The organism is Rhodococcus sp. ACS1 (assembly GCF_002300155.1).
GTDB classification, from domain to species: Bacteria; Actinomycetota; Actinomycetes; order Mycobacteriales; family Mycobacteriaceae; genus Rhodococcus_F; species Rhodococcus_F koreensis.
In genome coordinates this window covers 632744-690414 of record NZ_NSDZ01000001.1, presented here as the reverse complement: position 1 = coordinate 690414, position 57671 = coordinate 632744, and the positions used below count along the sequence as shown (strand labels likewise).

The following is a 57671-nucleotide window of genomic DNA, read 5'->3' as shown; positions in this document are numbered from 1 at the left end:
CCCACTCCTCGGCGTCGATGCCGTCGTCCAGCCCCTCCAACTCGGCCCACCGCCGCCGCGAGGCGAGGTCGATGCGCCGGAACATGGCATTGCGCACCATCACCCGGAATGCCCGCGTGTTCGCGGAGATCGGGCGCGGCACGTCGGCGCCGAACGCGACCTGCTGGTCGTCGCCCTCGGCGCCGGGGTCGGTGAGTGATTCCCACTCGTCGAGCAGGCTCGAATCGACCTGACGGATCAGCTCACCCAGCCACTCGATGAGGTCGTCGAGTTCCTCCGTCCGGGCCTCGGTCGGAACGGTCTGGCGCAGTGCGCGATACGCGTCCGCGAGATACCGCAGCACGAGGCCTTCCGAACGGGCCAGACCGTAGTGGCTGACCATTTCGGCGAACGTCATGGCCCGCTCCACCATGTCCCGCACGACCGACTTGGGCGACAGCGCGAACTCCGTGATCCACGGATGCCCACCCCGGTACATCTCGAACGCCGGGAACAACAGGTCCGCGAGAGGCTTGGGCCAGGTGACCTCCTCGAGCAACTCCATGCGTTCCTCGTATTCGATCCCGTCGGCCTTCATCTGCGAGACCGCCTCGCCGCGGGCGAAGTGCTGCTGCGCCATGAGCACCTGCCGGGGGTCGTCGAGGGTCGACTCGATCACCGACACCACATCCAGTGCATAGGAATCGGATTCGACGTCGAGGAGTTCGAGGGCCGCCAGCGCGAACGGCGACAGCGGTTGGTTGAGTGCGAAATCCCGCTGGAGTTCCATCGTGAGCCGGGCCATCCGGCCGTCGGCGTCGGGCTCGTCGAGTCGCTGCACCACACCGGCGTCGATCAGCCCCCGGTACAGCGACAGCGCCTTGAGGATGTGCTTGCGCTGCGCCGGCCGCGGCTCGTGGTTGTCTTCGAGGAGGTGCCGCATGGACTCGAAGCAGTTACCCGGCCGTGCGATGACGTTGAGCAGCATGGAGTTCGACACGGAGAACCTCGACACGAGCGGTTCCGGCGATGCGGCGACGAGGCGATCGAACGTGGCCTCGCCCCACGACACGAATCCGTCCGGCGCCTTCTTGCGCTGCACCTTGCGGCGTTTCTTCGGGTCGTCGCCCGCCTTGGCCAGCGCCCGCAGATTCTCGACCTCGTGTTCGGGGGCCTGCACCACCACGGTGCCCAGGGTGTCGTAGCCGGCGCGTCCCGCACGTCCCGCGATCTGGTGGAACTCGCGGGCCCGCAGATGCCGCGTGCGGGTGCCGTCGAACTTGGTCAGCCCGGTCAGCAGCACGGTGCGGATGGGGACGTTGATCCCCACGCCGAGCGTGTCGGTGCCGCAGATCACCTTCAGCAGACCGTCCTGCGCCAGTTTCTCGATGAGGCGCCGGTATTTCGGCAGCATGCCCGCGTGGTGGACGCCGATGCCGTGCCGGACCAGACGGGAGAGCGTCTTGCCGAATCCGGTGGTGAACCGGAACCCGCCGAGGGCGTCGGCGATGGCGTCCTTCTCCTCGCGCGAACAGAAGTTGACGCTCGTCAGGGCCTGCGCGCGTTCCAGGGCGGCGGCCTGGGTGAAGTGGACGACGTACACCGGGGCCTGATTGGTGGTCACCAGTTCCTCGATCGTCTCGCTCACGGGTGTCGTCGCGTACGAGAACATCAGCGGAACGGGACGCTCGGTGCCCGCCACGACGGTGGTGGGCCGCCCGGTCCGGCGGGTGAGGTCGGACGAGAAGAAGTCGACCTCCCCGAGGGTGGCCGACATGAGGAGGAACTGGGCGTGGGGGAGTTCGACGAGGGGGACCTGCCACGCCCAGCCGCGGTCGGGTTCGGAGTAGAAGTGGAACTCGTCCATCACGACCTGGCCGATGTCGGAGTCGGGGCCCTCGCGCAGCGCGAGGTTCGCGACGATCTCGGCGGTCGCGCAGATGATCGGTGCCCGCGAGTTGACGGCGGCGTCGCCGGTCATCATGCCGACGTTCTCGGCGCCGAACACCTCGCACAGGGCGAAGAACTTCTCGCTGACAAGGGCTTTGATCGGGGCCGTGTAGAACGTGCGCTTGCCGGTGGCCATGGCGTAGAAGTGGGCGCCGACCGCCACCATCGACTTACCGGATCCGGTGGGCGTCGCCAGGATCACATTGGCCCCGGACACCAGCTCCATGACGGATTCTTCCTGGGCGGGATAGAGCGTCAGTCCTCGTTCTTCGGTCCAGGAGGTGAAGGCGTCGAAAACGGAATCGGAATCCGCGTTCTCGGGGAGCAGGTCGGAGAGAAGCACTGCTACAGGCTAGCCGGACGGCCGTGCGCCGCTGCCGGGCCTATGTCGCGCTGCGTTCGTCCGATCCCATCGCGTCGAGAACCGCCATGCGGGTGGACGCGCTGCCGGTGATGGTGCTCTCACCGACGCCGGTGACGAGCATCTGCCGCCACTTCGCCTCGTCGAACTGCAGGGGATGGGTTCCGGACAGGAACTTCTCGATGGTGCGCAGGAACCGCATCGGGTCGTCGCGGAACGGGAAATGTCCTGCGCCGCGGAAGATCTCGAGGTGGGAGCCGGGCATCGCCGCGTGCGCGAGGTGGGCGTGGCTCACCGGAATGACGGCGTCCTGATCACCCCAGATGAGCTGCACCGGGAGGTTCTCGGTCAGATAACATCGGTCGAGCATCGTGACGACCTGCCCGCGCCAGTCGACGACCGCGCGGAGGGTGCGCAGGTACGCCTCGTACGCGGTGGGGTCGTACAGCTCCGCGAGTACCCGCACCAGGTCGGGTGTGTCGTGGAGCATGGCACCGGGGCGCAGGCGCGTGCCGTTCAGCTGACTCAGCACGTTCCCCACCAGCCGCACGGTGGGCATCGCGCCGGGAATGCGCAGCAGCTTGAGCGCCTCGTTGACCACCGGGACGGACGCGAGCCGCAGCAGCGGATGGACGTCCTTGGTGACGCCGCCTGCCGACACCAGGACGAGGCGGTCGACCATCTGCGGGAACTGGTAGGAGAACTGCATGGCGACACCGCCGCCCAGCGAGTGACCGACGACGGTGACCTTGTCGATGCCCAGGGTGGACAGCAGGTCGCGCATGCCGTTGGCGTACGCCGCCACCGAGTAGTCGGCCCGCGGCTTGTCGGAGCGTCCGTGACCCAGCAGGTCGGGGGCGATGACGGTGTAGTTCTTGGCGAGATGCGGAATGATCTCGGTCCACGTGGACGAGTTGTCGCCGATGCCGTGGATCAGCAGCAGCGCGGGACCCTCGCCCGCCATGCGGAACGCGCGACGGTAGCCGTGGATGGTGCGGAACATCATGCGGGTTTCGGCGTTCGGAACAGGCCTGAGCTTACGAATGCGGTTGTCGCTCATGTCGCCTCCTGAACTAGGTGCACTTCCCGAATGTTGACAGCTCAATCATCGGCTTGGTCTCGACGCTATTGCACCGGTCCCGGCCGAACAACTGCACCGTGCGGTCGCACAGTGCCGGGAGGGCGACCGCACAAACCGCTACCCGGTCAGGCCCCGCCCTGTGATCCCCCCTCCTCCTCGGAGTTGCCGCTCTCGCCGTCCTGCATCGCCTGTTCGGCGAGGAAACGCTCGAATTCCGCACCGAGTTCGTCGCCACTCGGCAGGTCTTCCTCGCTGGCCAGGAGCGTGGATTGCTGTTCTTGAGCCGTTACGTAGGCATCGTACTGACGTTCCAGGGCGTGGACGACGGTTTGTACCTCGTCGTTACCTGCGATGTGCTCGTCGACCTGTTCGCGGACGCGGGCGGCGGCCTCGCCGAGCGCGGCCAGTGGCAGATCCAGGTCGGTGACGTCACTCACATTCTCGAGGAGGGTTTCCGCCGCCCCCGGGTAGTCCGTCTGAGCCAGGTAGTGGGGAACGTGAACCGAGAATCCCACCGACTCGTGCCCGTGCTGCGCCATCCGCAACTCGATCAGCGAGGACGCGCTGCCCGGCACCTGCAATTCACCCGACCAGCGCTGGTGGTCCTTGATCAGGTCCTTGTTGGTGGAATGTGCGGTCACACCGAGCGGGCGGGTGTGCGGGATGGCCATCGGGATGGCGTTGATGCCCACGGTCCGGCGCACACCGAGCTGCTCGGCCAGCAGGCGCACCGCCGTCGTGAACCGCTCCCAGCGCAGATCGGGCTCCATGCCGGCCAGCAGCAGGAACGGGGTACCCGCCGTGTCCTTCAGCGCATACAGGTTCAGCTCGGGCTGGTCGTAGTCCGAGAAGTGATCGGCCTTGAACGTCATCGTGGGCCGACGGGAGCGGTAGTCCACGAGCTCGTCGACCGCGAAGGAGGCGACGAGTTCGCTCTCGAGACTCTCGCGGAGATGCGTCGTGGCGAGTTTGACGGCGTGGCCTGCGTCGGAGAAGCCCTCGAGTCCATGGATCAGCACGGGTCCCTGCCCGTCCGCGGAGGACAGCTGCGGTGCCGGGAACTCCAGCTCGTACATCTTCGACTGTTCGTCCATTACAGACCTCTTCTCCTTCGTGCCTGGCCTCCAGTGTCCCCTATCGTCTCCGGCATCGATACGTCGGACTTTGCTCTCGGAGGCCCTGCTCTGGGGGAACACGCCACGCGCGACCGATAATTCCCGCCGCACGGCCTCCGGTGTTCGCCCACAGCGAGATCCCGCGCACGGTCTGTGGCAATGTGAGGAACGGCACGATCCGAGACGGACGACCCTGGAGGTGCGCGATGTCGACACGGGTACGAGCGATACGGGTACGAGCGATACGGCGATCGAAGGTCGAGTCGTGAGCGTGCGCATCGACCGAGTGGTCACCTCCGGCACCTTCAGCCTCGACGGTGGCACCTGGGACGTCGACAACAACGTGTGGATCGTCGGTGACGACGCCGAAGTCGTGGTGATCGACGCAGCTCATACCGCCGCCCCGATCGTCGCGGCCGTCGGCGGCAGGCGCGTCCGGGCGATCGTCTGCACCCACGGTCACAACGACCACGTCACCGTGGCCCCCGAACTGTCCGCGGCACTGGACGCCCCGCTCTTCCTCCATGCGGCCGACGACGTGTTGTGGCAGCAGACGCACCCCGCCGTCGCCTACACGCCGATCGAGGACGGGCAGGAGATCGCGGTGGCCGGGACCGACCTCCGCGTGCTCCACACGCCCGGGCATTCTCCCGGTTCCTGCTGCCTGTATCTGCCGGAGGTGGGGGAGTTGTTCAGCGGCGACACCCTGTTCTCGGGCGGTCCGGGAGCCACCGGGCGCTCCTACTCGGACTTCCCGACGATCATCGGATCCATTCGCGATCGCCTGTTCGCGCTGCCGGCGTCGACGACGGTCCGCACCGGGCACGGCGACGGCACCACCATCGGCACCGAGGCCCCGCATCTGGAGGAATGGATCGCCCGCGGCAGCTGAGCCGCAGCCTCCCCTGAGCCGCAGCCTCCCCGCTGTCGGTGTGCCGGCGTGGCAGAGTGGCGGAAAGGGTACATCCGACACGGGAGGACGACGGTGACATCTCGGCGCACAGCGGTACGGACGGCCGTCGCCCCGGTGGTCGCGCTGGCCGCGGCAGCGATTCTCGCCGGGTGTGCCTCGACCGTCTCCGGTGAACCGCAGCCGAGCACCACCATCGTGGCGGGTTCGCCGTCCGGAAAGGGACTGTCGAAGCTGCTGGTCGATCCGGCCGACTTCCCCGCCCGTTACGAGGCGATCGTCCTGCCCGCTCAGGCCGTGTCGATGGCGGCGCCCGACCTGACGGGGGTTCCGCAGGGCGCGGTGGTCGACCCCGCGGACTGTGCGCCGCCTGCACAGGACTACGGACCGACCGGCACGGTCATGGCGGTCGGTACCGACAATGCGAGCCGCTCGACGATCTCGGTCGAGCTCGCCAGGACCGATACACCCCTCGACGACCTGGCGGAACAGACGAAGAGGTGCGGTGAGGTCACCGTGACGGACAACGGGGCCGAGTCCACCGTCACCACCGAGATCACTCCGGCCCCTCCCGTCCGGGCGGACGACACCCTCGCGCTGCGGCGGACCGTCAAATCCGGCACCGGGAGCGAACAGGTCACCCAGTCGATGGTGACGCTGATCGCGCAGGTGGGCGACGTGCGGGTGTCCGCGACCTTCATGTCGTTCGGCGATGCGAAGGCCGACACCGTCGCGCTCGACGAAGTGTTCACCGCCGCCATGCAGAAGGTGCAGAACAGCTGAGCGGGCCCTAGCACAGGGCTCCGACGACTTCTCGGACGAACGGCGCGTCCGCCCGGCGCGGCGGCCGGGTTGTCCACAACCCGTCGCCCATCCACAGCCCTCTGTGTTTGCCCAGCTCGCCCGCCGGCCCCCGCGGCGTCGACCCGACAGAGTCTGGGGCATGACGACACCCGCATTCCCCCACGGTTCCGGCTTCTCCGACGATCCCGGCGGGGAACCGCCCCCGCAGCAGCACACGGTCACGCTGTCCGCTCCGGACGACCTCCTCGCCTCGATTCCCGCACTGCTCGGATTCCGGCCGGCCCGGTCGATCGTGGCGGTGTGCCTGACCGGGAAGCGCAACTCGTCGGTCGGCGCCGTCATGAGACATGACCTGGTCCTCGGAGGTGCCGGAGGGCCGAGCCCGACGATGTGCGCGGCGCTGGGCCAGTTCGCCACCGTCTGTGAGCGCGACCGCGCCGGCGGGGTGATCCTGGTTCTCGTCGACGACCGTGTCACCGGCCCGTCCGCGCTCTGCCTCGACGAATTGTCCGCGATCGTCGAAGAATTCGAGGAGCTCCTCGAATTCACGCCGACCGACCTTCTCGACGTCTTCCTCACGGCGGAGATCGCTTCGGGCGGTGCATGGTTCAGCTTCTTCGGCGGCAATTACGGTGTCCAGTCCGATCCGGCGTCGTCCCGCGTCGCGCTCGCGCGGGTCCTCGAGGGCAAGCCCATCCGCGCCTCGCGCGAGGAGATGGAGGCCACGATCGAGGTGGGGCCGGTGCTCGAACGGATGCAGATTGCCGCCCTCATCGAACGTGGCCGCCCATCGTCGCTTCTGCGAAGGCAACTGGCCGAGCGGTCGCCCATGCCGGATCGCTGCCACCGACTCGAGCTCGAACTGGTGCTGACACACGTGGCGCGGGTGTCGTCCGGTGAGAGGCTCCTCGCACCGGAGTACGCGGAACTCGCGCTCGCACTGGACAACGTCACCGTCCGGGACAGCGTGCTCGCACTCGCCGTGGGCCCGTACGCCGACGATGCCGAGCAACTGTGGATTCTCCTGGCCCGCAACCTTCCCGACCCGGAACGCGCGAACCCGGCGGCGCTGCTCGGCTACAGCGCCTACCTGCGGGGGGACGGGCCGTTCGCCGGCATCGCATTGGCCGCCGCGCTGGACTCGGAGCCGGGGCACAGGCTGGCCACCCTGCTGGACGGTGCACTGCACAGCGGAATGCGGCCGGCCGAGGTGCGGGGACTGGCCGACGTCGGTTACGAACGCGCGAGCGCGGTCGGTGTCGTGCTGCCCCCGCCGCTCGCCGGCTGAGCCCGCGTCAACGACGTGCCGCGTGGGACCGGTCGCCCAGCTCCTGCAGGTAGGTCCAGGCGTCGGCGACGATCTCGTCGAGGTCCGTGTGCTCCGGCCGCCACCCGAGTTCCGCGATCGCACGATCACTCGACGCGACGAGCACGGCGGGATCGCCTGCCCGGCGCGGCGCGTCCTCGACCGCGATGGGGAGCCCGGTGACCCGCGCGCACGCCGAGATGACTTCGCGCACACTGAAACCCGCGCCGCTACCGAGATTGTAGATGCGGTGCCTGCCCTCGATCGACGACTCCAAGGCCAGCACGTGCGCCTCGGCGAGGTCGAGCACATGGATGTAGTCGCGGATCGCCGTTCCGTCCGGGGTGGGCCAGTCGGTTCCGAAGATCGAGATCTTCTCCCGCTGGCCGAGCGCCACCTGGAGCACGAGAGGAATCAAATGCGTTTCGACGACCCGGTTCTCGCCGGCCGACTTGTACGCTCCCGCGACGTTGAAATACCGCAGGCTGGTCGCCGCGAGCGAATGCGCCACCGAGTACGAGGTGATGGCATGGTCGATCGCGAGCTTCGTCGCCCCGTACGGGTTGGTGGGACGCGTCGGATCGGCCTCCGTGATCGGCGAGTGCTCCGGTTCGCCGTACGTCGCGGCCGTCGACGAGAACACGAGTTTCTGCGTCCCCGAGTGCCGCATGGCCTCGAGGAGTTCGAGCGTGGTGACGACGTTGCCGCGCCAGTACTTTTCCGGGTACTGGACCGACTCGCCGACGAGCGACTGCGCGGCGAAGTGCAGCACCCCGTCGAACCGGGGAGTGCCGCTCGTGCCCAGCACCTCCGCCGCCACGTCCGCGACGTCGCCCTCGATGAACTCGGCACCGAGCGGCACCGCGTCGGCATTACCCGTCGACAGGTCGTCGATGACGACGACCTCGTGTCCTCGTTCGAGCAGGACCGTGCTGCAGACGCTGCCGACATAGCCGGCGCCGCCGGTGACCAGAAGTTTCATCGACTATCCCTGAACCTGCTTCACCTGGACGGCGTGCGCCATCTCCTCGGACAGATCGAACCCGCTGTGGCCGGGCACCGTGATCGTGACCGACCCGGGCTTGGTCTCGACGGTGACGCGCGCGTCCGGAACGACGCCCGCCTCACGCAACTGTCCGATGACGTCCGGATCCGACTGGACGTGCTCGGCGAGACGGCGGACGACGACCGCAGTCGGCTTGCCGGGTGGCACGTCCGTGAGGCGGATGAGCGTCTCCGGGGGGTCGACCGGGCGGTCCAGCCCAAGCAGAGCCAGTCCCGGAATCGGGTTGCCGTACGGCGAGGTGGTGGGGTTGTTGAGCACCTCCACCAGGCGCCGCTCCACTTCCTCGCTCATGACGTGCTCCCACCGGCACGCCTCCGCGTGAACCTCTTCCCACCGGAGACCGATGACGTCCACGAGGAGTCGTTCGGCCAGGCGGTGCTTCCGCATCACGGACACCGCGAGCTCGCGGCCCTTCTCCGTCAGTTCCAGGTGGCGGTCACCGGCGACCAGGAGAAGGCCGTCACGTTCCATCCGGGCGACTGTCTGGCTGACCGTCGGACCGCTCTGCTCGAGTCGTTCGGCAATACGTGCTCGAAGTGGGACGACGCCCTCTTCTTCCAAGTCATAGATCGTCCGGAGGTACATCTCCGTGGTGTCGACCAGATCCTTCACACTCACACCCCTTCGTCTCGGTTGATTCTACCGGTGATTGCCCGGCACCGGCGCCGTCCGTCCCCGCCGCGCGTCGGTGCCGGTCCGGTGGGGTCTGCTGACACCCTCCACGGGGACCAGTAGCGTGAGTCCATGACCGCGTCGTTCAGTTCCGGGGAGGATTCGGCTGCACTGGTATCGAACCGTGCAGTCGTGTGGAGTCCGGACTATCTCAGTTATCGGTGGAGTGCGGACCATCCGATGAATCCCACGCGGCTCGAGCTGACCATGTCGCTCGCGCGCAGCCTCGGGACTCTGGAGGGAGTCGAACTGTTGCGGCCCGCCGCCGCCTCGGACGCAGATCTGTTGAGGATCCACACTCCCGCGTACATCGAAGCGGTCAAACAGGCCGGTCACTCCGCGACGTCCGGTGTGCTCGGCGCGGAGGCACCGCACGGGCTCGGCACGGAGGACAATCCCGTTTTCCCCCAGATGCACGAGGCGAGCGCGATCCTCGCCGGCGGATCCCTCGCCGCGGCGCAGGAGATCGCCGCGGGCCGCACCCGCCGCGCCGTCAGCATCGGCGGCGGCATGCATCACGCCATGCCCGACTGGGCCTCCGGCTTCTGTGTGTACAACGATGTCGCCATAGCCGTTTCCTGGCTGCTGGACAACGGTTTCGACCGGATCGCCTACATCGACGTCGACGCACACCACGGTGACGGCGTCCAGCACGCGTTCGCGAACGACCCGCGGGTCCTGACGATCTCGCTGCACCAGCACCCGGCAACCCTCTGGCCCAACACGGGGTGGTCGAGCGAAGTCGGCGAGGGATCGGGGGAGGGCACGGCGATCAACCTGCCCGTGCTGCCCGGCACCGTCGACGCGTTGTGGCTGCGTGGTTTCCACGCCGTCGTGCCGGGTGCCCTCGCCGCGTTCCGGCCGCAGATCGTGATCAGTCAGTGCGGTGTCGACAGCCACCGGGAGGACCCGCTGGCCGACCTCGCGCTGACCGTAGACGGCCAGCGGGCCGCGTTCCTCGCGATGCGCGACCTCGCCGACCGCTACGCCGAGGGGCGCTGGCTCGCCGTCGGCGGCGGCGGTTACGGCCTCGTCCGGGTCGTTCCGCGTGCGTGGACCCACCTGATCGCCGCGGCGCTCGACCGGGAGATCGACACGGCCCGTGCCGTGCCCGAGGCCTGGCAGGAGCGGGCTCACGCCCTCGCGCCCAGCGTCGACCTGCCGGACACCATGGGCGACGGCGGGGAGGTCGACTACCTGCCGTGGGACGGTCCCGGTGGCACACCGGAAACCGGGATTCCGTCGGTCGACCGCGCACTGACGCGGATCGACTCCGCCGTCATTGCCACCCGCCGCGCCTGCTTCCCGCTACTCGGACTCGACCCGGAGGATCCCCGTGACTGAGCAGGCGGACGACAGCGAAACGACCGGCGCCACGGAGTCGTCGGGCGGCGCGGAGACGGGCAGCACTGAGTCGTCGGGTAGTGCCGGGGCGACGGGGAAACCCGACCCCGCGCACAACTACCCGCGGCACTGGGTCGCCGACGTGCTCGCGGCGGACGGCGGGGCGGTCGCGCTGCGGCCGATCGTGCCCGAGGACGCCGACAAACTCGTTGCGTTCCACTCCAAGCTGTCCGAACGCACCCGCTATCTACGGTATTTCGGTCCCTACCCGACCATGTCGCAACGGGACGTCGTTCATTTCACCACGGTCGACCACCACGACCGGGTCGCGTTCGTGGTGCTGCTGGGGGACGAGATCATCGCCGTCGGCCGGTACGAGCGGCTCACCGGCGAGGGGGACGGCAAATCCGCGGAGGTGGCATTCGTCGTCGCCGACGCGCACCAGGGCCGCGGACTCGGGCCGATCCTGCTCGAGCACCTGGCCGCGGCGGCCGCGGAGAGCGGTCTGACGATGTTCGTCGCCGAGGTCCTCGCGGAGAACCGGAACATGGTGACCGTCTTCCGTGAGGCGGGATATCAGGTGAGTCGCAGCTTCGAGGGCGGCGTGCTCAGGCTCGAGTTCGCGATCGACCCCACGGAAGCGATGGTGTCCGTGCGGAATTCCCGCGAGCGGGCCGCCGAGGCGCGGAGTATGCGCAACGTGCTCAGTCCGCGTTCGGTCGCGGTGATCGGCGCGTCCACCGACCGGGCGAAGGTCGGCAACGCCGTCCTGACCAACCTGCTGCGGGCCGGATTCACCGGCCCGGTGTATCCGGTCAACGCCGAGCACCGTTCGGTCCACGGGGTGCGGGCGTACCCGACGGTCCGGGACATCCCCGACGAGGTGGACCTCGCGGTCGTCGCCGTCCCCGCCGAATCGATCAACGCCGTCCTCGACGACTGCCTGGACAAGGGGGTCAAGGCCCTCGTCGTCGTGTCCTCGGGATTCAGTGAAACCGGAATGGACGGACGGCAGTCCGAGCGCCGCCTCGTCCACGCCGCCCGCGCACACGGGATGCGGCTGATCGGTCCGAACGCGCTCGGCGTGGCCAACAACGACCGAGAGGTGTCGTTGAACGCCACCCTCGCGCCGGTGCTGCCGAGCCCCGGCAACGTCGGATTCTTCTGCCAATCCGGCGCCCTCGGCATCGCCATCCTCGACGAGGCCGCGCGGAGCCGAATCGGGTTGTCCGCGTTCGTCTCTGCAGGCAACCGCGCCGACGTCTCCGGCAACGACCTGCTGCAGTACTGGGATTCGGACCCGGCCACCGAGGTCGTGCTGCTGTATCTGGAGAGCTTCGGCAATCCCCGCAAGTTCTCGCGCATCGCGCGGAGGGTGGCGAGAAACAAGCCGATCGTCGCGGTCAAGAGTGGGCGGCACGCCGTCCCGCCCGCGCTGGCGGCCAGCGGCGGCGAGATGGACGATTCGATCGTGCGTGCACTCTTCGAGCAGGCCGGGGTGGTGCAGGTCGGGTCGATCTCGCAGCTGTTCGACTGTGCGCTGCTGTTCGGGTACCAGCCGCTGCCCGCAGGCCCCCGGCTCGCCGTGGTCGGGAACTCCACCGCGCTCGGTGTCCTGGCGGCCGACGCGGCCCGCAGCGAGGGTCTGCAGGTCGGCGACCCCGTCGACCTCGGCCCGCAGGCCGGTCCCGAGGAATTCGCGACGGCGGTGCGGACGGCGCTCGCGTCCTTCGACGTCGATTCGGTGATCGCCGTGTTCGTTCCCCCGGTCGCCGTGCCCGCCGAACCGTATGCCCAGGCGCTGCGGGAAGCGGTGCGGGACGCCGACAAACCCGTCCTCACGACGTTCCTCGCGGCGGAGGGTGTGCCCGACGTCCTGGCGGTCCGGGGTGAGGACGGGCATCCGACGCGCGGTTCGGTGCCGTCCTATCCGGGTCCGGAACGCGCGGCGCTGGCGCTGGCGCGGGCCTGGCGGTACTCGGCCTGGAAGAGTAAGCCGTCCTCGAAAGTCGTGCGCCCCAACGGAATCGATCCGGAGCGGGCGAAAGCGCTGGTCGACGGCTGGCTCGGGGCGTCGTCCGGACGCTGGCTGTCGGACTTCGAGGCGTCGCAACTCCTCGCGTGCTACGGCGTGGACGTCGTGGAATTCCGGTCCGCCACCACCGAGGAGGAGGCCGTGCAGGCCGCCGAGGAACTGGGATACCCGGTGGCGGTGAAGGCGACGGGGGAACAGTGGCGGCACCGGCCCGACCTCGGCGGCGTCCGCCTCGACCTCGTCGGACCGGACTCGGTCCGCTGGGCCTACCGCGACCTCGCCGCCGCATCCGGTGAACCCCTGCTCCACGTGCAGCGGATGGCCACCAAGGGAATCGGCTGCGTCGTCGGCGTGCAGGACGACCCGTCGTTCGGCTCGCTCATCTCGTTCGGGCTCGCCGGCGTGATCTCCGACCTGCTCGGTGACCGCGCCTACCGGGTGCTGCCCCTCACCGAGGACGCCGCGGCGGAGCTGATCGACGCACCGAAGGCCGCGCCGCTGCTGTCCGGCTACCGCAGCGCGGTGCCGGTGAACAAATCGGCCCTCGTCGACCTCGTACAGCGGATCTCCGCTCTCGCCGACGACCTGCCGGAGGTGCGGGAACTGGCCTGCGAACCGGTGCTCGCGTCCGCCGAGGGCGCGCTGGTCACCGATTCGCGCGTGCGGATCGGCCCTGAGCCCAGCGTCGCCGACCTCGGACCCCGCCGGCTGCGCTGACCCGACACACGGTCCCGCAGACAGAAGGTCCCCGCACGGCACAGCGCCGGTGCCGGTCGCGTACGACCGGCACCGGCGCTGAATCGGTGGTGGACTGGGGGGTCAGCTGGCGTAGGAGCGCAGCCGCTCGGCGCGGTCGCCCTGGCGCAGCTTGCCCATCACCTCGCGCTCGATCTGACGGACACGCTCGCGGGAGAGCCCGAAGAGCTTGCCGATCTGGTCGAGGGTGCGCGGCTGACCGTCGTCGAGTCCGTAACGCAGGCGGATGACCTGCTGCTCACGTTCGTCAAGGGTGGCGAGCACGGTGCGCACATCGCTGTGCAGGAGGCCGGCGATCACGGCGTTCTCCGCGGACGTGGCCTCGGAATCCTCGATGAAGTCGCCCAGCGGGGCTTCCTCGTCGTTGCCGACCGGCATGTCGAGGCTCACCGGGTCGCGGCTGTGGTCGAGGAGATCCGCGATCTTGTGCGCCGGGATTCCCGATTCCTCGGCCAGTTCGTCGTCGGTCGCCTCACGCCCGAGTTGCTGATGCAGTTCACGCTTGATGCGGGCCAGTTTGTTGACCTGCTCCACGAGGTGCACTGGGAGCCGGATCGTGCGGCTCTGGTCGGCCATGCCGCGGGTGATCGCCTGACGAATCCACCAGGTGGCGTACGTCGAGAACTTGAACCCCTTCGCGTAGTCGAACTTCTCCATCGCGCGGATCAGGCCGAGGTTGCCCTCCTGGATGAGGTCCAGCAGGGGCATGCCGCGACCGGTGTACCGCTTCGCGAGCGACACGACGAGCCGCAGGTTGGCCTCGAGGAGGTGCGCGCGGGCAGACTGTCCTTCCCGGACGACCGTCGCGAGGTCGCGCTTCTTGGCGGGGGAGAGGCGCTTCCCGGTCTCCAGGATGTGCGCTGCGTACAGCCCAGCCTCGATTCGCTTGGACAGTTCCACCTCGTCTGCGGCCGTCAGCAGCGCTGTGCGGCCGATGCCGTTCAGGTAGACGCGGACCAGGTCGGCAGCGGGGCTCTGGGCGTCCAGATCGGCAGCGCTGGGGCGAATGCGAGTAGTGGTGCTGGGGCTTGTCATGACTTGCCTCCTCATCGGTGGTGTCTCATATGGATCAACGCACCGACGGCCCGGGAAAGTTCCCGGCCGGTAATTTACGAAGAGGCTGTGACCTGCGGGTTCCTCGATTCGGTCCTGAGAAGTTGCTGAGAACACGTATAAGGGGGACGGATCGGGAACCCGGCGGCTACGCGGGGAGCACCAGTCCGTGCCGGACGAGGGCGTGCACGAGCGGCACCGCCGACTGCGCGAGTTCTTCCGCGTCGACCCCGTGCGCGGCGGCGAGGAGTTCGATCAGTTCGCCCAGTACGAGGCCGTCGCCGCGCATGCCCGCGACGAGCGAGGCGACGAGATCGTCGACCTCGTGCTGCCACGCCGGGCCGTTTCCCCGGTGCAACCGGGCGACCACCTGCGTCCATCCCTCGTCGCCGGGCAGGAACACCCGCTCCAGGGCGGTGCTCTCCTCGACGCGGAACCGGGCGGTGAGCACGTCGTGGTCGCGCAGCCACGCCACCCGATCGAAGTACGCGAGCGCCTCCGCGCCGAGCGGATCGGTGAAGCCGTGGGTGAGGTCTTCCGCCATCAGATCGGTGGGTGCGTCGGTCCGGCGCAGGTAGACGAACCCGAAACCGACCCCCTCCACGTCCGCGCTCGCGAGGTGGTCCAGCCAGTCCCCGGCGATCGTGGCAGTGGCCGGGTCGCGGGTGTCGAGGCCGCCGTCCCGCATCCAGGTGCCGACGTACAGGGCCGGGTCCGCGACGTCCCGCTGCACCACCCACGCGTCGATCCCGTGGGCCGGCAGCCAGGACGCCACCCGGGCACGCCAGTCCTCGCCCTCGACGTGGATCCACGACGCCAGCAGCGCCGCCGTGCCGCCGGGCGCGAGGTAGTCGGCCACGCGGGAGATCATCAGTTCACTCGCGCCGTCGAGGTCGAGGCCGGAGTCGCGGTAGGTGTGGCCCATCGTGGCGCGGCTCACGACGAACGGCGGATTGGCCACGACCTGATCGAACGTGCGGCCCTCGACCGGCTCGAACCACGACCCGGCGAGCAGTTCCACCTCCTGCTCGTTGAGTGCCGCCGTGACGGCCGCCAGGTCCACCGCCCGGACGTTCAGATCCGTCGCCGTGATCGCGTCGGCGTAGGACGCGCCGTGCAGGGCCTGGATGCCGCACCCGGTCCCGATGTCGAGCAACGTCCCGACCGGTGCGGTCGGGGTGGCCTGCAGCAGCGACAGCGACGCGTGCCCGACGCCGATGACGTGGTCGACGGGCGTCTCGCGGGGGCGGAGGGAGCCGTCGAGGTCGGAGAGCACCCAGCGGTTGCCGCCGCCGATGTCCAGCGGCCGCAGGTCGAGGGCGGCCCGGACGACGTCGCCCTCGGATTCGAGCAGGCCTGCGGCGAGGGCGTCGTCGACCGCGAGGGGGGCCAGCGCTTCGGCCACCTCGCCGGCGGGACAGTCGTCGGTGAGCAGGAACAGGCGGATCAGGGTGCCGAGTTCGCCGCAGGACGCGCTGGCCCGGCGCACCGGGACCGGTTCGTTGCGGCTCAACGCCGCGTGGACCTCGGGGCCGAGCGCATCGAGCAGGGTGTCCGTGTCGTACCGATTGCGGAGGAGGGCCGCACGCAGAGATGGGCAGATCGACAGCAGTTCGTCACGGTTCACCCGTGCATTGTTGCAGGACGCCCGGCGGCGTCAGCCCTCGATCGTGTGGTGCGGCGGCGCGGGCAGGGCCGTGGACGGTGAGTCGCGGTGGTCGTACCGGCTGGGCTCGTCCTTGGTGCGCGGCGGCCGGTCGTTCGCGATGAGGACCGCGATCCACGGCAGCGGGATCGACACGCCGATGATCGCCATCGAGATCCACGGGTTCTCCCAGATGCCGTACGCCACCGCCGCGAAGATCAGCGCCGGGAACCGGAACGACATGATGAGCAGGTACTTGCGGACACGGGCACGGTGTTGATCCTCGATGGATCGCGCTGCCTCGGTGATGAGAACCGGATTACTCGGTGAGCCGGCGTCGTGGGACCCACCGAACCCTGCACTTCGTGCCATGTCTCCACTGTTCCACTGTCGGGTCGCAAATGCACACGGGGGGTGGGATCACCGGCCGGTTGCGGCATTATTGAGGGGTGAGCACTCAAACCAAGGAACGGCCCGACGTCACCACCGACGAGTCGACCGATGACGACACTCCCAAGTTCTTCCATTACGTGAAGAAGAACAAGATCGCGGAGAGCGCCGTCATGGGCACTCACGTCGTCGCGTTGTGCGGCGAGGTGTTTCCGGTGACGAAATCCGCGAAGCCGGGATCGCCGGTCTGCCCCGACTGCAAGAAGATCTACGAAGGATTGCGCAAGGGCGACTGAGGCTTCGCCGGCGCTCGTCGCACACCCGGTGGCTCGGGAGATTCTCGTACCGGGCCGTCGGGCTTTTCGTCGTTCCCGGACCCTTGCCCGGCCGGATCGGGACGGGTGCGGTCGCCGACGACCTTGATCGGGCCGGTGGCGATGCGACGTGTGAGGCTGGTCACCGGACCCGCCGATGGTGAACTCTCGGCCTGCGCGGCGATCCAGTCCCGCATCTGGTCGATGCGGGTCGCCCTGGCAGGCCAGAACTCCTGCACGGTGGCGTTGAACTCGGCGCCGAGCACCACCGCGAAACCCAGGAAGAACGTGAACAGAAGGAACGCGATCGGCGTGGCCAGCGCCCCGTACGTGTACCCGGTTCCCGCCACCCACGAGAGGTAGCGGCGCAGGCAGGTGCTCGCGCCGAGGAAGAACACTCCCGCGACGAGCGCGCCGCCGAGCAGCCGGTGCCAGGGCAGCGACCGGGGGAGCGCCACCTTGTACAGCGTCGTCAGGCCGACGATGAGCAGCAGTCCCACGCCGGGGTAGTAGAACGTGTCGACGATCTCCGTCCCGATCGTGCGCCACGCCTCCGGAAGCACCCTCCCGACGAGTGTGGGCCCCAGCGCGACCAGCGGCAGGGTGAACACGGCGAGGATCAGGAACATCACGTAGAGCAGCAGCGCGAACAGGCGCTGCCACACGGGGTGCCGCGCCTCCTGCTGGCCGTGGGCCTCGACGATCGAGTCCACGAACGTGGAGATGGCCGACGAGCCCGCCCAGAGGGACAGCAGGAAACTCAGGGACACGATCTCGGGACGTCCCCGTTGGAGGACGTCCCCGACCGTCGGGCGGATGATCTGTTCGACGACGCTGTCGCTGAACACGGTCCCGCTGAAGTTGATGATCTTCGACTGGATGATGTCGACCGTGTCGGGTCCGAACCACCCGCCGACGTAGCCGAGCATGCCGAGGAGTCCGAGCAGGAGCGGGGGCAGCGACAGTGTCTGCCAGAAGGCCGCCGTGGCCGCCTTCCCGAAGATCGAATCGTCCCACGCCTTGCTCGCTGTGCGACCGATCACGCTCAGTGCGCGACGTAGCGGATGCCACCCGGACCGGGGTGGATCACCGCCACTCTGCGGTGTTGTCGAGGGTGTTTCGGTCATGATGTTTCCAGCATCCCTGACGACACGCCCGGTTGCCCACCGCTGCTGTCCTCGTGTCGCGACAAATCTGTCAGTATCGGAACTCGCGAATGCGGTTCGCGTCGGATCCGGGCGCTAGGCTCCTTGACGGACAGCGCCTTCGGGTCTGGACCGGATGTGTCGATCGATACCGAGGAGTGCGAGCAAACAGTGCCATGCCAGCGGAGGGCAGCCCGTGAGTGCTGAGACAGTGGGCTCCCAGTCGGCGCCGACAGTGGAAACCGAGGCCGCGCAGATCGTGGGTACCGAGGCCTACCTCGCACAGACCGAACCAGCCAGGCCCGCGGGATCGCTGCGCGCCTGGCAGCGTCGTGCGCTGACCAAGTACCTGTCCACCGGACCGCAGGATTTCCTCGCGGTCGCGACGCCGGGCGCCGGTAAGACCACCTTCGCGCTGCGCGTCGCGTCGGAGTTGCTGCGCGACCGGACCGTCGACCAGGTGACGGTGGTCGCGCCGACGGAGCACCTCAAGCACCAGTGGGCGGAGTCCGCGGCGCGCAACGGCATCGCGCTGGACTCGTACTTCTCGAACTCGACCGGGCAGACGTCCAGCGACTATCAGGGTGTCGTGGTGACGTACGCGCAGGTCGCCTCCCACCCGTTCAAGCACCGGGTCCGCACCGAGAGCCGGCGCACGCTGGTCATCCTCGACGAGATCCACCACGGTGGCGACGCGAAGAGCTGGGGTGACGCCATCCGGGAGGCATTCGGTGACGCCACCCGCCGTCTGGCCCTGACCGGTACGCCGTTCCGCAGCGACGACAGCGCGATCCCGTTCGTGACGTACGAACCCGACCGCGAGGGTCTGATGCGCTCGAAGGCGGATCACTCCTACGGGTACTCGGACGCGCTCGCGGACGGCGTCGTCCGGCCCGTCGTGTTCCTCGCGTACTCCGGCGAGGCACGCTGGCGGAACAATGCGGGCGAGGAGTTCTCCGCGCGGCTCGGGGAGCCGCTCAGCGCGGAACAGACGGCCCGGGCGTGGCGCACCGCCCTGGACCCGTCGGGTGACTGGATTCCCGCGGTCCTGCACGCCGCCGACACCCGCCTCGGACAGTTGCGCACCGGCGGCATGCCCGACGCGGGCGGCCTGGTGATCGCCACCGACCAGACCGTCGCCCGTGCCTACGCGCAGACCCTGAAGGCGGTCACCGGCGAAGACCCGGTCGTGGTCCTCTCCGACGACCCGACGGCGTCCAAGCGGATCGCCGAGTTCGGCGCGAGCACCCAGAAGTGGATGGTCGCCGTCCGCATGGTGTCGGAAGGCGTCGACGTCCCCCGCCTGGCCGTCGGCGTGTACGCCACCAGCGCGTCGACCCCGCTCTATTTCGCGCAGGCGATCGGTCGTTTCGTGCGGTCCCGCCGCAAGGGTGAGACCGCGAGCGTGTTCCTCCCGTCGGTGCCGGTGCTCCTCGACCTGGCCAGCCAGCTGGAGGCGCAGCGCGACCACGTGCTCGGCAAGCCGCACCGGGAGAAGGACGGCTTCGACGACGACCTGCTCGCCGACGCGAACAAGCAGAAGGACGAACTCGGCGAGGAGGAGAAGGCGTTCACCTCGCTCGGTGCCGATGCCGAGCTCGATCAGGTGATCTACGACGGCTCGTCCTTCGGGACGGCCACGTTCTCGGGATCCGACGAGGAGGCCGACTACCTGGGTCTGCCCGGTCTGCTCGACGCCGATCAGATGCGGGCCCTGCTGCGTCAGCGTCAGTCGGAGCAGCTGGACAAGCAGGAGCCCGCCGCGCCCGCGCCCGCGCACACGCCGGTTCCACAGGTCGCGGACCGGGTGGCTGCCGCCGGGCAGCTCGCGCAACTGCGCCGCGAATTGAACAGTCTCGTCGCGATGCACCACCACCGGACGGGCAAGCCGCACGGCACGATCCACGGCGAACTCCGCCGGGTCTGCGGGGGACCGCCCACGGCCATCGCCACCGTCGAGCAGCTCACCGAGCGGATCTCCACCCTGCGGCAGTGGTGACCCCCGTCACCGCGTGACGCGAACGCACAAGAGACCGGCGAGTGCACTGCACTCGCCGGTCTCTTGTTGCTGAAAGAGGTGAGCCTGGGACGGGTCACCCGGGCTGACGTATCAGATTGCAGCTTCGGCTTCGGACACGATCGTGGCGTTCATCTCGCGAAGACGGTCTGCGTGCTCGTTGGCGTGGTGACCGCAGAAGAGCAACTCTCCTCCGGTCGGAAGGACCGCGCGAACGCGGGCTCCCGCACCGCACCGGTCGCACCGGTCGGCTGCGGTCAACGGGGGGCTGGTCAGTGTTCCGGGCATGACTCCTCCGTACTGGCTTTCGACTGATGCCGAGTGCCTGGGGCCTTGGTCCGCCGCGTCGGGGGTGGCGCGGTGGATCTACTCTGTCAGACGTTTGGGGTTTACGCGTTGTTCCCGACGGCGTTTCTCAGTGTTGCATCACACACGAAACCGGCCCGAAACGTGCCGACAGCGACGTGACGAGCGCCGATGCGAACAGACCGATCGGTCCGAGTTCGCTGACAGCTGATTCGATTTCGGCCGTGACGCTAGTCTCACCGTGTGAAATCCGAAGACCAACTCGTTCACATCTGCAGCCGCGACGAATGGCGCGCCGCGGAACGCGAAGGCGCTCGCGTGCCCGCCGCGTACGCCGCGGACGGATTCGTGCACCTCTCCACACCCGCTCAGGTGCATCTGCCCGCCAACCGGTTGTTCGCCGGGCGCACGGACCTCGTCCTCCTGAGACTCGACCCCGACGCGCTCGGTGCGCCGGTGAAGTGGGAGCCGGGCGTGCCGGCCGATCCGGCGTCGATGCTGTTCCCGCACCTGTACGGGCCGCTGCCCGTCACGGCGGTCACCGCCGTCGAGGAGTACCTCCCCGAGGCCGACGGCACGTTCCCGGCCCGGCGCTGACGCGAGCCTTCCGCTGTTGGTCACCCCCATCGGACTACCGTGGAGGCATGAACGTTGAAGTGACGCCACTACCCGGTATCGGGGTGCGTAAGGACTTCGAACTCGCCGCCGGTCGCCGCATCGGTGTCATCACCCATCGCGACGGCCGCACGGACCTGATCGTGTCGAAGGCCGACGACCCCGACGCCTGCGCCGCGTCCGTGCCGCTCACCACCGAGGAAGCGGCCGTGCTCAGCAATCTGCTCGGAGCGCCGCAACTGGTGGCGCAGCTGGAGGAGGAACACCGGGACCTGCCCGGCATCCGCACCAAGCAGCTGTACATCAAGGAAGATTCCCGATTCGACGGCCGCCCGCTCGGCGACACCGCGATGCGCACGCGCACCGGGGTCTCGATCGTCGCGGTCATGAGGGCGGGCCAGGTGTACCCGTCACCGAAGCCCGACTTCCTGCTCACCTCCGGCGACCTGCTGGTCGCCGTCGGAACCACAGACGGACTGGACGCGTCAGCCAAGCTCCTGGCCAACGGCTGACAGACCCGTGAACACCACCACGCTCGCGCTCATCGAACTGGGCGCGGTGTTCTTCGCGCTCGGCCTGCTGGGCCGTCTGGCAGCTCAATTCGGGATGTCGCCCATCCCGTTCTATCTCCTCGGAGGCCTCTGCTTCGGCAGCGGCGGATTCGTCAACCTCGGCGACATCAGCGAGTTCAGCCACCTCGCGAGCGAGATCGGGGTGGTCCTCCTCCTGCTTCTGCTGGGGCTCGAGTACACCGCATCGGAACTCGTCACCGGGCTGCGACGGTCGTGGATGGCCGGTGTCGTGGACGCCGTCCTGAACGCCGCGCCCGGAGCGGTCGTCGCCCTGATGCTGGGGTGGGGGACCACCGGTGCCGTCGTGATGGCCGGTGTCACCTACATCTCGTCCTCGGGCATCATCGCGAAGGTGCTGAGCGACCTGGGACGGCTCGGTAACCGGGAAACGCCGGTCGTGCTGTCGATCCTGGTGTTCGAGGACCTCGCGATGGCCGTGTACCTGCCCATTCTGACGGCCCTGCTCGCCGGCGTCAGTTTCGCCGGTGGACTCGAGGCGGTGGGCATCTCCCTCGTCGTGATCTCCGTCGTCCTCGTGATCGCGCTGCGGTACGGCCGCTACGTGTCCGCGCTGCTGGACAGCCCGGACAGCGAGACCCTGCTGCTGAAGCTGCTCGGTGCCGCGCTTCTGGTGGCGGGGATCAGCTCGGCGATGCAGGTCTCGGCCGCGGTCGGGGCCTTCCTCCTGGGGATCGCGATCTCCGGCACCACCGCCCACAACGCGAGCCGCGTCCTCGAGCCGCTCCGCGATCTGTTCGCGGCGATGTTCTTCGTCGTGTTCGGGCTCAACACCGATCCCCGGGCGATTCCGCCGGTCCTCGGCTGGGCCGTGCTGCTCGCCGTCGTCACCGCGCTGACGAAGATGGTCACCGGTGCGTGGGCGGCGAAACAGCAAGGGGTCGGGCGGCTGGGCCGGGCCCGCGCCGGGGTCGCGTTGATTGCGCGCGGCGAGTTCTCGATCGTCATCGCCGGGCTGGCGTTGTCGGCAGGCGCAGTGGAGAGCGAACTCGTGGCACTCGCCACCGCGTACGTGCTCCTGATGGCCGTCATCGGCCCGGTGGCGGCACGGGTGGTCGAACCGGTGGCGGGCGCCTGGATCCGGGTTCGCACCACCGCGTGACGGGTGCCCGCCGGATGCCCCGGCGCACGAACGACGATGCCCCCGGACTCGCTCGGAGTCCGGGGGCATCGCAGTCTGTGCGTCAGTCCAGGTAGTCGCGCAGCACCTGCGACCGCGACGGGTGGCGCAGCTTCGACATGGTCTTGGACTCGATCTGGCGGATGCGCTCACGCGTGACGCCGTAGACCTGTCCGATCTCGTCGAGGGTGCGGGGCTGCCCGTCGGTCAGGCCGAAGCGCAGGCGCACGACGCCCGCTTCACGCTCGGAGAGCGTCTCGAGCACCGACTGGAGCTGGTCCTGCAGCAGGGTGAAGGACACGGCGTCGACGGCCACGACGGCCTCGGAGTCCTCGATGAAGTCGCCGAGCTGACTGTCGCCTTCGTCGCCGATGGTCTGGTCGAGGGAGATGGGTTCACGCGCGTACTGCTGGATTTCCAGCACCTTCTCGGGCGTGATGTCCATTTCCTTGGCGAGCTCTTCGGGCGTGGGCTCACGGCCCAGGTCCTGCAGGAGTTCACGCTGGATGCGGCCGAGCTTGTTGATGACCTCGACCATGTGCACCGGGATGCGGATGGTGCGGGCCTGGTCGGCCATCGCGCGGGTGATGGCCTGGCGGATCCACCACGTGGCGTAGGTCGAGAACTTGTAGCCCTTGGTGTAGTCGAACTTCTCGACGGCACGGATGAGGCCCAGGTTGCCTTCCTGGATCAGGTCCAGGAACGCCATGCCGCGGCCGGTGTAGCGCTTGGCCAGCGACACGACGAGCCGGAGGTTGGCCTCCAGGAGGTGGTTCTTGGCGCGGTTTCCGTCGCGGCAGATCCAGCTCATGTCCCGGCGCTGGGCGGCGGGGAGCTTCTCGCCGGAGTCGGACAGCTCCTGCATGATCTGGGTCGCGTACAGCCCCGCCTCGATCCGCTTGGCGAGCTCGACCTCCTCTTCGGCGTTGAGGAGGGCGACCTTGCCGATCTGCTTGAGGTAGGCGCGGACGGAGTCTGCGGATGCGGTCAGCTCGGCGTCCTTGCGGGCCTGGCGGAGCGCTTCGGACTCCTCCTCGTCCCACACGAAGTCGCCGGACGCCTTGTCCTTCTCGGACGGCTCCTCGGTCTCTTCGTCCTCGCCGACTGCGACGACCTCCACGACATCGGACTCGACCTCGGCGAGGTCGCCCTCGGTGATGTCGATGTCTTCCATGTCGGCGGCATCCTCGTCGAGGTCCTCGCCGTCCGCACCCTTACCGGCCGTGGCCTTCTTGCCGCCCGCCTTCTTCGCCGCCGCCTTCTTGGCGGGGGCCTTCTTCGCTGCTGCCTTCTTGGCGGGGGCCTTCTTCGCCGCTGCCTTCTTCGCGGGAGCTGCCTCGGCTGCCGGAGCGGTGCCGGTGGCTGCCGCTGCGACTGGTGCTTCCGGTCCTGACTCTGAAGTCGAATCAGCAGTCTGACGTGTATCGGTGGCTGCCACGTACGCCCTTTCGTGACGGTGTCGTGCGGCGTCACGCCAGAGTGGTCATCCGGCGGAGAGGTCTACTGGTTTCGCCGGCGCGCAGCCGGGCTCTTCCATTGTAACGACCCATCCGAAATAGTTACGGAGCGATGCCCGTTTCGACCGCGAGCGCTGCACCGACGATTCCCGCCGTGTTGAGCAGCGCAGCAGGTACGACGGGTGTCCTGTTGGTCAGATGGGGGATCCACTTCTCGTGTTTGCGGCTGATTCCGCCGCCGGCGATGAACAAATCCGGCCACAGGAGGTTCTCGAACCGGGTGAGCACCCGGCTGACCTCGGAGGCCCACTCCTTGTACGACAGATCCTTCTTCTCTTTCACCGAGGACGCCGCCCGGTGCTCGGCCTCCTTGCCGTCGACCTCCATGTGCCCGAACTCGGTGTTGGGAAGCAGTACGCCGTTGTGGAGGATCGCCGAGCCGATGCCCGTGCCGAAGGTGAGGAGGATGACGACCCCCTTCGCGTCCTTGCCCGCGCCGAGCGCGTCCTCGGCCATCCCTGCCGCGTCCGCGTCGTTGAGGACGGTGACGCGCCTGCCGCCGAGTGCGTCCGAGAACAGCGCGCGCGCGTCGGTCCCGATCCACCCCTTGTCGATGTTCGCGGCGGATCGTGCGACGCCGCCGGTGACGACGCTCGGCAGAGTGATACCGACCGGTCCGTCCCATTCGGCCTGGCGGATGATCTCCGCGACGGTCTTCGCGACCGCCTCCGGGGTGGACGGATGGGGGGTGAGGAGCTTGATGCGGTCGCCGATCAGTTCTCCGGTCTCGAGATCCACGACGCCACCCTTGACGCCGCTGCCTCCGACGTCGACACCGAACCCCGTTTTGGCCATGGCGTGTGCTCCTCCGTGTCGACGACGACGTGTTCTCCGGGCGCGCTTCTGCTGCCCGTCACACTAGTGCGTCGAGGCGGGTTCGGTGGGTGATGACACCGGACGACGCTGTGGCGCCGGAAGGGGAGCGCGGACCGTCAGCGGTGGTGTGAGGCAGCGAAAGTGTGTTCCGATGGGTGTGTGCATGCACCCCAGAGTTCAGACACCGCGCCCGGCCACGTCGGCACCGATCCCAGACGACTGCTCGAGGTCGCCGTCACGGTGGCCGAGGAGGCCGCCGCACACGTCCGGGCACGGCGGCCCGAGGTGTTCGGAATCGTCGGGACGCGAGCGGAATCCGGCGACTCGGTGGCGTCGAAGAGCACTCCCACCGACCCGGTCACCGTCGTCGACACCGAGAGCGAGCAGGTCATCCGCGACCGCCTCGCGGAGCTTCGTCCCGAGGACGCGATCCTCGGCGAAGAAGGTGGGGGAGAGGGCGATTCCGTCGCGGGCGTGCGCTGGATCGTCGACCCGATCGACGGCACCGTCAACTTTCTGTACGGGGTGCCCGCGTACGCTGTCTCGGTGGCCGCCCAGATCGACGGAGTGTCCGTCGCCGGGGTCGTGGTCGACGTGGCGGCCCGGTCGACGTACGCGGCGGCGCGCGGCGGAGGGGCGACCCTCACCGACGCCGACGGACGGGTCAGCGCACTGCGGTGCAACCCCGTCACCGACGTGTCGATGGCGTTGCTCGCCACCGGATTCGGATACGGCGCGGCCCGGCGCAAGGTTCAGGGCGCCCTCATTGCCGACATCCTGCCGAGGGTGCGGGACATCCGCCGGATCGGCTCGGCGGCCCTCGACCTGTGCATGGTCGCGGCCGGCCGTGTCGACGCCCATTTCGAACACGGGCTGAGCCCGTGGGACTGGGCGGCGGGCTCGCTGATCGCGACCGAGGCGGGCGCCCGCGTGCGGATCCCGTCGCCGCACACGTCGAGTGCGGACGGTGAGGTGGTGGTGGCCGCGGCCCCCGGCATCGCGGACGCGCTGGACGCCCTGTTCGCCGAGATCGGGGCGGACAGGGCGATCCCGGAGGAGTGACCGGCGGTCAGCAGCGGGCGGTACGCGCCGCCTTCAGGAGATCGATGTCGAGAGGTGCGGGCTGGGTCCCGAACGGCGGATCCTTCAGGGACCGCAGAACCTCCTCGGCGTCGGCGTTCGGCGAGATCTTGCGGAAATAGGTTCCGAGGGCGAGATCGACCGTGTCGTCGGTGCGGGTGTCCTGGATGAGTTCCGCGCACGGGGCCACCAGCCAGAGCGCGCTCGCGGCGGCGGCGCCGTTCGGGCCGAACCGCAGCTGCCCCTGGCACTGCATGTTCTGGTCGACGTAGATCGGGTCGTTGCCCGCCTGGACATCGGGTGCGCTCGCGAACCCGTAGTCGCTCAGCTGCGCGGCCACCTGCGCCGCCTGGCCGTGCTCGCCGTTGGCGTTGAACACGCGCACCTTCGTGGCGGACAGCGCGGCGGGCTCCACGTCCCGCAACGTCGAACCGTCGACCCTCTCGCCCAGCGCCTGCGGCGGCGGGGCTGCGGGATCGACCGGCTGCGCGGCCGGTTGCGGAAGATTGCAGTCGACCGTCGCGGCCAGGTCCTCGTCGTCGCCGAGGACGCCGATCCACACGACGGCTCCGAGCAGGGCGAGGACCGCGAACACCACGAGGATCGGCATCGCCCGTCGCCGCCGGAACGGACGACCCTTGTCGTCGAGCGGGCTGCCTTCGGTGATCAGTGAAACCACAGTGTGCCTCGACCTCTCCTACGAACTGCGCTTCGAACGTTTCGCCCGTCCAGCGCACCGATACAGGGCCCGGCCACACGTCGTGGCGCAGGTTCGGCACCTACCTTAGATCCCTGCGGCGTCATAACCCCGAACCCGTCCCCGTTGTGGAATGTCACAGCTTGCTGTGGTGTTGGTGACGATTAGCAGACAATTTGCGCGATCGGTCGATTCGGTTACGTCTTTTGTACTTCCTTCGGCTACTGTCTGGCGGCCCCAGTCGTTCAAAGCATGCAGAACGAGGGTCGGCAGAAGATGACAAAAGAGGCGTAGATCATGTTTCCGGAGCCTGGTATCCGGGCACGTATCCATCCGCTGCAGCGTTGTGCAGCCGCAGGGTGTGGTCTGCGCCGAGGCGGTTTTCGTGTGGACGGTCGACCGGCACTCGGTTCGACGCGTCGCACGGGCCGGGATACACGGAAGAAGATGAGGGGAAGGCGACATGGCAACTGACTACGACGCACCGCGGCGAACAGAGTCCGACGAGGTTTCGGAGGATTCGCTGGAGGAACTGAAGGCGCGACGCAACGAGGCTCAGTCGGCTGTTGTCGACGTCGACGAGTCCGACACCGCGGAGTCGTTCGAACTGCCCGGCGCGGATCTGTCCGGTGAGGAACTGTCGGTGCGGGTCGTGCCGAAGCAGGCCGACGAGTTCACGTGTTCGAGCTGTTTCCTGGTGCACCACCGCAGCCGGCTCGCCAGTGACGCGGGTGGAGTGCTGGTGTGCAGGGACTGCGCGGCCTGACCGGCGGCGAGTTCGAGAGGCGGACGGTGGCGGCCCACCGTCCGATCAGTCTCCGTCCGTCTGCGGGCGGGCACGGTCGAGCGCGGCCAGCAACTCCGCGGGCCGGCGCGTGCTGATCAACCAATAGGGGGTCGGGTCCTCGGGGTCGTCGAGCACGATCAGTGCCATCGGCTTGACCCAGACCCGGTGTTGCACGAAGGCGGCGGGGTCGAGCTGACGGCCGAGCGCCGCACTCTTCGCCGAACCCGGTACCTCGGCGACCCGCGCGATGACGTCCACCGGCAGATGCGCCTGTCCGACGCGCAGGTGGACGCCGCTCGGTTCCTCGACGACTTCGACCCGCAGGCGGCTGAGCCAGACGAGCCCCCACACGGGCAGGGGCAGGAGCAGGACGTACGGCAGCCACGCGCGCAGGCCGGGCGCACCCATGTGCACCTCCGCGGCGAGCAGTCCGGCGACGAACAGGCCCACTGCCCACCACCAGACGGGCACCCACAGGCGCTCGGAGTACAGCACGGGCGAGGCGTTATCGGTGGGCGCGACTTCGGGCCGGGACGTTTCTGACACCCGACCAGGATAGTCGGTGTCTGAGAGTAGGCTCGGTGCACGTGAGCGACCTATCTCCCGGCCATTCTCCCGCCGCGACCCCCACCATTCCGCCCGTCGCCCTCCAGCGGCTGGACCCGGGCATTCCGGTTCCGCAGCGCGCGCACGACGGCGACGCAGGTGTCGACCTCTGCAGCACCACCGATGTGACCATCGAGCCGGGGCGCCGGGTCCTCGTCGGAACCGGCATCGCGGTCGCGTTGCCCCTGGGCACCGTCGGGCTGATCCACCCCCGATCCGGGCTGGCGGCCAAATCGGGATTGTCGGTGGTCAACACCCCCGGCACCATCGACGCGGGATACCGGGGCGAGATCAAGGTGTGCCTGATCAATCACGACCTCGAGGCCCCGATCGAGATCCGGCGGGGCGACCGGATCGCCCAACTGCTCGTGCAGCGGGTCGAACTGGTGTCGTTCGTCGAGGTCGAGTCCCTCGACGGCACCACCCGCGGCAGCGACGGGCACGGGTCGAGTGGAGGCCACGCCAGCCTCGTCGGCAATGCCAGTGAAGGAGCCTGATCATGTTCGGACGTCGTAAGAAGGCGGAAGCCGAGGCCGACCGGCCCGATTTCTTCGAGGACGCGGAGACGGACGCCGCGGATGACGACGCCGACGCCGCGGACTACGAGGACGACTACGACGCCGTGACCGAGGTGGACGGCGGTCCGTACGACGCCGACGACCTCGAGTCGGGCGCCGACCTCACCGTCGGCGAGGTCGGGACCCGCCTCGACCTCGGTTCGGTCCTCGTGCCGATGCCGCAGGGCGCCCAGTTGCAGGTCGAGATGGCGCCCGACGGTTCGCCGCAGGCCGTGCATCTCGTCACCCAGCACGGACGCATCACGGTGGCCGCGTATGCGGCCCCGAAGTCTCCCGGTCAGTGGCGCGAGGTCGCGGGTGACCTCGCCGAATCGTTGCGCAACGACAACGCGACGGTGAGCGTCGAGAGCGGACCGTGGGGACGTGAGGTGTTCGCCGTGACCCCGAACGCCGACCTGCGCTTCATCGGCGTCGACGGCTACCGGTGGATGGTGCGCTGCGTGGTCGCGGGACCGAGCGGTGGCAACACAACCGACTCGGAACTCGTCGCGACCGCCCGGGCGATCCTGCGTGACACCGTGGTGAAGCGGGGAAACGAGCCGAACCCGGTGCGGACCCCACTGCCGGTGGTGCTGCCCGACGCCCTCGCTCAGCAGCTGGCCGCCGCCCACCAGCAGCAGCTGGCGCAGCAGCAGGGAGGCGCCCCGCAGCAACCGGCTCCGCAGCAACCGGCGCAGCAACCGGCCCCGGGTTCGCAGGGCGAGCAGCAGCCGCCGCAGGCCCCGGCCCAGCCGCAGCAGCGTCGCGGCGAATCGGGTTCGGCGATGCAGCAACTCGGTCGCTGAGCCCGCGTCCGGCTGGGGATTGCGGGGGGATTGCGGGGATGACGACGCTCAGGCCGTGTGCAGGATCGAGTCCAGCGCGCTGAGGCACGTGTAGCCGAGAACCGCCGGATCGGCGCCGATCTCGTCCAGTGTCACCGTGACGAGGCCCGCGTGCGGTAGTCGTTCGGACCAGGTGCGGGCGACCTCGAGAGGGTGCACGGCGTCGTCGGTCGCGGCGGCGATGCCCACCGGCGCCGTGATGCGCTCGAGGTCGTCGAGACCGGGCGCGTGATACTCCGACGCCTCGTCCAGTGCCGCGGGGAGGTGCGGCCACTGGGATCGCCAGGATTTCGCCAGTTCCCGGCCCAGCCACGGTGGGCTGGAGGCGATCATCTCGGCGGTGACCTGTTCGAGGCCGTCCGCCCGCAGCCGGGCGGCGGTGAACCGGGCGCTGGCGGCGGCGGGGGCGTCCGCGGCGGTCCCGGTCCACGCGGGCAGCGCCGCGAGTACCCCCGCGACACGATCGGGGTGTGATCCTGCCCACTGCAACGCCACCGCGGCGCCGATGGAGACCCCGCCGACGAGGATTCTTCCGTGCTGTGCGGCGGCGCCGTCGAGCGCGTCGAGGTAGCTGCCGACGACCCTCCGGGGATCGGGTTCGACTGCGACCGTACGCACTCCACGGCTGGTCAGCGGCTCGGTGAAGGCACGGGCGACGAAGTCCGCATCGGACCCCGTACCGGGGAGCACGACGGCCACGGACGGCCGGTCATCAGAGGGCATGAGTTGATCCTGCCTGGTGCGTCACAGCGGCCTCCCGGTGGTGTGGTTGCGGGGAACCAATGGGTCTACAGTGGCGAATACACAGCCCTACGAGCGGCGCGAAGATCTCGCGTCGCACATGCTCCAGGAGCGCGCAATGGCACCCGCCACGGCAGGATATTTTCGTCGGCTGACTCGAAGGCTCACCGAAGACCTCGAGCAGCTGGACGCCGAGGAAATGGCCGAGACGTCTCAGGCGTCCGGCGCACAACGTGCCTGCGACTGCAGCCGCGGCGAAGAGGTCACCATGCTGGGACGGCTCCGCAGTGTGGAAGCCTGTCCGAAGTCCGGAAACGCCAGCATCGAGGCGGAATTCTTCGACGGCACGGAACAGATCAAGTTGGTGTGGATCGGGCGGCGGCGAATTCCGGGTATCGAGCCGGGCAAGACGCTGCTCGTGCGTGGACGTGTCGGTGAACGCGACGGCCAGAAGGTGATCTTCAACCCGTATTACGAGCTGCGCGGCGACTCGTAGGGTCCGCCTTGTGTGGCACTCTCGTTGAGTGACCGAAACGAAGCAGCAATCCATACTCGACCAGCTCGGTGGTATCAGCGGGCTGATCTATTCGACCCTGCCCATCCTGGTCTTCGTTCCGGTCAACGCTGTATGGGGTCTGGGCCCGGCGATCTGGGCGGCCCTCGGCGTCGCCGTCGCGATTCTCGTCTGGCGTCTGGTCCGTCACAGCCCCATCCAGCCCGCGGTGTCCGGGTTCTTCGGCGTCGGTATCTCCGCGTTCATCGCCTACCGCACAGGCGATGCCAAGGGGTACTTCCTGTTCGGCATCTACACGAGCCTCGCGTACGGGGCGGTTTTCCTGGTCTCGATTCTGGTGCGCCGGCCGCTCGTCGGCCTGATCTGGGGCTTCCTCAACGGCCACGGCAATCTCTGGCGGCGCCATCGCGGCGCTGTGCGCGCCTACGACGTGGCCACCGCCGCCTGGGCGCTGGTGTTCGCGGCCCGATACCTCGTGCAGTCGCAACTCTATGATTCGGACCAGACCGGCTGGCTCGCGTTCGCCCGCATCGCGATGGGCTGGCCGCTGGCCGGATTGGCTCTCCTGGTGACGATCTGGGCCGTGCGCCGGGCCGACCGGATCGTCGAGCCGGGTCCGACCGAGGCCACGGGCGTACCGACCGACGACACGGAAGCGGGCGGCCCCCGGGAGGAAACCGACCGCCCCTGAGTGCGGTCCCCTACCCGGGGCCGCCTGGGCGCTGACCGACTGTGCCGGAGAAGAATTCGGCGCTGCTCGCGCCGGGCGGCTACGAGAGCCCGACCGCCGCGCGCAGGTCGTCCTCGACGTCCACCGCGGCGACGAACAGCAGCTCGTCACCGCCCTCGAGCGGATCGTCCTGCTGCGGCACGATGACTCGTCCACCGCGCAGGATGGTGACCAGCGCGGCGTCGCGGGGCAATTGCAGCTTGCGGACGGGTTTCCCGGCGAGGGGCGTGTTGTCGGGCAGCGTGATCTCGACGAGGTTGGCCTGCCCCTGGCGCAGCGTCATCAGCCGCACGAGATCGCCTACCGACACCGCCTCCTCCACCAGCGAGGCGAGCATCCGAGGTGTGGACACGGCGACGTCGACGCCCCAGGACTCGTCGAACAACCACTCGTTGCGCGGATCGTTGACGCGGGCGACCACGCGGCTGACCCCGAACTCGGTCTTCGCGAGGAGGCTGAGGACGAGGTTGGCCTTGTCGTCACCGGTGGCCGCGATCACGACCTCGTAGGTTTCCAGGGAGGCCGTCTCGAGGCTGCTCAGCTCGCACGCGTCGGCGTGGACCCAGGTCGCCTCGGGCACCGACTCCTGCTCGACGTGCTCGAGTTTGCGCTCGATCAGCATGACGTCGTGTTCGCTGCGGACCAGTTCGCGCGCGATCGAGCGTCCGACTGCGCCGGCTCCTGCGATTGCGACTCTCATCGATTGCTTCCGTTCGGGTGGTCGATCGTGAACATTCTCACTGCCGTCTCAGCTCGCTGCCGTCTCAATTGTCCGAAGGCGGGGGATTGCCCGCGAGTGCCACGGCCTCGGCCACCGTTCCCGACACGGCCGCGATGTACACCTGGTCGTCGGCCTGGAACACCGTCTTGCGGTCCGGCAGGACGCCGGTGCCGAAGCGGATGATGAACGCGACCCGCGAATGGGTCGCCGCCTCCAGTTCGGCGACGGGCCTGCCGATCCAATCCTCGTGCAGGGACAACTCGGTGACCGCGACCGTTCCGGACGGGTCGCGCCACTTGGTGGTCTGGCTGTCGCGGGTGAGGGTGTGCAGGAACCGGTCCGTCGACCACGGGACGGTCGCGACGGTGGGGATCCCGAGCCGCTCGTACACGGCGGCGCGCTTCGCGTCGTAGATCCGGGCGACGACGCGTTCCACACCGAACGTCTCGCGGGCGACCCGCGCGGAAATGATGTTGGAGTTGTCGCCGGACGACACGGCGGCGAACGCCTCCGCACGCTCGATACCGGCCTTGACCAGCACGTCACGGTCGAAACCCATGCCGACGACGGTGTGTCCGGGGAAGTCGGGTTCGAGGCGCAGGAATGCGGCGGGGTCGCGATCGATGACCGCGACCTCGTGGCCGATCCGGGTCAGCGAGCCGGCGAGGGATGAGCCGACCCGGCCGCATCCCATGATGACCACATACACCTTGTACTCCGTTTCTGGGCTCTGGTTTCACGTCTCGAGTACGTGCGTACCGAATCGAACCGTACAGTGCCCGGACGGAAGAGCAACCGGGACAGAGATCGCAATCCGGACACATTGGTGGGTGAGGGTCCAGGTTTTCTGCGGACGGCTTACGCTTTGGCAGTGTCAAAGCTCTCGACCGCCACAAAGCGGCTACTGCTAGGCAGACCCTTCCGGAGCGACAAGCTCGGGCACACGCTGCTTCCCAAGAGAATCGCCCTCCCCGTCTTCGCGTCCGACGCGATGTCGTCGGTGGCGTACGCCCCCGAGGAAATCTTCCTGGTGCTGTCGGTGGCAGGCATCTCCGCCTACGCCTACACCCCCTGGATCGGGCTCGCCGTCGCCGCCGTGATGGCGGTGGTGGTCGCCAGCTACCGGCAGAATGTGCACGCCTACCCGTCGGGCGGCGGCGACTACGAGGTCGCGACCGTCAATCTCGGTCCCACCGCCGGTCTGACCGTCGGCAGCGCCCTGCTGGTGGACTACGTGCTCACGGTGGCCGTGTCCATTTCGTCGGCAGCGTCCAACATCGGTTCGGCGGTCCCGTTCGTCGCCCAGCACAAGGTGCTGTTCGCGGTCGCGGCCATCGTCCTGCTGACCGCCATCAACCTGCGGGGCATCCGCGAATCCGGTGCCGCCTTCGCGATCCCGACGTACGCGTTCATCGCCGGCATGGCGCTGATGCTGCTGTGGGGGTTCGTCCAGATCTACGTGTTCGGCGACGACCTGCGCGCCGAATCGTCCGGGTTCGAACTCGAAGCCGAGGACTCACACCTGTACGGGATCGCGTTCGCGTTCCTGATCGCGCGGGCCTTCTCGTCCGGGTGTGCGGCGCTGACCGGTGTCGAGGCGATCAGCAACGGTGTTCCCGCGTTCCAGAAGCCGAAGTCCCGTAACGCGGCGACCACGCTGCTGCTGCTGGGGTCGATCGCCATCGTGTTGCTGATGGGCATCATCATCCTGGCTCAGAAGATCGGGATCGTGTACGCGCACAGCCCGGCCGAGCAGCTGATCGGCGCGCCGGCCGGCTATCACCAGAAGACGCTGATCGCGCAGATCGCGGAGACGGTGTTCGGCGGTTTCCCCATCGGGTTCTACTTCATCGCCATCGTGACGGCCCTGATCCTGGTGCTGGCCGCGAACACGGCCTTCAACGGCTTCCCCGTGCTCGGCTCGATCCTCGCGCAGGACCGCTACCTGCCGCGTCAGCTGCACACCCGCGGCGACCGCCTGGCGTTCAGCAACGGCATCCTGTTCCTGTCCGGGGCGGCGATCGCGTTCGTCGTCCTGTTCGGCGCCGAGGTGACCAAGCTGATCCAGCTGTACATCGTCGGCGTGTTCGTCTCGTTCGTGCTCAGCCAGACGGGCATGATCCGGCACTGGACCCGGCATCTGAAGACCGAGAACGATCCCGCGTCGCGCCGGCGGATGCAGCGCTCCCGGGTGATCAACTCCATCGGCCTCGCCATGACCGGTGCCGTCCTGATCATCGTGCTCATCACGAAGTTCGCGGCAGGCGCGTGGATCGCGATCGTGGCCATGGTCGCGATCTTCGTCGTGATGAAGATGATCCGGAAGCACTACGACAGCGTCGCGCGGGAACTCGAGGAACAGGAATGGGACGGGGTGCTGCCCAGCCGCACGCACTCCATCGTGCTCGTCTCCAAGCTGCACATGCCGACCATGCGCGCGCTGGCCTACGCCAGGGCGACACGGCCGGACACGCTCGAGGCGATCACCGTCAATGTCGACGAACCCGACACCCGGGCGCTCGTGCGGCGGTGGGAGAAGAGTGACATCTCGGTGCCGCTCAAGGTGATCGAGTCGCCGTACCGCGAGATCACCAAACCCGTGCTCGACTACGTGCGCCGCGTCCGGAAGGACTCGCCGCGGGACGTCGTCACCGTGTTCATTCCCGAGTACGTGGTGGGGCACTGGTGGGAGCAGATCCTGCACAACCAGAGTGCACTGCGGCTCAAGAGCCGGCTGCTGTTCCAGCCGGGCGTGATGGTCACCAGCGTGCCGTGGCAACTGAACTCGTCCGAGAAGGCGAAGACACTGAACATCGAATACACGGCCGGGGCCTCGCGCCGCGGCTACGAACCCGACGACAAGTGACGGACGAGAAGCGTTGAGTGAGAACTGGTCGGACCGCCACCTCGAGCTGCGGCTGGGAAATCCCGGGCACGGCGGTTTCGTCGTCGCCCGCCACGAGGGCCGGGTGGTCTTCGTCCGGCACGGGCTGCCTGGCGAGCGGGTCGTCGCCCGGGTCACCGAGGACCGCGGCGGGTCGTACTGCCGGGCCGATGCGATCGAGATCCTCGACGCGTCCCCGGAGCGGGTCGCCCCGGTGTGCCCGGTGTCCGGTCCTGGCGGCGCGGGCTGCTGCGACTTCTCGCACGCGAGCCTGCACCTGCAGCGGGACATGAAGTCGCAGGTCGTGTCGGAGCAGCTGGTGCGGCTCGCGCGGGTGCAGCGCGACGTGGACGTCGAGGAACTGCCCGGCACGGGGGACGGCACCGGCTGGCGCACCCGGGTTCGGCTGGCCGTCGACCCGGACGGCCGTCCCGGCTACCACCGGCACCGCAGTTCCGGGATCGTCACGGACCTCGCGTGCCCGCAGATCGAGGCCGCCGCCTACGACGGTGTGGGCGAACACGATTGGAAGCCCGGCAGCGAGGTGCAGATCGTTCTCGACGGCGCGGGGGAGCGGCACGTGGTCGAGATCGCGCCGCCGAAGGTGTCGCGGACCGGCCGCACGAGTCCCGGGCGGCGTGGTGCCATGGCACGGCGGGCCGCGGGTGGTGCGCCGCGCGCGGAGCGGGTGGTCGTGGGATCGGGCCGCCCGGTGGAGCGGGTGCGCGACCGCTCATGGGAACTGGCCGCCACCGGGTTCTGGCAGGCGCATCGCGGGGCCGCCGAAGCGTATTCCGCGGTGGTCTCCGAATGGGCCGGGCTGTCCGCGGGTGAGACGGCATGGGACCTGTACGGGGGAGTCGGGGTGTTCGCCGCCGCCCTCGCCGGGAGCGCCGGGTCGTCGGGACACGTGGATTCCGTGGAGTCCGCGCGCCAGGCCGTGGCGGACGGGAAGGCGGCGCTCTCCGACCTCCCGCAGGTGCGCTTCCACGCCGACCGGGTCGAGCGCGCGATCGCCGGGTTGGCCTCCCCACCCCGGGTCGTGGTACTCGATCCGCCGCGTGCGGGTGCCGGGCGTGCGGTGATCGAGACGGTCGCCGCCGCCGGCGCCGAGCGGGTGGTGCACGTGGGGTGCGACCCGGCGTCATTCGCCCGCGACATCGGTCTGTACCTCGGGCAGGGATATCATGTCGACGAGTTGCGCGCGTTCGACGCGTTCCCGCTGACCCACCACGTGGAGTGCATCGCGCTGCTCACGCGCTGACGAAGTTCGTTACCGAACGCAACAATACGTATAGTCGAGCCCGCAGGTAGTGGGTGTTCGGGACGGGGACAGGATGTCGGTACAGGCAGATACTGCGCAGGCGCTCGTCGATGCGGTGTTCGCGCTCGGGCGGTCGTTGCGGGCGGTCGTCTCCGCGAGCGGCGAGACCCCGATCGCGCCCGCACTGACGAGCGTGCTCTTCGTGCTCGCAGCGCGCGGGGAGTGCCGCCAGAACGAACTGGCCGCCGACCTGTGCGTGAGTCAGTCCTCGCTGAGCAGGCAGATTTCCGAACTGGTCGACGCGGGATACGTATCCCGCGCCGCCGATCCCGACGACAAGCGGGCCTCCCGGATCCGGGTGTCGCCGAGCGGGATGGACATTCTGGCCGAGACCACCGCGCGCCGGGCCGAACGGTTGCGCGGCATGCTCGAAGACTGGTCACAGGAACAGGCACTGGCGGCAGTGACGTCGCTGACCCAGCTCACCGACACGTTCGCGGCCTCGGTGCAGCAGCGCGGCCCCCGGGCCTAGACCAGCCGCCACCGCACGCGCACGTCCACCCGCGTCGGCTTCTCACCGCGTTCGACGGCGATCGCGGAATCGGCCGCCGCGAACGCCTTCGCGACCGGTCGCGGGGATACGTCACCGATGTCGACCTCCGCGATGTCGAGCACCTCGCCCAGTGCGCTCCCCGACAGCGAGGCGTACTGCTCCGCTTTGCCGAGGGCATCGGCCCACGCCCGTTCCCGGGCGGTCGCCGTCAGCGCGGCCGGATCGGAGAAGTCGAATTCGAGTCCGCCGAGGCGGATGTCGTCGCCACCCGCGCCGACGCAGGCGGCCACCACCTGCGCCGGTGACGGTGCGGATGCGCCGGCCGCACGGACGGTGATCTGCAGTGTCGTCGCCGCGGTGTAGCCCGTCACCTCGTTGCCCCGGCCCTCGGCCCACGTGGTCTCGGAGTGCACGGACAGCCCGGTGGTCGCGAGGTCGGGGCCCGAGACGCCGTACCCGCGCAGGGTGTCGGTGACGGCAGTGGTGGAGCGGGCGACGGCCTCGAACGCATCGGCCACCGCGGGACGCGTCGCCGTCACGGTGACGGAGGCGCGGACGAGATCCGGAACCGCGGAGACGATTCCGGATCCGCGCACCGTCACCGCATGCTCGGCGGGACCGGACACAGACGCCGTCACGACTTACGGTTGTACAGGCGCATCGTCAGCGGTCCGAAGATCACGACGAATCCGGCGCACCACCCGAACACCACGGCGAGATCCGCCATCTCCACCGTTCCGGCCATGAGCCCGCGAATGGACGTCACCAGCTTGCTGATCGGGTTGACGCCGACGAACGCCTGGAGCCAGCCCGGCATGGTCGCGGGGTCGACGAAGATGTTGCTGGCGAACGTCAGTGGGAACAGGATGAACATCGACACCCCCATGACCGCCTGCTCGGTGCGCATGAGCATCGCGAACATCGTCCAGATCCACGACAGGCTGAAGGAGAACAACAGCAGCAGTCCGATCGACGCCACCACACCGACGAGCCCGCCATCCGGGCGGAATCCCAGGACGAGCCCAAGGATCAGGACGATGATCGAGGCGATCGTGTAGCGGACGACGTCGCCGAGCAGCGCGCCCACGAGAGGCGACGGACGCCAGATCGGGAGCGACCGGAACCGGTCGAAGACGCCCTTCTCGATGTCCTTGTTGAGCGTCAGGCCGGTGTACATGGTGATCATGACGACCGTCTGCACGAGGATGCCCGGCAGCAGGAACTGCACGTAGGCGCTGGTCGATCCGGCCAGCGCACCCCCGAACAGATACGTGAACATCAACGTGAACATGATCGGGAACATCGTCACGTCGAACAGTTGCTCGGGAACGTGCTTGATCTTGAGCAGGGCCCGCCAGCCGAACGACAGCGACGTCGACAATGCGGTGGGTCGCGCGGGCCTCGGGCCGGGCATCTTCAGGACGTCGGCGACAGCCGCTGCGGTGTCGGCGGTCCGGTCGGTGGTGGAGGTCATGCGTGCTCCTCGGTGGGTCGGCCGGTGAGGGAGAGAAAGACTTCGTCGAGGCTCGGCTGCCCCAATGCGAATGTGCTGACTGCGATTCCGGCGTCGTCGAGTGCGGGCAGCGCCCGCGAGACCCGGGCCGGGTCGTCGATGCGGGCGGTGAGTGCGGCGGGATCGGCTTCCTCGGTGACCGGCACCTCGAGCACGTCCCGCAGCAGCGCCGCCGCCGCGGGACGGGTGGCGATGTCGGTGACCCGCACGTGCAGCGCACCCGATCCGACGGAGGCCTTGAGTTCGCCGGTGGTGCCCTCGGCGATCACCTTGCCGTGGTCGATGACGGCCACCCGGTCGGCGAGTTGGTCGGCCTCGTCGAGGTACTGCGTGGTCAACAGCACCGTCGTTCCGCCGGCCACCAGTGCGCGGACGATCTCCCACACCTGATTGCGGCTGCGTGGGTCGAGACCGGTGGTGGGTTCGTCGAGGAAGATCATCTCCGGGGTGACGATGATGCTCGCCGCGATGTCGAGCCGCCGGCGCATGCCGCCGGAGTAGTTCTTCACCTGCCGGTTGCCCGCCTCCTCCAGACCGAACGCGGACAGCAACTGCTCGGACCGGGTGCGGGCCGCCGCGCGGGAGTACCCGTACAGCCGGCCGAGCAGCAGCAGATTCTCGCTGCCCGTCAGATCCTCGTCGAGCGAGGCGAACTGCCCGGTGAGGGAGACCTTGCTGCGCACGGCGTCCGGCTCGGTCGCGACGTCGTGTCCCAGCACGGTGGCGGTTCCACCGTCGAGGGGCAGCAGCGTGGCCAGCATGCGGATCGCGGTGGTCTTGCCCGCGCCGTTCGGTCCGAGGACGCCGTAGACGCCCCCGAGGGGAACGGCCAGATCCAGGCCGTCGACCGCGTGGGTGGATCCGAATGTCTTGACGAGTCCCGTCGTCTCGATGGCCAGCTTGGTCGCTGTGAGCATTGCACCCTGCTTTCGATTCGAGCGTCGTCGGTTCCGAGCCCCAAGCCTGTCCGATTTTTCCGGTTCGGGCAACGGGTTTTCCCGTGAGCCGGTCAGAGTCCGCCGCCCTGGCGCAGCAGCGCCCGCAGCATCACGTCGAGTTGCTCGTACGCGCCCGACGCGAGACGTTCGAGCAGCGCCAGCTTCAGTTTCGGTTCCTCCGAAGCCATTTCGGTGTAACGCTCGGTGGTCAGCACCGCGACCGTCACCTCGGTGTCGGCGCGGACGTCGTTGAGGAACCGGGAGTCGATCATCATCGTCATCTCCCCGAAGCTCATGCCGGCCGACAACGTCATGATCCGGTGCACCGCACCCGACTGGTCGGTGACCGTGGAACTGACGCTGCCGGACAGGATGAGGAACAGCCCGGCGGCCCGGTCGCCCCGGTGGATGACGAGGTCGCCGCGCGCATACGACTGGGTGACCAGATCGCGGGTGAACCGTTCGAGTTGCTTCGCGCTGAGGGTGGACAGCATGGGGTGCTCGGCGATCGTGACGGACGACGGCTGACGTGCCGTGCTGCAGTGCCGGTCGAGGAGGATGTCCTCACACCACTGCACGGCGGCATCCAGGTCGGCGAACACCCGGCCCGCCCGTCCCGACAGGTCGGAGCGGGTGTTGCCGAGCAGACCGGCTGGGTCGACGAACGCCAGCGCGCACCCGCTCTGTCCGAGGTCGGCCCGCAGGGTCTCGAACATCCGGCGTGCGACCCCGCTGACGTCGTCGACGCGCCGGACGTCGATCACCACCGCTTCGAGGTTCTCCTCGACGCCGCCGATCTCGCGGACGGCGCTCTCCGCGCCGGCGAACAGCAGATCCCCGTGCAGTTCGTAGATCCGGCTGCGCTTGCCGACGTCGTCGAGGGCGGCGCGCTCGGCGGGGGACCGCCGCATCCGGGACGGGGCGTCCGACACGGAGTACCGGGCGCGGACCGCGGAACGGGCGGCGCGGGTGACGTGCAGGAAGTGCAGTTCCAACTCGTTCGACAGGGCGCGGCACGACTCGACTCCGCGGACGCTGTTGCCGTGGGAGTCGAGGCGCGGCGAGTAGATCGCGATCCCGATCTGCCCGGGCAGGACGGCGAGCACGCCGCCCCCGACGCCGCTCTTGGCGGGCAGCCCGACCTCGTAGACCCATTTGCCCGCGGCGTCGTACATGCCGCACGTCGACATCACACTCAGGACCCGCTCGACCAGGGCCGGCTCGAGGACGGTCTCCCCGGTGACGGGATTGACGCCGTTGTTCGCCATCGTCGCCGCCATCAGGCTCAGGTCGCGGCACGTCACGTCGAGGGAGCACTGACGGAAGTAGAGATCGACCGCCTCGTCGGGGTCGCCGGTGATGATGTCGAACGAGCGCAGCATGTGGCCGATCGCCCGGTTGCGGTGCCCGCTCCGCGACTCGGACTCGTAGACCGCCCGGTTGAACGTCAGGTCCCGCCCTGCGTACCGGGAGTACGTGGACCGGATCCGCTCGAATCGCGTGTCCAGGTCCGGTCCGGCCACCAGCGACGTCGCAGTGATCGCCCCGGCATTGATCATGGGATTGCGGGGCCGTTCCGTCCGTGGGTCGAGGCTGATCTCGTTGAACGGTTCCCCGGACGGTTCGACGTCGATCTTCTCGGCGACGGCGGCGGACCCGCGATCGGCGAGCGCCAGGGCGTACGTGAACGGTTTCGAGATGGACTGGATCGTGAACGGCAGACGGGTGTCGCCGACCTCGTACACATAGCCGTCCACGGTCGCGACGCAGATGCCGAACGAGTCGGGGGCGACCGCGGCGAGCTCGGGAATGTAGTCGGCGAGCTGTCCGCCGCGGTTCTCCCGGGTCTCGGTGAAGACTTTTCCGATCAGCGCGTCCACGACGGTGCTCATGAGAAGACCCTAGAGGCTGCTCACGACGAAATCGGCTGTTCCGCCGGGTCCGCCCGGCGACACAATTGTGTGAAGCCGGTCACGGCTGTGGCCGGAATGCCCGAGGACGAAGCCGCACCACGCCGCCGCCGCGACCGGTACCGTGTGTTCCGCCCTTCCGCGGCTCCGTAGACTGGTTCCACTGTGACGTGACACGAAGCCACGTGGCAGAGGCACGCAAGGCAGCGTGCATCACGGAGGGAGCGATCTCGTTGGGTGTTCTTGCCCGTATCCAGACGCCTGACGATCTTCGTCAGCTGAATCCGGCGGAGATGAAGCAGCTCGCCGCGGAGATTCGTGAGTTCCTCGTGCAGAAGGTCGCGGCGACCGGCGGGCACCTCGGCCCCAACCTGGGCGTCGTGGAGCTGACCCTCGCGCTGCACCGCATCTTCGAGTCGCCGGCCGACCCGATCATCTTCGACACGGGCCACCAGGCGTACGTCCACAAGATCCTCACCGGCCGCAAGGACGATTTCGACTCGCTCCGCAAGCAGGGCGGCCTGTCGGGGTACCCGTGCCGGGCGGAGAGCGATCACGACTGGGTCGAGTCGTCCCACGCGTCGGCGGCGCTGTCGTACGCCGACGGCCTCGCGAAGGCCTTCGAACTGACCGGCCAGGCCCGGCACGTCGTCGCCGTCGTCGGTGACGGCGCCCTCACCGGTGGCATGTGCTGGGAGGCGTTGAACAACATCGCCGCGGGCAAGGATCGCTCGGTGGTCATCGTCGTCAACGACAACGGCCGCTCGTACGCCCCGACCATCGGTGGTCTCGCCGACCACCTCGCCGCCCTCCGGCTCCAGCCGGGCTACGAGCGGATCCTCGACAGCGGCCGGCGGATGGTGAAGAAACTTCCGTGGGTGGGACGCACTGCCTACTCGGTGCTGCACGGGATGAAGGCGGGACTCAAGGACGCCGTCGCCCCGCAGGTGATGTTCACGGACCTGGGCATCAAGTACCTCGGACCGGTCGACGGCCACGACGAGGCCGCGCTCGAATCCGCGCTGCGCCGCGCGAAGGCGTTCGGCGGTCCGGTCATCGTGCACGCCGTCACCCGCAAGGGCATGGGTTACGCGCCCGCCGAGAACCATGTGGCCGATCAGATGCACTCGACCGGCGTGATCGATCCGGTCACCGGTAAATCGGCCGGATCGGCGTCCGCCGACTGGACGTCGGTGTTCTCGGCCGAGCTGATCGACCAGGCTGGCCACCGTCAGGACATCGTGGCGATCACCGCCGCCATGGCGGGCCCGACCGGTCTCGCCGCGTTCGGCGAGAAGTACCCCGACCGCATGTTCGACGTCGGGATCGCCGAGCAGCACGCCGTCACGTCGGCCGCTGGCCTGGCGCTCGGCGGCCTGCACCCGGTGGTCGCCGTCTATTCGACGTTCCTCAACCGTGCCTTCGACCAGTTGCTGATGGACGTGGCCCTGCTGAAGCTGCCCGTCACCCTCGTCCTCGACCGCGCGGGCATCACCGGCAGCGACGGCGCCAGCCACAACGGCATGTGGGACATGTCGCTGCTGGGCATCGTGCCCGGGATGCGGGTCGCGGCTCCCCGCGACACGGCCACCCTGCGGGAGGAACTGAGCGAGGCGCTGGCCGTCGACGACGGGCCGACCGCACTGCGCTTCCCGAAGGGCACGGTCGGTGACGACGTGCCCGCCGTGAGCCGGCTCGACGGCGTCGTCGACATCCTGCGCGCCCCCTCCGGTCGCAACGACGTGCTCATCGTGTCGGTCGGCGCGTTCGCCGGTCTCGCGCTCGCCGCGGCGGAACGTCTGGAACAACAGGGCATCTCGGCGACCGTCGTCGACCCGCGGTGGGTGCTGCCGGTCCCGGAGTCGCTGCTGAAGCTCGCCGAGGACTACACGATGGTGGTCACCGTCGAGGACAGCGGCCTGCACGGCGGTGTCGGGTCCACCGTGTCCGCCGCGCTGCGGTCGGCCGGGGTCGATGTGCCCTGCCGCGATCTCGGTGTTCCGCAACGGTTCCTCGACCACGCGTCCCGCGCGCAGATCCACACCGAGTTGGGACTCACCGCGCAGGACGTCGCCCGGCAGATCACCGGGTGGTTCGCCGGCCTCGGTAACGTGCGCCCCGGGCAGCAGAACGGTGTCGTCGCCGGCCTCGATGCGCAGCGCGCGGAGAACAGCGGCCAGTAGGACCGACCCCGTCCCACACGAGAAATCCGGCCGAATCACACTGTGATTCGGCCGGATTTCTCGGTACCGGGGTCAGGTGTGCATCTCCTCGAGCTCCATCCCTTTCGTCTCCCGGACCTTCGACCGGACGAAGAAGTAGGACAGCAGCGCGAAGAACGCGAACAGTCCGTACAGGAACCACAGCCCCACCGACCGGGTGAGCGGCGGGAACGCCAGTGTGACCGTAAAGTTCGCGATCCAGTTCGCCGCCGTGCTGATGCCGAGTGCGTAGGCGCGCATGTTGTTGGGGAACATCTCGCCCAGCATCACCCACATGACCGGGCCCCAGGTGGCGGCGAAGAAGATCACGAACAGGTTGGCGCCGATCAGCGCGACCGCCCCCCACGGGCTGGGGAGTGTGACGTCGTCGCCACTGCCCGTGGCCTGGGAGAAGGCGATTGCGGCCATGAGCAGGCTCGCGAACATCCCCAGCGAGCCGACCTCGAGGAGGATCTTCCGGCCGATCCGGTCGACGAAGAGGATGGCGACGAATGTCATACCGACGTTGATGATCGCGGTGATCACCGACGTGGTGAACGACTCGTTCTCGGTGAAGCCCACCGACTTCCAGAGCGTGGTGGAGTAGTAGAAGATCGCGTTGATGCCCACGAACTGCTGGAAGATGGCCATGAAGATGCCGACCCAGACGATCGGCTGCAGCCCGAACTTCGGGCCGCGAATGTCGTCGAACGACGCCGTCGATTCGTGGCGCAGGGTCAGCCGGATCTCGGAGACGCGCTCCTGCGGGTCGACTTCGCCGGTGATGTTCGCGAGGATGTCGGCCGCTTCCTGGTCGAGGTGCTTGCCCACGAGGTACCGCGGCGACTCGGGAATGAGCAGGGCGAGAATGCCGTACACGACCGCGGGGACCACACCGACGATGAACATCCAGCGCCAGGCCTCGAGGTTGAGCCACAGCTCTTCCGACGCGCCGCCCGCGGCGTTCTGCAGCACCGCGTCCGACAGCAGCGCGGCGAAGATGCCGAGAGTGATGGCCAACTGTTGCAGCGACGCCAACGCGCCGCGGTAGCGGGCCGGCGCGATCTCCGAGATGTACGTGGGCGCAATGACCGACGCGATACCGATGCCGAGACCGCCGAGGACGCGCCACAGCATCAGGTCGGGGACGCTGAACGCGAGACCGGACCCGAGCGAGGAGACGACGAACAGCACCGAGCCGAGCAGCATCACTTTCTTGCGGCCCCAGCGGTCGGCGAGGCGGCCCGCAAACCACGCGCCCACAGCACATCCGAGCAGCGCGATCGCCACGGCGAAGCCCGTGAAGAACGACCCCAGCTCGAAGTGGCCCTGGATGGAGTCGACGGCGCCGTTGATGACCGAGCTGTCGAAACCGAAGAGAAATCCACCCACCGCGGCGGCGACGGTGACGCCGATGACCTTCGCGGTGTGTCTTTCGGACATCTGCGTCATCGCATACCTGCTTTCGGCGAGCGTTCCTGATGCGGGCACAGCGGAAATTTGTGTCTCGGATTACGCTACGCCCGACACCGCCTGTCAGGCGGGAGTTCAGGCACCCGCTTTCTTCGCGGCCTCGCTCAGCTGAGGTGTCAGCTTGTCCAGAACCCACGGTGTCGCGAGAACGCTGGTCTGGCTGAGCCCCGAGATGATCTTCGTGTCCGACAGCGCGACCGCGGTTCCGCGCCCGATGGCACCGAGATTCGCGTAGGCCGGGTTCGCGGCGACGGTGGTGTTCTCCGGGACGAACGCGACCACGACGTCGGCGTCCACGTCGGAGATGTTCTCCACGGAGATGTCGGCAAAGAACTTGTCAGGATCGTTCGCCGCGGCCAGCTTCTGCACGCCGGGCGACACGGTGAAGCCGAGCTCGGTCAGCACCTGGACGCGGGGATCGGAGGGCATGTAGACGTTGACGGTCGCGGCGTCGGTGTCGAAGTTGACGACCGAGATCGTCTTGCCTGCGAACTCGGGATGCGCGGCGGCGGTCTGGGCGAGGGTGTCGTCGAGACCGGCGACCAGCTGCTCGGCCTCGGCACTCTTGCCGAGTGCCTGACCGACCAGTGCGGTCTGGTCCTGCCACGTGGTCTGCCACGCCTTGTCCGGGTACGCCACGGTGGGGGCGATTCCCGACAGTTTCTCGTACGTCGCCTCGTCGAATCCCTCGTACGGTGCGAGGACCACATCGGGCGCCAGCGCGGCGACGCCCTCGATGGGGGTGGACGTGGCCGCGTCGAGCAGCGTGGTCGCGGACGGGTCGAAACGGTCCTGCAGCCAGGGCATCACGCCGTTCGCCTCGGCGCCGTACGTGTATTTCGGCATGCCGACCGGTGTCTGGCCGAGGGCGTAGACGACGTCCTGGGCGTTCCATCCGAGGGTGACGATGCGTTCGGGTGCCGCGTCGAGCGTGGTCGATCCGAACGTGTTCGCGATGGTGACCGGGAATCCCTCACCGGACGCCTCGGTGCTGCCGCCGCCGTCGCCGGACGAGCAGGCGGCGAGGAAGAGGGACGAACTGGCCACGGCGAGTGCGACGGCGAGCTGACGCCTGGCGGTGGGTGCGAACACGGCAACGACTCCTTCGGGACAAAATATGGAAGGTAAGCCTAACCTAGAGTTGTGCGCTCGTTCGGTGGACGCCGCCACTTCGAATCACCGTGATTGGAATTCCCGGGCCCGCCGCCGCCTGGCGCATTACCCGGGCACTGCCGTGTTCGCGCTGGTGACAAGAGTCGCCGCCGGCGCGGACCCGGCCGATTCACCGAGGCGTCCGGGGGGCGTGTTCGCCGCGACTCCGGGTCCCGCGGACTGGCGTTAGCGTGTGTCTTCGTCCAGCTCACACGCACAATCGACGAAGGAACCATGGTGGTGAATCCGACTCCCCTCCCGACGGCGTCACGCAGTTCCCGTGCGGACCATGCGCGCAGATTCGCCGACCTGCTGCGGCAGCAGATCCACGCGGAGTCCTTCGCCGAGCGCGGATTGCCGTCGGAATCGGAGTTGGCCGCCGAGTTCGGCGTGTCGCGCAACGCGGTGCGCGACGGACTGGCGCTGCTGAAGCAGGAGGGGCTCATCGACCGCGCCCCCCGCGTGGGAACCCACGTGGCGCAGCGCAAGTACGACCACGGCCTCGACGCCCTGCTGGGGCTGAAGGAGACGCTGAAGGGGCACGGCGAGGTCCGCAACGACGTCCGCGCCGCCGTGGAGATCAGCCCGCCGCCCGCCGTCGCCCGCCGGCTGCAGCTGGAGCCGGGCGAACCCGCCGTGTACATCGAGCGGGTGCGCTACCTCGGAGACCTCCCGCTCAGCCTGGACCTCACCTACCTCGTCCCCGACATCGGCGCCGAGATCCTCGGCCGCGACCTCGAAACCAACGACGTGTTCGCGCTGATCGAGGAGGTCTGCGGTCAGCCTCTGGGTTCCGCCGATCTGGCGATCGAATCCGTCAATGCCGACGCGCACTCCGCCGCGAACCTCCAGACCCCCGAGGGCGCGGCGCTCCTGCTGCTCGAGCGCCTCACCCGGCTCGTCGACGGACGGCCGGTCGACCTCGAATACATCCGCATGCGCGGTGACCGGATCACCATGCGCAGCAACCTCGTCCGCAGACCCGACATCACGAAATGGGAGCTCACCTCATGACCTTGGTCAACCAACGCGCCGACGTACCCGTCACCATCGACGAGTCGCTGTGCATCGAGGGCTGCACCCTGTGCGTCGAGATCTGCCCACTCGATTCCCTCGCCATCAACCCGGAGAACGGCAAGGCGTTCATGCACGTCGACGAATGCTGGTACTGCGGCCCCTGCGCGGCGCGCTGCCCGACCGGCGCGGTCACCGTGAACATGCCGTACCTCCTCCGCTGAGCGAAAGACCACACAGATGAAGCGACGTTTCCCCACCTTCGCGATCGCCGCCGCGGCACTGACACTCGTGGCGACGAGTTGCTCCCTCGAACCGTCGGCCGGAAACGGCGACGCGGTCACCGTGGTGATCGGGTACCAGTCCAAGACGATCAACACCGTCACCGCCGGAACCCTGCTGCGGGCGCAGGGCTACCTCGAACAGCGTCTGCAGGACGTCACGGAACGGACCGGGACGAAGTACTCCGTCGAATGGCAGGACTACGACACCGGTGCGCCGATCACCGCCCAGATGGTGGCAGAGAAGATCGACATCGGATCGATGGGCGACTACCCGATGCTGATCAACGGCTCCCGCACCCAGGCGAACCCGCGCTCGAAGACGGAGATCGTCTCGGTGACCGGATACAACCCCGAGGGCGCGCTGAACATGGTGGTGGTGCCGCCGAACTCACCGGCGACCACGCTCGGCGACCTGGCCGGACAGAAGGTGTCCGCGAGCGTCGGCTCCGCGGGCCACGGCACCCTCGTCCAGGCACTCGACCGCGCCGGGATCGACCCGGCCACCGGCGTCGAGGTCCTGAACCAGCAGCCGCAGGTCGGATCCTCGGCACTGGAATCCGGTCAGGTGGCCGCGTTGTCGCAGTTCGTCGCGTGGCCGGGACTTCTCGTCTTCCAGGACAAGGCGAAGCTGCTGTACGACGGCGCCGAACTGCACACCCCGACCCTGCACGGTGTGGTGGCCCGGGAGGCGTACGCGGACGAGCACCCCGAGGTACTCGACGCGTTCCTCCGGGCACAACTCGACGCCACCCGGTTCGTGCAGACTGAACCCCTCGAGGCATCGCGGATCGTCGCCGACGCCAGCGGGCTGCCGCAGGAGGTCGTGTACCTGTACAACGGCCCGGGCGGCACCTCGTTCGACACCACGCTCAAGCCCGGTCTGATCGGTGCACTGAAGAACGATGTGCCGTATCTGAAGTCGATCGGCGACTTCGCCGACCTCGACGTCGACGGTTTCGTGAACGACGCACCGCTGCGGTCGGCATTCGCGGCGGACGGGCAGGACTACGACACCACGCTCGCGTCCACCGCCAACCCCGCCGCCGTCACCGGTACCGACCCCGTGTGCGCCGCGCCCGCGAGCGACCCGGCATTGGCCGGGGAGGTGTGGTTCGACGGCACCGGCGAGACCCAGCCGGCCGCGAACCCGACCTGCCTGCTCCGGGCGGTGAAGCAGGCCCGCGCCGAGGGCCGCACCGTGCGCGCCGGCTACGTTCCCGACGCCGAACTGGGCACCCGATGGTTCGCGGACAAGGCCGTGTGGGTGCGCGACGGCGACACCTTCCTGCCGTTCACCACCGGCGCCGCGGCCGACCGCTACCTGAGGGCGCACCCGTCGGGGGCCGTGGTCACCTACGACCGCGCCGTCGAGGAGGTCCGGCCGTGACCACACTGGAACAACCGGAAGTCCTGTCCGACGCCGAAGGCGTTGTGGAAGAACATGATCCGGAGACCCGCCGACGATCGTCGCCGTGGCGGTCCCGGCTCGTGCGGGTCGCCTCGGTGCTGGCTGCGATCCTCGCGTGGCAGCTGCTCACCGCTTACGACGTCCGGTTGTGGCTGCGGTTCGACACGCTCCCCACCGTCACCGACGTGGTGTCCGCGTTCGGCACCCAGCTGCAGACCGATCTGTTCTACCTCGACCTCGGACAGTCGCTGATCCGCATTCTCAGCGGATTCGGACTCGCCACGGTTATCGGGGTGGCCACCGGAATCGCCCTCGGCAGATCGGAACTGTTCGCCGACGTCCTCGGCCCGCTGACCGAACTCGCCCGGCCGATCCCCGCCATCGCGGTCGTACCCGTCGCGATCCTGCTGTTCCCCAGCGACGAGGCGGGCATCGTGTTCATCACGTTCGTCGCCGCATTCTTCCCGATCATGGTGAGCACCCGGCACGCCGTCCGGGCACTGCCCACGCTGTGGGAGGACTCGGTGCGCACCCTCGGCGGCGGACGCTGGGACGTGCTGGCCAGGGTCGTGCTGCCCGGGATCCTGCCCGGCGTGTTCGGTGGACTGTCCGTCGGGATCGGGGTCGCCTGGATCTGTGTGATCTCCGCCGAAATGATCTCCGGCAGGCTCGGTGTCGGGTACCGCACCTGGCAGGCGTACACGATCGTCGACTACCCCGGCGTCTTCGTCGGCATGATCACGATCGGCATCCTCGGATTTCTCACGTCCGGGGCGGTCGAACTGCTCGGCAGGCGGGTCACCCGCTGGCTGCCACGAGGGGAGCGCGCATGACCGCCACCGCCGGAACGTCCGTGGCCGCGGGCATGTCGCTGGTCCTCGATGACGTCACCCTGTCCTACACCGGGAAACCCGTCATCCGTTCGCTGTCGCTGACCGTGGTGCCCGGCGAGATCCTGGTGCTCACCGGACCTTCGGGGTGCGGCAAGTCCACCGTGCTCCGCGCATTGGCGGGGCTGCTGCCGCCCGATTCGGGGCGGGTCGTCGCCGACGGCGCCGCGGTGGAGTCGACCTCCCGGGACCGGGCGGTCGTCTTCCAGGACAACGCGCTCCTCCCGTGGCGCACCGTGCGCTCGAACATCGAACTGGCCCTCGCGCTGCGCGGCGAACCCCGCAAGGGGCGCCGTGAGACCGCCGACCGCTGGATCGCCGAGGTGGGTCTGACCGGGTTCGGCGACTTCCTGCCGAAGAACCTGTCCGGCGGCATGCGCCAGCGGGTCCAGTTGGCGCGCGGCCTCGCCGGGGCGCCGCGGGCCGTGATGATGGACGAACCGTTCGGCGCCCTCGACACCCAGACCCGCGGCGTCATGCAGCGACTGCTCGTCGACACGTGGAGCACGCACCCGACGACGGTGGTGTTCGTGACCCACGACGTGGACGAGGCGGTGCTGCTCGGCGACCGGGTGGCGGTGCTGGGCCGGGCAGGTGAGCCGCTGCGGGCGCTCGTCGACATCCCGCACCCCCGCGACCGCGACCACCTCGACCATCCCGGCACCCGTGCCGCCCGCGCCGACGTTCTCGGCGCGCTGAACCACACTCCGGAGACCTGATGGACATCCCCGACCTCGCCGACACCGTCCGCCTCGACTGCGACGTCCTCGTCATCGGCGGCGGCACGGCAGGCACGATGGCGGCGCTGACCGCCGCCGAGAACGGCGCGAACGTGCTGCTGCTCGAGAAGGCGCACGTGCGCCATTCCGGTGCGCTCGCCATGGGAATGGACGGTGTCAACAACGCCGTCATCCCCGGCAAGGCCGAACCCGAGGACTACGTCGCCGAGATCACGCGCGCCAACGACGGAATCGTCAACCAGCGCACCGTATACCAGACGGCGACCCGCGGTTTCGCGATGGTGCAGCGCCTCGAGAAGTACGGCGTCAAGTTCGAGAAGGACGAGTACGGCGAATACGCGGTCCGCCGGGTGCACCGCTCCGGTTCGTACGTGCTGCCGATGCCCGAGGGCAAGGACGTGAAGAAGGCGCTGTACCGGGTGCTGCGGCAGCGGAAGATGCGCGAGAAGATCCGCATCGAGAACCGGCTGATGCCGGTCCGGGTCCTGACGGAGAACGGCCGCGCCGTCGGCGCCGCGGCGCTGAACACCCGCACCGGCGAGTTCGTCGCTGTCGGCGCGAAGGCGGTCATCCTCGCGACCGGCCCGTGCGGCCGGCTGGGGCTACCGGCGTCGGGGTACCTCTACGGCACCTACGAGAACCCCACGAACGCCGGCGACGGCTACTCGATGGCCTACCACGCGGGCGCCGAACTCAGCGGCATCGAATGCTTCCAGATCAACCCCCTGATCAAGGACTACAACGGCCCGGCCTGCGCGTACGTCGCGAACCCGTTCGGCGGCTACCAGGTCAACGCCGAGGGGGAGCGGTTCGTCGACTCCGACTACTGGTCCGGGCAGATGATGAGCGAGGTCAAGAGCGAGATCGAATCCGCCCGCGGCCCCATCTATCTCAAAGTCAGCCACCTGCCGGAGGAAACCCTCGACACGCTCGAGTCGATCCTGCACACCACCGAACGCCCCACCCGCGGCACGTTCCACGCGAACCGCGGTCACGACTACCGCAGCCACGACATCGAGATGCACATCTCCGAGATCGGCCTGTGCAGTGGGCATTCCGCGTCCGGCGTGTGGGTGGACGAGCACGGCGCGACCACCGTCCCGGGGTTGTACGCCGCCGGCGACCTGGCCTGCGTCCCCCACAACTACATGATCGGCGCGTTCGTCTACGGCGACCTCGCCGGATCCCACGCCACCGGCACCCTGCCCGACGTCGACGCGCCGGACGCGCTGCCCGCGGAACAACTGGCCGCCGCGCACGAGCTGATCTATCGGCCGCTGCGCAACCCGGACGGCCCGCCCCAGCCGCAGGTCGAGTACAAGCTGCGCCGCTTCGTCAACGACTATGTGGCACCGCCGAAGACGGCGACGAAGTTGTCGATCGCCGTCGAGACGTTCGAACGGATGGCGGGAGAGATCGCCGGGATGGGCGCGACCACCCCGCACGAGCTGATGCGCTGCGCGGAGGTCACGTTCATCCGCGACTGCGCGGAAATGGCGTCCCGCAGTTCCCTCACCAGGACCGAGAGCCGGTGGGGGCTGTACCACGAACGCGCGGACCTCCCGGACCAGCGGGACGACGAATGGGGTTACCACCTGAATCTGCGGCGCGGCGAGAACGGCGACATGGAGTTCTTCAAGCGCCCCGTCGAACCGTACTTCGTGCCGGTGCCCGGACTCGATTCCCTTCCGCCGGTGGACCGCACCGTCGTCCCCGTCGCTCAGCCGCCGCTGGTCGGGGGCCGCGCGCCGGTGGAGGAACGCTCCCGCATCGCGGCGCCGACCCGGCAGGAGCCGTCCTCACCGGCCATCGTCGCGGTCCTCGGACTCGACGCCCCGAGCGTCGCCGAACTCGCACCGTACCTGCAGGACGCCGATCCGCAGGTCCGCGTCACGGCACTGTCCGTGCTGACCGAAGGGACACCCGACGGATTCGGCGCCGCCCTCGTCGACGCGCTCGGCGACGGCGCGGTGACGGTGCGCCGCGCCGCCGCCGACGGACTGCGCGAACTCGTCGAGGTGCTGCCGTCGGCCGGCGGACTGGCCGAGCACCTGGGGTCGTCCGACGCCGTGGTCCGGGCCGCCGTGGTCGACGTCCTGCGCGCCCTGCACGCCGGTGCGGCGGAGCAGTTCCTGACCGCGCTGTCCGACGCCGATCACCACGTCCGGATCGAGGCGGTGCGGGCACTGGTGTCGCTGGACCGGTGGGAGTCGGTGGCCGAGGGGGCACACGACGAGAACCGCGAAGTGCGGATCACCGTCGCACACGGCCTGGCCACCGTCGGGCTCGGCGGTGCCGAGACGGTGCGCACGCTGGCCGGAGACCGGGATCCGCTGGTGCGCGCCGCCGCGCTGACGGCGTTCGCGAGCCTCGGCTGCCGCGGTGACGACGTCGCGCTCGCGACAGCGGCGCTGCGGGAGTCGGCCTGGCAGATCCGGCAGGGCGCCGCCCGGGCACTCGCCGGTGCGGAACCCGATGTCGCGGTGCCCGTGCTGGCGGACGCCCTGACGGACGCGCACCTCGACGTGCGCAAGGCCGCGGTCCTCGCACTCGGCCGGTGGACCGGCGACCGCGGCGCAGTCGATGCCCTCACCGCCGCACTCGAGGACACGGACGCCGACGTGCGGGCCTACGCCCGCCAGGCCCTCGTCGCCGCAGACCACGTCCCCGTCCCCTGAGCACGTGAGTGGCGATGTGTGCCGGGGCACACATCGCCACTCACGTGGGGGTCAGACGCTCGCGACGCCCGGCGCCAGGAACCGCTTGCCGTTGACGGCCTCGGACGTGCCGGTGCGGTCCAGGTACGGCGTGATGCCGCCGTTCCAGAAGCCGAACCCGCCGCCGAGGATCAGGCAGAGATCGATGTCCTCGGCCGCCGCGACGACGCCCTCGTCGAGCATGATCTGGATCTCCTCGGCGAACGCGCGCCGCGTGCGATCGAGGACCTCCGCGGACGTGGACGCCGTGTCGCCCTGCTTCCACAGCGCCGCGACCTCGGGGTCGACGACCTGCGTGCCGTCGGCGCCGTAACTCCACACCGCCGGCTTCTTCGCCTCGACGAGCGCCTCGAGCCCGGGGGAGTTGTGGAACCGCTCCGGGTACGCCGCGGCGAGGGTCTCTCCGGTGTGCAATGCGACCGCCGGACCGACGAGCGCCAGCAACGTGAACGGGGTCATCGGCATCCCGAGTTCGGCGATGGCGTTGTCGGCCACCTCGAACGGGGTTCCCTCGTCGACCGCGTTCATGACCTCACCGAGGGTGCGGATCAGGAGCCGGTTGAAGACGAACCCGGGCAGGTCGGCGGAGCCGACGGCCGACTTCTTCAGCGCCCTGGCGGTGGCGAATGCCGTTGCCAGGGTGGCGTCGTCGGTCTTCTGGCCCTTGATGACCTCGAGCAGCGGCAGCACGGCGACCGGGTTGAAGAAGTGGAAGCCCACCACCCGCTCGGGGTGCTTCAGGTCCGCGGCCATCTCGGTGATCGGCAGCGAGGACGTGTTGGTGGCGAGGATCGTCTCGGGGGCGATGTGCTCCTCGAGTTCCGCGAAGATCTTCTTCTTCAGGTCGAGGTTCTCGAACACCGCCTCGATCACGAAGTCGGTGTTCGCGAACGCCGCCTTGTCGAGCGACCCGGACACGAGTGCCTTCAGCCGGTTGGCGGCGTCCGGGGACAGCCGGCCCTTGCCCTGCAGCTTGTCGATCTCGCCGTGGACGTAGCCGACACCCTTGTCGATGCGCTCCTGGTCGATGTCGGTGAGGACGACCGGCACCTTCAGCTGGCGGACGAACAGCATCGCGAGCTGGCTGGCCATCAGACCGGCCCCGACGATGCCGACACCGGTGACCTTGCGCGCGAGCGACTTGTCCGGTGCGCCCGCGGGCCGCTTGGCCCGCTTGTTCACCAGGTCGAACGCGTACAGCCCAGCGCGGAGTTCGTCGGCGAGCAGCAGGTCGGCGAGCGCCTCGTCCTCGGCGGCGAAGCCCTTGTCGAGCGACGCCGGGTCGGTGAGATCGGTGGTCCGAGCCAGCTCGAGGAGTTCGACGGCCTTGACCGGTCCGGGTGCGTTGTTCTTGGTCTTGCCCTCGACGATTGCCTTCGCGCGGGCGATCGCGTCGTCCCAGCCCTTGCCCCGGTCGATCTCGGGACGCGCGGGGGTGATCTCGCCGGCCAGGACCTGCGCCGCCCAGGCGAACGACTGCTCGAGGAAGTCGGCCGAACCGAACACCGCGTCGACGACGCCGAGTTCGAGGGCCTTCTTCGGGGTGAGCGTCCGGTTCTGGTTCAGCGCGTTCTCGAGGACGACGGTGACCGCGTTCGAGGGACCGATGAGGTTGGGCAGCAACTGCGTTCCGCCCCAGCCCGGCACCAGCCCGAGGAATGTCTCGGGCAGACCCAGCGCGCCGGCGTTCTCGGAGGCGGTGCGGTAGTGGCTGTGCAGCGCGACCTCGAGGCCGCCGCCGAGCGCGACGCCGTTGACGAACGCGAATGTCGGCACGGACGATTCGCGCAGCCTGCGGAACACCTTGTGCCCGAGTCGGCCCAGTTCGAGCGCCTGGTCCCGGTTCGTGATGCTCGGAACACCCTTGAGATCCGCGCCGGCGGCGAAGATGAAGGGTTTGCCGGTGATCGCGATCGCGACGGGGTGGGCGGCGAACGCCTCGTCCAGGGCCGCGTCGAGGGCCGCCAGGCCACCCGGCCCGAACGACGACGGCTTGGTGTGGTCGAAACCGTTGTCGAGGGTGATCAGCGCGACCGGGCCCTCGATGCCCGGTACCGCGACGATCTTGGTGTACGCGTTGGTCACGACCTCGTCGGCGAATGCCGTTGCAATGTCGGTCATCTACTTGGCTCCATCGAAGTTCGGGTTCTCCCAGATCACGGTTCCGCCCATGCCCAGACCGATGCACATCGTGGTCAGGCCGTAGCGGACGTCGGGGCGCTGGGCGAACTGGCGGGACAGTTGGGTCATCAGGCGGACGCCGGAGGACGCGAGGGGGTGGCCGCACGCGATGGCGCCGCCCCACTGGTTGACTCGCGGATCGTCGTCGGCGATGCCGTAGTGCTCGAGGAACGCGAGAACCTGGACGGCGAACGCCTCGTTGATCTCGAACAGGCCGATGTCCTCGATCTTCAGACCGGTGCGGCCCAGCAGTTTCTCGGTGGCGGGCACCGGTCCGATGCCCATCACCGCGGGGTCGACGCCCTGGAACGCGAATCCGACCATGCGCATGCCGATCGGCAGCCCGAGTTCGAGCGCGGTGTCCTCACCGGCGAGGAGAGCGGCGGTGGCGCCGTCGTTCAGGCCGGCCGCGTTGCCCGCGGTGATACGGCCCGCGGGACGGAACGGCGTCTTCAGCTTCGCGAGGTCCTCGAGGGTGGTGCCCGGACGCGGCGGCTCGTCCTCGGTGGCCAGCCCCCAGCCCGCGGCGGAGCGGGTGGCGACGGGCACGAGGGTGTCGGCGATGAAGCCGGCCTTGCGGGCGGCCTCGTACTTGTTCTGGCTGGCGACGGCGTACGCGTCGGTGCGGTCCTTGGTGATGCTCGGGAACCGGTCGTGGAGGTTCTCGGCCGTGTTGCCCATGACGAGTGCGCTGGGGTCGACGAGGCGGTCGGCCAGGAACCGGGGGTTCGGGTCGGCGCCCTCACCCATCGGGTGGTGGCCCATGTGCTCGACGCCGCCGGCGATCACCACGTCGTACTGGCCGAAGCCGATGCCCGAGGCGGTGGTGGTGACGGACGTCATGGCGCCGGCGCACATGCGGTCGATGGCGAAACCGGGGACCGTCTCGGGGAGCCCGGCCAGGATCGCGGACGTGCGGCCGATGGTGAGGCCCTGGTCGCCGGTCTGCGTGGTCGCGGCGATGGCGACCTCGTCGATGCGCGCGGGGTCGAGTTGCGGATTGCGGCGAAGCAGCTCACGGATGGTCTTGACGACGAGGTCGTCCGCGCGGGTCTCCGCGTACATGCCCTTGGGGCCGGCCTTGCCGAACGGAGTGCGGATGCCGTCGACGAAGACGACGTTGCGTTGAGTTGTGGTGGATGGAGCCACGCGAATTCCTCCTGATGGAGCAGTTTGGTTCCGGATCACGGCCAGGCGTCCGGCCTCCAGACCAGCGTACCCCTACCGTTACTCGCGGGTAACTTAATGGGTACCTCATCGGGAATTCACGCGCTCACCCCGCGTGTCGATGCTCGCGATCAGTCGTCGCCGGAGCCCTTCTGCTCGGCCGCGGCGCGCAGCGCGGTCGCCAGCCGGGGCACGGTCAGCATCCGCTGCCAGGGTCGCGCCCCGCCGGCGTCGAGCACCCCGTCGATCGCCGCCTCGGCGCCGTCCTCGGGAGCCGCCCAGTCCCAGCACAGCCTCCGGACGAGTTCCGGGGTCACCAGGTTCTCCACCGGCACCGACACCTCCGCCCCGAGAGCGGCCAGCGCGGCGCGGGCCGCCGTCAGCCGTTCCGCGGCGTCGGGGTCGTGCCGCGCCCACCGGCTCGCGGGCGGGGGGCCCGTGAACGGCGGGGTCTTCGGTGGAAGTTCGGAGTCCGGCAGCGCCCCGGCATCCTCGAGCGCCTGCAGCCAGATCCTGGAATGCCGCCGCTGTCGGGGACCGCCGAACACGGGCAGCGCCCGCAGCGCCTCGATGCTGTGGGGGTCCTTGGTCGCGGCGTCGATGATCGCCGAATCCGGAAGCACCCGGCTGGGGGAGACGTCGCGTTTGCGGGCCAGGTCCTCCCGGGCCTGCCACAGCGACCGTGCGGCGGCGAGTTGCCGCTGCGTCTTCAGCGACGTGATGTGCGACGTCCGCCGCCAGCGGTCGGCCTTGGGCTTCGGTGGTCCCGCGAGCCGGATGTGCTCGAATTCCTGTGCCGCCCACTCGCTCTTGCCCTGCTCGTCGAGTTCCGCGGCCATCACGTTCCGCAACTCGACCAGGACCTCGACGTCGAGGGCCGCGTAGTTCAGCCAGGTGTCGGGCAGCGGCCGCTTCGACCAGTCGGCGGCGCCGTGCCCCTTCCGGAGTTCGAGGCCCAGCGTCCGCTCGACGATGGCGGCGAGGCCGACCCGTTCGAACCCGGCGAGGCGCCCCGCGAGTTCGGTGTCGAACAGCGTCGCCGGCGCCAGGCCGATCTCCGCCAGCCCCGGCAGATCCTGGTCGGCGGAGTGCAGGATCCACTCCAGCGGGTTGATCACGTCCGCCAGCGGGGCGAGATCGGCGGCGGTGGGGATCGGGTCGAGGAGCACCGTCCCCGCGCCCTCCCGGCGCAGCTGC

General features: G+C 68.9%; 52 protein-coding genes (2 of these 52 running past the window's edge). 26 read left to right on the top strand and 26 right to left on the bottom strand.

The window, feature by feature from the left end:
- The 3 genes from CJ179_RS03240 to CJ179_RS03230 all read right to left on the bottom strand — a co-directional run.
- On the bottom strand, nucleotides 1–2272 hold the 5' portion of the coding sequence (locus tag CJ179_RS03240; protein WP_095860680.1) for an RNA helicase. 233 nt of this gene lie to the left of the window's left edge; 2272 of the gene's 2505 nt are visible here — the first part of the coding sequence; its start codon is at nucleotides 2270–2272; the stop codon falls past the left edge of the window.
- 40 nt (nucleotides 2273–2312) lie between these two features.
- Nucleotides 2313–3350, bottom strand: coding sequence for an alpha/beta fold hydrolase (locus CJ179_RS03235; RefSeq protein WP_015890471.1), 1038 nt, complete (start codon nucleotides 3348–3350; stop codon nucleotides 2313–2315).
- Nucleotides 3351–3496: 146 nt separating this feature from the next.
- On the bottom strand, nucleotides 3497–4465 hold the full coding sequence (locus CJ179_RS03230) for a proteasome assembly chaperone family protein (RefSeq protein WP_095860679.1): 969 nt from the start codon (nucleotides 4463–4465) through the stop codon (nucleotides 3497–3499).
- A 286-nt stretch (nucleotides 4466–4751) separates the two neighbouring features.
- On the opposite strand from CJ179_RS03230, the gene CJ179_RS03225 reads away from it, so the two are divergent.
- The 3 genes from CJ179_RS03225 to CJ179_RS03215 all read left to right on the top strand — a co-directional run bounded on the left by CJ179_RS03225 (nucleotide 4752) and on the right by CJ179_RS03215 (nucleotide 7488).
- Nucleotides 4752–5378: an MBL fold metallo-hydrolase gene (locus tag CJ179_RS03225; protein ID WP_095860678.1), complete on the top strand. Its 627-nt coding sequence runs from the start codon at nucleotides 4752–4754 to the stop codon at nucleotides 5376–5378.
- 135 nt (nucleotides 5379–5513) lie between these two features.
- Nucleotides 5514–6179 (top strand): DUF5642 family protein, encoded by a 666-nt coding sequence (locus tag CJ179_RS03220; RefSeq protein ID WP_095860677.1) that lies wholly within the window; start codon nucleotides 5514–5516, stop codon nucleotides 6177–6179.
- Nucleotides 6180–6339: 160 nt separating this feature from the next.
- Nucleotides 6340–7488 (top strand): DUF4192 domain-containing protein, encoded by a 1149-nt coding sequence (locus tag CJ179_RS03215; RefSeq protein ID WP_072942362.1) that lies wholly within the window; start codon nucleotides 6340–6342, stop codon nucleotides 7486–7488.
- A 7-nt stretch (nucleotides 7489–7495) separates the two neighbouring features.
- On the opposite strand, the gene galE is transcribed toward CJ179_RS03215, so the two are convergent.
- Nucleotides 7496–8488 carry a UDP-glucose 4-epimerase GalE gene (gene galE, locus CJ179_RS03210; RefSeq protein ID WP_072942361.1) on the bottom strand — a complete coding sequence of 331 codons (993 nt, stop codon included), beginning with the start codon at nucleotides 8486–8488 and terminating at the stop codon, nucleotides 7496–7498.
- Between the two features lie 3 nt (nucleotides 8489–8491).
- A complete protein-coding gene (locus CJ179_RS03205) occupies nucleotides 8492–9184 on the bottom strand; it encodes a metal-dependent transcriptional regulator (RefSeq protein WP_015890477.1) in 693 nt (230 codons plus the stop codon).
- Nucleotides 9185–9316: 132 nt separating this feature from the next.
- Between CJ179_RS03205 and CJ179_RS03200 the strand changes: the two genes are divergently transcribed.
- Nucleotides 9317–10588 (top strand): acetoin utilization protein AcuC, encoded by a 1272-nt coding sequence (locus tag CJ179_RS03200; RefSeq protein WP_072942360.1) that lies wholly within the window; start codon nucleotides 9317–9319, stop codon nucleotides 10586–10588.
- Nucleotides 10581–13340, top strand: coding sequence for a GNAT family N-acetyltransferase (locus CJ179_RS03195; RefSeq protein WP_072942359.1), 2760 nt, complete (start codon nucleotides 10581–10583; stop codon nucleotides 13338–13340). The genes CJ179_RS03200 and CJ179_RS03195 overlap by 8 nt, the downstream gene beginning before the upstream one ends.
- Nucleotides 13341–13442: 102 nt before the next feature.
- Here the strand turns inward: CJ179_RS03195 and CJ179_RS03190 are convergent, their stop codons facing one another.
- The 3 genes from CJ179_RS03190 to CJ179_RS03180 all read right to left on the bottom strand — a co-directional run bounded on the left by CJ179_RS03190 (nucleotide 13443) and on the right by CJ179_RS03180 (nucleotide 16449).
- Nucleotides 13443–14414 (bottom strand): sigma-70 family RNA polymerase sigma factor, encoded by a 972-nt coding sequence (locus CJ179_RS03190; RefSeq protein ID WP_005240812.1) that lies wholly within the window; start codon nucleotides 14412–14414, stop codon nucleotides 13443–13445.
- A 166-nt stretch (nucleotides 14415–14580) separates the two neighbouring features.
- Nucleotides 14581–16059: a methyltransferase gene (locus CJ179_RS03185; protein WP_095860676.1), complete on the bottom strand. Its 1479-nt coding sequence runs from the start codon at nucleotides 16057–16059 to the stop codon at nucleotides 14581–14583.
- Nucleotides 16060–16089: 30 nt separating this feature from the next.
- On the bottom strand, nucleotides 16090–16449 hold the full coding sequence (locus tag CJ179_RS03180; protein WP_072942357.1) for a DUF3099 domain-containing protein: 360 nt from the start codon (nucleotides 16447–16449) through the stop codon (nucleotides 16090–16092).
- Nucleotides 16450–16526: 77 nt separating this feature from the next.
- On the opposite strand from CJ179_RS03180, the gene CJ179_RS03175 reads away from it, so the two are divergent.
- On the top strand, nucleotides 16527–16763 hold the full coding sequence (locus CJ179_RS03175; protein WP_005240826.1) for a DUF3039 domain-containing protein: 237 nt from the start codon (nucleotides 16527–16529) through the stop codon (nucleotides 16761–16763).
- Here the strand turns inward: CJ179_RS03175 and CJ179_RS03170 are convergent.
- The gene (locus tag CJ179_RS03170) at nucleotides 16736–17908 is read right to left on the bottom strand and encodes a YihY/virulence factor BrkB family protein (RefSeq protein WP_072942356.1); all 1173 of its coding nucleotides are present in this window, start codon (nucleotides 17906–17908) and stop codon (nucleotides 16736–16738) included. The two genes, CJ179_RS03175 and CJ179_RS03170, sit on opposite strands and share 28 nt — an antisense overlap.
- Nucleotides 17909–18161: 253 nt before the next feature.
- On the opposite strand from CJ179_RS03170, the gene CJ179_RS03165 reads away from it, so the two are divergent.
- The gene (locus CJ179_RS03165; RefSeq protein WP_095860674.1) at nucleotides 18162–19925 is read left to right on the top strand and encodes a DEAD/DEAH box helicase; all 1764 of its coding nucleotides are present in this window, start codon (nucleotides 18162–18164) and stop codon (nucleotides 19923–19925) included.
- 111 nt (nucleotides 19926–20036) lie between these two features.
- Here CJ179_RS03165 and CJ179_RS03160 read toward each other — a convergent pair whose 3' ends face one another.
- Nucleotides 20037–20231: a hypothetical protein gene (locus CJ179_RS03160; protein WP_005240831.1), complete on the bottom strand. Its 195-nt coding sequence runs from the start codon at nucleotides 20229–20231 to the stop codon at nucleotides 20037–20039.
- 261 nt (nucleotides 20232–20492) lie between these two features.
- Between CJ179_RS03160 and CJ179_RS03155 the strand changes: the two genes are divergently transcribed.
- From CJ179_RS03155 to CJ179_RS03145, 3 genes are read left to right on the top strand one after another with little or no spacing between them, the layout of a single operon-like run.
- Nucleotides 20493–20846 (top strand): DUF952 domain-containing protein, encoded by a 354-nt coding sequence (locus CJ179_RS03155; RefSeq protein WP_095860673.1) that lies wholly within the window; start codon nucleotides 20493–20495, stop codon nucleotides 20844–20846.
- A 47-nt stretch (nucleotides 20847–20893) separates the two neighbouring features.
- Complete coding sequence (locus tag CJ179_RS03150; RefSeq protein ID WP_005240833.1) at nucleotides 20894–21376, top strand: cation:proton antiporter regulatory subunit; 483 nt, start codon at nucleotides 20894–20896, stop codon at nucleotides 21374–21376.
- A gap of 7 nt (nucleotides 21377–21383) precedes the next feature.
- Nucleotides 21384–22556: a cation:proton antiporter gene (locus CJ179_RS03145; protein WP_072942350.1), complete on the top strand. Its 1173-nt coding sequence runs from the start codon at nucleotides 21384–21386 to the stop codon at nucleotides 22554–22556.
- A gap of 82 nt (nucleotides 22557–22638) precedes the next feature.
- Here the strand turns inward: CJ179_RS03145 and CJ179_RS03140 are convergent, their stop codons facing one another.
- The gene (locus CJ179_RS03140) at nucleotides 22639–24012 is read right to left on the bottom strand and encodes an RNA polymerase sigma factor (RefSeq protein ID WP_072942348.1); all 1374 of its coding nucleotides are present in this window, start codon (nucleotides 24010–24012) and stop codon (nucleotides 22639–22641) included.
- A 121-nt stretch (nucleotides 24013–24133) separates the two neighbouring features.
- Entirely contained in the window at nucleotides 24134–24886 is a 753-nt protein-coding gene (gene ppgK, locus CJ179_RS03135) for a polyphosphate--glucose phosphotransferase (RefSeq protein ID WP_095860672.1), read from the bottom strand.
- A gap of 180 nt (nucleotides 24887–25066) precedes the next feature.
- On the opposite strand from ppgK, the gene CJ179_RS03130 reads away from it, so the two are divergent.
- Nucleotides 25067–25969 carry an inositol monophosphatase family protein gene (locus tag CJ179_RS03130; RefSeq protein ID WP_179377518.1) on the top strand — a complete coding sequence of 301 codons (903 nt, stop codon included), beginning with the start codon at nucleotides 25067–25069 and terminating at the stop codon, nucleotides 25967–25969.
- Between the two features lie 7 nt (nucleotides 25970–25976).
- On the opposite strand, the gene cei is transcribed toward CJ179_RS03130, so the two are convergent.
- Nucleotides 25977–26666, bottom strand: coding sequence for an envelope integrity protein Cei (gene cei, locus CJ179_RS03125; RefSeq protein WP_072942343.1), 690 nt, complete (start codon nucleotides 26664–26666; stop codon nucleotides 25977–25979).
- A 481-nt stretch (nucleotides 26667–27147) separates the two neighbouring features.
- Between cei and CJ179_RS03120 the strand changes: the two genes are divergently transcribed.
- Nucleotides 27148–27450 (top strand): DUF4193 domain-containing protein, encoded by a 303-nt coding sequence (locus CJ179_RS03120; RefSeq protein WP_005240850.1) that lies wholly within the window; start codon nucleotides 27148–27150, stop codon nucleotides 27448–27450.
- A 45-nt stretch (nucleotides 27451–27495) separates the two neighbouring features.
- Here CJ179_RS03120 and CJ179_RS03115 read toward each other — a convergent pair whose 3' ends face one another.
- Nucleotides 27496–27966: a DUF3093 domain-containing protein gene (locus tag CJ179_RS03115; RefSeq protein WP_072942341.1), complete on the bottom strand. Its 471-nt coding sequence runs from the start codon at nucleotides 27964–27966 to the stop codon at nucleotides 27496–27498.
- An 86-nt stretch (nucleotides 27967–28052) separates the two neighbouring features.
- Between CJ179_RS03115 and dut the strand changes: the two genes are divergently transcribed.
- Both dut and CJ179_RS03105 read left to right on the top strand, forming a co-directional pair.
- On the top strand, nucleotides 28053–28574 hold the full coding sequence (gene dut / locus CJ179_RS03110; protein ID WP_179377517.1) for a dUTP diphosphatase: 522 nt from the start codon (nucleotides 28053–28055) through the stop codon (nucleotides 28572–28574).
- Between the two features lie 2 nt (nucleotides 28575–28576).
- Entirely contained in the window at nucleotides 28577–29440 is an 864-nt protein-coding gene (locus CJ179_RS03105) for a DUF3710 domain-containing protein (protein WP_072942340.1), read from the top strand.
- A gap of 48 nt (nucleotides 29441–29488) precedes the next feature.
- Here CJ179_RS03105 and CJ179_RS03100 read toward each other — a convergent pair whose 3' ends face one another.
- On the bottom strand, nucleotides 29489–30202 hold the full coding sequence (locus tag CJ179_RS03100; RefSeq protein WP_072942338.1) for an alpha/beta fold hydrolase: 714 nt from the start codon (nucleotides 30200–30202) through the stop codon (nucleotides 29489–29491).
- A 136-nt stretch (nucleotides 30203–30338) separates the two neighbouring features.
- Between CJ179_RS03100 and CJ179_RS03095 the strand changes: the two genes are divergently transcribed.
- A complete protein-coding gene (locus CJ179_RS03095; protein ID WP_043825920.1) occupies nucleotides 30339–30716 on the top strand; it encodes an OB-fold nucleic acid binding domain-containing protein in 378 nt (125 codons plus the stop codon).
- A 28-nt stretch (nucleotides 30717–30744) separates the two neighbouring features.
- Nucleotides 30745–31425, top strand: a complete 681-nt coding sequence (locus CJ179_RS03090; protein WP_072942336.1) for a DUF3159 domain-containing protein — start codon at nucleotides 30745–30747, stop codon at nucleotides 31423–31425.
- A gap of 79 nt (nucleotides 31426–31504) precedes the next feature.
- On the opposite strand, the gene CJ179_RS03085 is transcribed toward CJ179_RS03090, so the two are convergent.
- The gene (locus CJ179_RS03085; RefSeq protein WP_072942334.1) at nucleotides 31505–32164 is read right to left on the bottom strand and encodes a TrkA family potassium uptake protein; all 660 of its coding nucleotides are present in this window, start codon (nucleotides 32162–32164) and stop codon (nucleotides 31505–31507) included.
- Between the two features lie 64 nt (nucleotides 32165–32228).
- The gene (locus CJ179_RS03080) at nucleotides 32229–32894 is read right to left on the bottom strand and encodes a TrkA family potassium uptake protein (RefSeq protein WP_072942332.1); all 666 of its coding nucleotides are present in this window, start codon (nucleotides 32892–32894) and stop codon (nucleotides 32229–32231) included.
- 162 nt (nucleotides 32895–33056) lie between these two features.
- On the opposite strand from CJ179_RS03080, the gene CJ179_RS03075 reads away from it, so the two are divergent.
- From CJ179_RS03075 to CJ179_RS03065, 3 genes are all read left to right on the top strand, one after another.
- Nucleotides 33057–35051, top strand: coding sequence for an APC family permease (locus tag CJ179_RS03075; protein ID WP_072942331.1), 1995 nt, complete (start codon nucleotides 33057–33059; stop codon nucleotides 35049–35051).
- A gap of 13 nt (nucleotides 35052–35064) precedes the next feature.
- Entirely contained in the window at nucleotides 35065–36333 is a 1269-nt protein-coding gene (locus tag CJ179_RS03070; protein ID WP_072942329.1) for a class I SAM-dependent RNA methyltransferase, read from the top strand.
- A gap of 73 nt (nucleotides 36334–36406) precedes the next feature.
- On the top strand, nucleotides 36407–36865 hold the full coding sequence (locus CJ179_RS03065) for a MarR family winged helix-turn-helix transcriptional regulator (RefSeq protein ID WP_072942327.1): 459 nt from the start codon (nucleotides 36407–36409) through the stop codon (nucleotides 36863–36865).
- Here CJ179_RS03065 and CJ179_RS03060 read toward each other — a convergent pair.
- The 4 genes from CJ179_RS03060 to glsA form a co-directional block, all read right to left on the bottom strand.
- The gene (locus CJ179_RS03060) at nucleotides 36862–37524 is read right to left on the bottom strand and encodes an SIMPL domain-containing protein (protein ID WP_072942325.1); all 663 of its coding nucleotides are present in this window, start codon (nucleotides 37522–37524) and stop codon (nucleotides 36862–36864) included. The two genes, CJ179_RS03065 and CJ179_RS03060, sit on opposite strands and share 4 nt — an antisense overlap.
- Nucleotides 37521–38360 (bottom strand): ABC transporter permease, encoded by an 840-nt coding sequence (locus CJ179_RS03055; protein ID WP_072942323.1) that lies wholly within the window; start codon nucleotides 38358–38360, stop codon nucleotides 37521–37523. Before CJ179_RS03055 ends, CJ179_RS03060 begins: the two co-directional genes overlap by 4 nt.
- Nucleotides 38357–39316, bottom strand: coding sequence for an ATP-binding cassette domain-containing protein (locus tag CJ179_RS03050; protein ID WP_072942321.1), 960 nt, complete (start codon nucleotides 39314–39316; stop codon nucleotides 38357–38359). Before CJ179_RS03050 ends, CJ179_RS03055 begins: the two co-directional genes overlap by 4 nt.
- 92 nt (nucleotides 39317–39408) lie before the next feature.
- Nucleotides 39409–41229, bottom strand: coding sequence for a glutaminase A (gene glsA / locus CJ179_RS03045; RefSeq protein WP_072942319.1), 1821 nt, complete (start codon nucleotides 41227–41229; stop codon nucleotides 39409–39411).
- 251 nt (nucleotides 41230–41480) lie between these two features.
- On the opposite strand from glsA, the gene dxs reads away from it, so the two are divergent.
- On the top strand, nucleotides 41481–43430 hold the full coding sequence (dxs, locus tag CJ179_RS03040) for a 1-deoxy-D-xylulose-5-phosphate synthase (RefSeq protein ID WP_072942458.1): 1950 nt from the start codon (nucleotides 41481–41483) through the stop codon (nucleotides 43428–43430).
- A gap of 72 nt (nucleotides 43431–43502) precedes the next feature.
- Here the strand turns inward: dxs and CJ179_RS03035 are convergent, their stop codons facing one another.
- Entirely contained in the window at nucleotides 43503–44900 is a 1398-nt protein-coding gene (locus CJ179_RS03035; RefSeq protein WP_072942317.1) for a sugar porter family MFS transporter, read from the bottom strand.
- A gap of 96 nt (nucleotides 44901–44996) precedes the next feature.
- Nucleotides 44997–46013 carry an iron-siderophore ABC transporter substrate-binding protein gene (locus CJ179_RS03030; protein WP_072942315.1) on the bottom strand — a complete coding sequence of 339 codons (1017 nt, stop codon included), beginning with the start codon at nucleotides 46011–46013 and terminating at the stop codon, nucleotides 44997–44999.
- A gap of 294 nt (nucleotides 46014–46307) precedes the next feature.
- On the opposite strand from CJ179_RS03030, the gene CJ179_RS03025 reads away from it, so the two are divergent.
- The 6 genes from CJ179_RS03025 to CJ179_RS03000 are packed head-to-tail and all read left to right on the top strand — an operon-like array spanning nucleotide 46308 to nucleotide 53087.
- Nucleotides 46308–47087: a GntR family transcriptional regulator gene (locus CJ179_RS03025; protein WP_095860670.1), complete on the top strand. Its 780-nt coding sequence runs from the start codon at nucleotides 46308–46310 to the stop codon at nucleotides 47085–47087.
- A complete protein-coding gene (locus CJ179_RS03020; RefSeq protein ID WP_005240903.1) occupies nucleotides 47084–47311 on the top strand; it encodes a ferredoxin family protein in 228 nt (75 codons plus the stop codon). The genes CJ179_RS03025 and CJ179_RS03020 overlap by 4 nt, the downstream gene beginning before the upstream one ends.
- A gap of 16 nt (nucleotides 47312–47327) precedes the next feature.
- Complete coding sequence (locus CJ179_RS03015) at nucleotides 47328–48758, top strand: ABC transporter substrate-binding protein (RefSeq protein WP_095860669.1); 1431 nt, start codon at nucleotides 47328–47330, stop codon at nucleotides 48756–48758.
- Nucleotides 48755–49612 (top strand): ABC transporter permease, encoded by an 858-nt coding sequence (locus CJ179_RS03010; RefSeq protein WP_095860668.1) that lies wholly within the window; start codon nucleotides 48755–48757, stop codon nucleotides 49610–49612. The genes CJ179_RS03015 and CJ179_RS03010 overlap by 4 nt, the downstream gene beginning before the upstream one ends.
- Entirely contained in the window at nucleotides 49609–50388 is a 780-nt protein-coding gene (locus CJ179_RS03005) for an ABC transporter ATP-binding protein (protein ID WP_072942307.1), read from the top strand. Before CJ179_RS03010 ends, CJ179_RS03005 begins: the two co-directional genes overlap by 4 nt.
- Nucleotides 50388–53087, top strand: coding sequence for a fumarate reductase/succinate dehydrogenase flavoprotein subunit (locus CJ179_RS03000; protein WP_072942305.1), 2700 nt, complete (start codon nucleotides 50388–50390; stop codon nucleotides 53085–53087). The genes CJ179_RS03005 and CJ179_RS03000 overlap by 1 nt, the downstream gene beginning before the upstream one ends.
- Nucleotides 53088–53138: 51 nt before the next feature.
- On the opposite strand, the gene CJ179_RS02995 is transcribed toward CJ179_RS03000, so the two are convergent.
- The 3 genes from CJ179_RS02995 to CJ179_RS02985 form a co-directional block, all read right to left on the bottom strand.
- Complete coding sequence (locus tag CJ179_RS02995; RefSeq protein WP_072942303.1) at nucleotides 53139–55247, bottom strand: 3-hydroxyacyl-CoA dehydrogenase NAD-binding domain-containing protein; 2109 nt, start codon at nucleotides 55245–55247, stop codon at nucleotides 53139–53141.
- Nucleotides 55248–56456, bottom strand: coding sequence for a thiolase family protein (locus tag CJ179_RS02990; RefSeq protein WP_072942301.1), 1209 nt, complete (start codon nucleotides 56454–56456; stop codon nucleotides 55248–55250).
- Between the two features lie 149 nt (nucleotides 56457–56605).
- On the bottom strand, nucleotides 56606–57671 hold the 3' portion of the coding sequence (locus CJ179_RS02985) for a ribonuclease D (protein WP_072942299.1). It continues 221 nt past the right edge of the window; 1066 of the gene's 1287 nt are visible here — the last part of the coding sequence; the start codon falls outside the window, past its right edge; its stop codon occupies nucleotides 56606–56608.

What these genes read in the sequence shown, in the direction of transcription:
- CJ179_RS03235 (WP_015890471.1), bottom strand. Translation starts at nt 3,350, where the DNA reads ATGAGCGACAACCGCATTCGTAAGCTCAGGCCTGTTCCGAACGCCGAA.
- CJ179_RS03230 (WP_095860679.1), bottom strand. Translation starts at nt 4,465, where the DNA reads ATGGACGAACAGTCGAAGATGTACGAGCTGGAGTTCCCGGCACCGCAG.
- CJ179_RS03215 (WP_072942362.1), top strand. Translation starts at nt 6,340, where the DNA reads ATGACGACACCCGCATTCCCCCACGGTTCCGGCTTCTCCGACGATCCC.
- galE (WP_072942361.1), bottom strand. Translation starts at nt 8,488, where the DNA reads ATGAAACTTCTGGTCACCGGCGGCGCCGGCTATGTCGGCAGCGTCTGC.
- CJ179_RS03200 (WP_072942360.1), top strand. Translation starts at nt 9,317, where the DNA reads ATGACCGCGTCGTTCAGTTCCGGGGAGGATTCGGCTGCACTGGTATCG.
- CJ179_RS03190 (WP_005240812.1), bottom strand. Translation starts at nt 14,414, where the DNA reads ATGACAAGCCCCAGCACCACTACTCGCATTCGCCCCAGCGCTGCCGAT.
- CJ179_RS03180 (WP_072942357.1), bottom strand. Translation starts at nt 16,449, where the DNA reads ATGGCACGAAGTGCAGGGTTCGGTGGGTCCCACGACGCCGGCTCACCG.
- CJ179_RS03170 (WP_072942356.1), bottom strand. Translation starts at nt 17,908, where the DNA reads ATGACCGAAACACCCTCGACAACACCGCAGAGTGGCGGTGATCCACCC.
- CJ179_RS03160 (WP_005240831.1), bottom strand. Translation starts at nt 20,231, where the DNA reads ATGCCCGGAACACTGACCAGCCCCCCGTTGACCGCAGCCGACCGGTGC.
- CJ179_RS03150 (WP_005240833.1), top strand. Translation starts at nt 20,894, where the DNA reads ATGAACGTTGAAGTGACGCCACTACCCGGTATCGGGGTGCGTAAGGAC.
- ppgK (WP_095860672.1), bottom strand. Translation starts at nt 24,886, where the DNA reads ATGGCCAAAACGGGGTTCGGTGTCGACGTCGGAGGCAGCGGCGTCAAG.
- CJ179_RS03120 (WP_005240850.1), top strand. Translation starts at nt 27,148, where the DNA reads ATGGCAACTGACTACGACGCACCGCGGCGAACAGAGTCCGACGAGGTT.
- CJ179_RS03105 (WP_072942340.1), top strand. Translation starts at nt 28,577, where the DNA reads ATGTTCGGACGTCGTAAGAAGGCGGAAGCCGAGGCCGACCGGCCCGAT.
- CJ179_RS03100 (WP_072942338.1), bottom strand. Translation starts at nt 30,202, where the DNA reads ATGCCCTCTGATGACCGGCCGTCCGTGGCCGTCGTGCTCCCCGGTACG.
- CJ179_RS03095 (WP_043825920.1), top strand. Translation starts at nt 30,339, where the DNA reads ATGGCACCCGCCACGGCAGGATATTTTCGTCGGCTGACTCGAAGGCTC.
- CJ179_RS03085 (WP_072942334.1), bottom strand. Translation starts at nt 32,164, where the DNA reads ATGAGAGTCGCAATCGCAGGAGCCGGCGCAGTCGGACGCTCGATCGCG.
- CJ179_RS03065 (WP_072942327.1), top strand. Translation starts at nt 36,407, where the DNA reads ATGTCGGTACAGGCAGATACTGCGCAGGCGCTCGTCGATGCGGTGTTC.
- CJ179_RS03055 (WP_072942323.1), bottom strand. Translation starts at nt 38,360, where the DNA reads ATGACCTCCACCACCGACCGGACCGCCGACACCGCAGCGGCTGTCGCC.
- CJ179_RS03050 (WP_072942321.1), bottom strand. Translation starts at nt 39,316, where the DNA reads ATGCTCACAGCGACCAAGCTGGCCATCGAGACGACGGGACTCGTCAAG.
- glsA (WP_072942319.1), bottom strand. Translation starts at nt 41,229, where the DNA reads ATGAGCACCGTCGTGGACGCGCTGATCGGAAAAGTCTTCACCGAGACC.
- CJ179_RS03035 (WP_072942317.1), bottom strand. Translation starts at nt 44,900, where the DNA reads ATGACGCAGATGTCCGAAAGACACACCGCGAAGGTCATCGGCGTCACC.
- CJ179_RS03025 (WP_095860670.1), top strand. Translation starts at nt 46,308, where the DNA reads ATGGTGGTGAATCCGACTCCCCTCCCGACGGCGTCACGCAGTTCCCGT.
- CJ179_RS03020 (WP_005240903.1), top strand. Translation starts at nt 47,084, where the DNA reads ATGACCTTGGTCAACCAACGCGCCGACGTACCCGTCACCATCGACGAG.
- CJ179_RS03015 (WP_095860669.1), top strand. Translation starts at nt 47,328, where the DNA reads ATGAAGCGACGTTTCCCCACCTTCGCGATCGCCGCCGCGGCACTGACA.
- CJ179_RS03005 (WP_072942307.1), top strand. Translation starts at nt 49,609, where the DNA reads ATGACCGCCACCGCCGGAACGTCCGTGGCCGCGGGCATGTCGCTGGTC.
- CJ179_RS03000 (WP_072942305.1), top strand. Translation starts at nt 50,388, where the DNA reads ATGGACATCCCCGACCTCGCCGACACCGTCCGCCTCGACTGCGACGTC.
- CJ179_RS02995 (WP_072942303.1), bottom strand. Translation starts at nt 55,247, where the DNA reads ATGACCGACATTGCAACGGCATTCGCCGACGAGGTCGTGACCAACGCG.